The 54,181-nt window shown below is 71.0% G+C and carries 54 protein-coding genes (2 of these 54 cut by a window edge); 27 read left to right on the forward strand and 27 right to left on the reverse strand.

Going from position 1 to position 54,181, the window contains the following annotated elements:
- The 4 genes from HNQ09_RS11810 to mqnB form a co-directional block, all read left to right on the forward strand.
- Positions 1-15: the end of an NfeD family protein gene (locus HNQ09_RS11810; RefSeq protein WP_184029483.1), read on the forward strand. The gene continues 495 nt to the left of window position 1, outside the view; 15 of the gene's 510 nt are visible here — the last part of the coding sequence; its start codon lies beyond the left edge, outside the window; it ends in the stop codon at positions 13-15.
- Positions 16-55: 40 nt separating this feature from the next.
- Positions 56-1,657, forward strand: coding sequence for an SPFH domain-containing protein (locus HNQ09_RS11815; RefSeq protein WP_184029486.1), 1,602 nt, complete (start codon positions 56-58; stop codon positions 1,655-1,657).
- Between the two features lie 149 nt (positions 1,658-1,806).
- Positions 1,807-2,226: an organic hydroperoxide resistance protein gene (locus HNQ09_RS11820; protein WP_184029489.1), complete on the forward strand. Its 420-nt coding sequence runs from the start codon at positions 1,807-1,809 to the stop codon at positions 2,224-2,226.
- A gap of 71 nt (positions 2,227-2,297) precedes the next feature.
- Positions 2,298-2,924 carry a futalosine hydrolase gene (gene mqnB / locus HNQ09_RS11825; protein ID WP_184029492.1) on the forward strand — a complete coding sequence of 209 codons (627 nt, stop codon included), beginning with the start codon at positions 2,298-2,300 and terminating at the stop codon, positions 2,922-2,924.
- A 126-nt stretch (positions 2,925-3,050) separates the two neighbouring features.
- On the opposite strand, the gene HNQ09_RS11830 is transcribed toward mqnB, so the two are convergent.
- Positions 3,051-3,479 (reverse strand): uracil-DNA glycosylase, encoded by a 429-nt coding sequence (locus HNQ09_RS11830; protein ID WP_184029495.1) that lies wholly within the window; start codon positions 3,477-3,479, stop codon positions 3,051-3,053.
- A gap of 49 nt (positions 3,480-3,528) precedes the next feature.
- Positions 3,529-3,672 (reverse strand): hypothetical protein, encoded by a 144-nt coding sequence (locus tag HNQ09_RS11835; protein WP_184029497.1) that lies wholly within the window; start codon positions 3,670-3,672, stop codon positions 3,529-3,531.
- Between the two features lie 221 nt (positions 3,673-3,893).
- On the opposite strand from HNQ09_RS11835, the gene tdh reads away from it, so the two are divergent.
- From tdh to HNQ09_RS11855, 4 genes are all read left to right on the forward strand, one after another.
- Complete coding sequence (gene tdh, locus HNQ09_RS11840) at positions 3,894-4,925, forward strand: L-threonine 3-dehydrogenase (RefSeq protein WP_184029642.1); 1,032 nt, start codon at positions 3,894-3,896, stop codon at positions 4,923-4,925.
- Between the two features lie 27 nt (positions 4,926-4,952).
- The gene (locus HNQ09_RS11845) at positions 4,953-5,228 is read left to right on the forward strand and encodes a hypothetical protein (RefSeq protein WP_184029499.1); all 276 of its coding nucleotides are present in this window, start codon (positions 4,953-4,955) and stop codon (positions 5,226-5,228) included.
- 95 nt (positions 5,229-5,323) lie between these two features.
- The gene (gene dnaJ, locus HNQ09_RS11850) at positions 5,324-6,451 is read left to right on the forward strand and encodes a molecular chaperone DnaJ (RefSeq protein WP_184029501.1); all 1,128 of its coding nucleotides are present in this window, start codon (positions 5,324-5,326) and stop codon (positions 6,449-6,451) included.
- Between the two features lie 216 nt (positions 6,452-6,667).
- Positions 6,668-7,666, forward strand: coding sequence for a ribose-phosphate diphosphokinase (locus tag HNQ09_RS11855; protein ID WP_184029503.1), 999 nt, complete (start codon positions 6,668-6,670; stop codon positions 7,664-7,666).
- Positions 7,667-7,741: 75 nt separating this feature from the next.
- Here HNQ09_RS11855 and HNQ09_RS11860 read toward each other — a convergent pair whose 3' ends face one another.
- The gene (locus HNQ09_RS11860) at positions 7,742-9,211 is read right to left on the reverse strand and encodes a hypothetical protein (protein ID WP_184029505.1); all 1,470 of its coding nucleotides are present in this window, start codon (positions 9,209-9,211) and stop codon (positions 7,742-7,744) included.
- 155 nt (positions 9,212-9,366) lie between these two features.
- Here HNQ09_RS11860 and HNQ09_RS11865 point away from each other — a divergent pair, with 155 nt between their 5' ends.
- Positions 9,367-9,693, forward strand: coding sequence for a non-heme iron oxygenase ferredoxin subunit (locus HNQ09_RS11865; RefSeq protein ID WP_184029508.1), 327 nt, complete (start codon positions 9,367-9,369; stop codon positions 9,691-9,693).
- On the forward strand, positions 9,690-10,544 hold the full coding sequence (locus HNQ09_RS11870; protein WP_184029510.1) for a hypothetical protein: 855 nt from the start codon (positions 9,690-9,692) through the stop codon (positions 10,542-10,544). Before HNQ09_RS11865 ends, HNQ09_RS11870 begins: the two co-directional genes overlap by 4 nt.
- Positions 10,545-10,593: 49 nt before the next feature.
- Here the strand turns inward: HNQ09_RS11870 and HNQ09_RS11875 are convergent, their stop codons facing one another.
- Positions 10,594-10,764, reverse strand: coding sequence for a hypothetical protein (locus HNQ09_RS11875; RefSeq protein ID WP_184029513.1), 171 nt, complete (start codon positions 10,762-10,764; stop codon positions 10,594-10,596).
- Positions 10,765-10,844: 80 nt separating this feature from the next.
- Positions 10,845-12,068: a S8 family serine peptidase gene (locus tag HNQ09_RS11880; protein ID WP_184029515.1), complete on the reverse strand. Its 1,224-nt coding sequence runs from the start codon at positions 12,066-12,068 to the stop codon at positions 10,845-10,847.
- Between the two features lie 82 nt (positions 12,069-12,150).
- On the opposite strand from HNQ09_RS11880, the gene HNQ09_RS11885 reads away from it, so the two are divergent.
- Positions 12,151-12,945 (forward strand): SDR family NAD(P)-dependent oxidoreductase, encoded by a 795-nt coding sequence (locus HNQ09_RS11885; RefSeq protein ID WP_184029517.1) that lies wholly within the window; start codon positions 12,151-12,153, stop codon positions 12,943-12,945.
- A gap of 78 nt (positions 12,946-13,023) precedes the next feature.
- A complete protein-coding gene (locus tag HNQ09_RS11890) occupies positions 13,024-14,127 on the forward strand; it encodes an App1 family protein phosphatidate phosphatase (protein WP_184029519.1) in 1,104 nt (367 codons plus the stop codon).
- A gap of 72 nt (positions 14,128-14,199) precedes the next feature.
- Here HNQ09_RS11890 and rnr read toward each other — a convergent pair whose 3' ends face one another.
- Together rnr and HNQ09_RS11900 are read right to left on the reverse strand one after the other, a co-directional pair.
- The gene (gene rnr, locus HNQ09_RS11895) at positions 14,200-18,174 is read right to left on the reverse strand and encodes a ribonuclease R (RefSeq protein WP_246363318.1); all 3,975 of its coding nucleotides are present in this window, start codon (positions 18,172-18,174) and stop codon (positions 14,200-14,202) included.
- A 237-nt stretch (positions 18,175-18,411) separates the two neighbouring features.
- A complete protein-coding gene (locus HNQ09_RS11900) occupies positions 18,412-19,242 on the reverse strand; it encodes an exodeoxyribonuclease III (RefSeq protein WP_184029521.1) in 831 nt (276 codons plus the stop codon).
- A gap of 103 nt (positions 19,243-19,345) precedes the next feature.
- Here HNQ09_RS11900 and HNQ09_RS11905 point away from each other — a divergent pair, with 103 nt between their 5' ends.
- Positions 19,346-19,654, forward strand: a complete 309-nt coding sequence (locus HNQ09_RS11905; RefSeq protein ID WP_184029523.1) for a hypothetical protein — start codon at positions 19,346-19,348, stop codon at positions 19,652-19,654.
- Here HNQ09_RS11905 and HNQ09_RS11910 read toward each other — a convergent pair.
- The gene (locus HNQ09_RS11910; protein WP_184029526.1) at positions 19,597-20,256 is read right to left on the reverse strand and encodes a methyltransferase domain-containing protein; all 660 of its coding nucleotides are present in this window, start codon (positions 20,254-20,256) and stop codon (positions 19,597-19,599) included. The two genes, HNQ09_RS11905 and HNQ09_RS11910, sit on opposite strands and share 58 nt — an antisense overlap.
- Before the next feature lie 170 nt (positions 20,257-20,426).
- On the opposite strand from HNQ09_RS11910, the gene HNQ09_RS11915 reads away from it, so the two are divergent.
- Entirely contained in the window at positions 20,427-20,651 is a 225-nt protein-coding gene (locus HNQ09_RS11915; RefSeq protein ID WP_184029527.1) for a hypothetical protein, read from the forward strand.
- Between the two features lie 85 nt (positions 20,652-20,736).
- On the opposite strand, the gene accC is transcribed toward HNQ09_RS11915, so the two are convergent.
- The 3 genes from accC to efp form a co-directional block, all read right to left on the reverse strand.
- Complete coding sequence (accC, locus tag HNQ09_RS11920) at positions 20,737-22,074, reverse strand: acetyl-CoA carboxylase biotin carboxylase subunit (protein ID WP_184029529.1); 1,338 nt, start codon at positions 22,072-22,074, stop codon at positions 20,737-20,739.
- Between the two features lie 78 nt (positions 22,075-22,152).
- Complete coding sequence (gene accB / locus HNQ09_RS11925; protein ID WP_184029531.1) at positions 22,153-22,695, reverse strand: acetyl-CoA carboxylase biotin carboxyl carrier protein; 543 nt, start codon at positions 22,693-22,695, stop codon at positions 22,153-22,155.
- Positions 22,696-22,881: 186 nt separating this feature from the next.
- Entirely contained in the window at positions 22,882-23,439 is a 558-nt protein-coding gene (efp, locus tag HNQ09_RS11930) for an elongation factor P (RefSeq protein ID WP_184029533.1), read from the reverse strand.
- A 258-nt stretch (positions 23,440-23,697) separates the two neighbouring features.
- Here efp and HNQ09_RS11935 point away from each other — a divergent pair, with 258 nt between their 5' ends.
- Positions 23,698-24,420 (forward strand): 50S ribosomal protein L25/general stress protein Ctc, encoded by a 723-nt coding sequence (locus HNQ09_RS11935; protein WP_184029535.1) that lies wholly within the window; start codon positions 23,698-23,700, stop codon positions 24,418-24,420.
- Positions 24,421-24,469: 49 nt separating this feature from the next.
- On the opposite strand, the gene HNQ09_RS11940 is transcribed toward HNQ09_RS11935, so the two are convergent.
- Positions 24,470-25,516: an aminopeptidase gene (locus tag HNQ09_RS11940; RefSeq protein ID WP_184029537.1), complete on the reverse strand. Its 1,047-nt coding sequence runs from the start codon at positions 25,514-25,516 to the stop codon at positions 24,470-24,472.
- A 235-nt stretch (positions 25,517-25,751) separates the two neighbouring features.
- Between HNQ09_RS11940 and HNQ09_RS11945 the strand changes: the two genes are divergently transcribed.
- The gene (locus HNQ09_RS11945) at positions 25,752-26,168 is read left to right on the forward strand and encodes a pyridoxamine 5'-phosphate oxidase family protein (protein WP_184029539.1); all 417 of its coding nucleotides are present in this window, start codon (positions 25,752-25,754) and stop codon (positions 26,166-26,168) included.
- 70 nt (positions 26,169-26,238) lie between these two features.
- Here HNQ09_RS11945 and sufD read toward each other — a convergent pair whose 3' ends face one another.
- The 3 genes from sufD to sufC are packed head-to-tail and all read right to left on the reverse strand — an operon-like array spanning position 26,239 to position 29,864.
- Entirely contained in the window at positions 26,239-27,597 is a 1,359-nt protein-coding gene (gene sufD / locus HNQ09_RS11950; protein ID WP_184029541.1) for a Fe-S cluster assembly protein SufD, read from the reverse strand.
- Positions 27,598-27,655: 58 nt separating this feature from the next.
- Positions 27,656-29,062, reverse strand: a complete 1,407-nt coding sequence (gene sufB, locus HNQ09_RS11955) for a Fe-S cluster assembly protein SufB (protein ID WP_184029543.1) — start codon at positions 29,060-29,062, stop codon at positions 27,656-27,658.
- 31 nt (positions 29,063-29,093) lie between these two features.
- The gene (sufC, locus tag HNQ09_RS11960) at positions 29,094-29,864 is read right to left on the reverse strand and encodes a Fe-S cluster assembly ATPase SufC (protein WP_184029544.1); all 771 of its coding nucleotides are present in this window, start codon (positions 29,862-29,864) and stop codon (positions 29,094-29,096) included.
- Between the two features lie 291 nt (positions 29,865-30,155).
- Here sufC and HNQ09_RS11965 point away from each other — a divergent pair, with 291 nt between their 5' ends.
- From HNQ09_RS11965 to HNQ09_RS11980, 4 genes are read left to right on the forward strand one after another with little or no spacing between them, the layout of a single operon-like run.
- Positions 30,156-30,860 carry a MotA/TolQ/ExbB proton channel family protein gene (locus HNQ09_RS11965; protein WP_184029546.1) on the forward strand — a complete coding sequence of 235 codons (705 nt, stop codon included), beginning with the start codon at positions 30,156-30,158 and terminating at the stop codon, positions 30,858-30,860.
- Positions 30,857-31,273 carry a biopolymer transporter ExbD gene (locus tag HNQ09_RS11970; RefSeq protein ID WP_184029548.1) on the forward strand — a complete coding sequence of 139 codons (417 nt, stop codon included), beginning with the start codon at positions 30,857-30,859 and terminating at the stop codon, positions 31,271-31,273. The genes HNQ09_RS11965 and HNQ09_RS11970 overlap by 4 nt, the downstream gene beginning before the upstream one ends.
- A gap of 7 nt (positions 31,274-31,280) precedes the next feature.
- A complete protein-coding gene (locus tag HNQ09_RS11975) occupies positions 31,281-33,380 on the forward strand; it encodes a hypothetical protein (protein ID WP_184029550.1) in 2,100 nt (699 codons plus the stop codon).
- Between the two features lie 53 nt (positions 33,381-33,433).
- Positions 33,434-34,204, forward strand: coding sequence for a hypothetical protein (locus tag HNQ09_RS11980; RefSeq protein ID WP_184029552.1), 771 nt, complete (start codon positions 33,434-33,436; stop codon positions 34,202-34,204).
- 83 nt (positions 34,205-34,287) lie between these two features.
- Here the strand turns inward: HNQ09_RS11980 and HNQ09_RS11985 are convergent, their stop codons facing one another.
- The 6 genes from HNQ09_RS11985 to HNQ09_RS12010 all read right to left on the reverse strand — a co-directional run bounded on the left by HNQ09_RS11985 (position 34,288) and on the right by HNQ09_RS12010 (position 41,017).
- Positions 34,288-34,986 (reverse strand): Nif3-like dinuclear metal center hexameric protein, encoded by a 699-nt coding sequence (locus tag HNQ09_RS11985; protein ID WP_184029555.1) that lies wholly within the window; start codon positions 34,984-34,986, stop codon positions 34,288-34,290.
- Positions 34,949-35,461: a P-loop nucleotide/nucleoside kinase family protein gene (locus tag HNQ09_RS11990; protein WP_184029558.1), complete on the reverse strand. Its 513-nt coding sequence runs from the start codon at positions 35,459-35,461 to the stop codon at positions 34,949-34,951. Before HNQ09_RS11990 ends, HNQ09_RS11985 begins: the two co-directional genes overlap by 38 nt.
- A 69-nt stretch (positions 35,462-35,530) precedes the next feature.
- The gene (locus tag HNQ09_RS11995; RefSeq protein ID WP_184029561.1) at positions 35,531-38,293 is read right to left on the reverse strand and encodes a valine--tRNA ligase; all 2,763 of its coding nucleotides are present in this window, start codon (positions 38,291-38,293) and stop codon (positions 35,531-35,533) included.
- Positions 38,290-38,808, reverse strand: coding sequence for an NUDIX hydrolase (locus HNQ09_RS12000; protein WP_184029564.1), 519 nt, complete (start codon positions 38,806-38,808; stop codon positions 38,290-38,292). The genes HNQ09_RS11995 and HNQ09_RS12000 overlap by 4 nt, the downstream gene beginning before the upstream one ends.
- A 358-nt stretch (positions 38,809-39,166) precedes the next feature.
- Complete coding sequence (locus HNQ09_RS12005) at positions 39,167-39,688, reverse strand: DUF4388 domain-containing protein (RefSeq protein ID WP_184029567.1); 522 nt, start codon at positions 39,686-39,688, stop codon at positions 39,167-39,169.
- A 189-nt stretch (positions 39,689-39,877) separates the two neighbouring features.
- Positions 39,878-41,017 (reverse strand): NAD(P)/FAD-dependent oxidoreductase, encoded by a 1,140-nt coding sequence (locus tag HNQ09_RS12010; protein ID WP_184029570.1) that lies wholly within the window; start codon positions 41,015-41,017, stop codon positions 39,878-39,880.
- A gap of 330 nt (positions 41,018-41,347) precedes the next feature.
- On the opposite strand from HNQ09_RS12010, the gene HNQ09_RS12015 reads away from it, so the two are divergent.
- The 3 genes from HNQ09_RS12015 to HNQ09_RS12025 all read left to right on the forward strand — a co-directional run bounded on the left by HNQ09_RS12015 (position 41,348) and on the right by HNQ09_RS12025 (position 45,164).
- A complete protein-coding gene (locus tag HNQ09_RS12015; protein WP_184029574.1) occupies positions 41,348-41,839 on the forward strand; it encodes a (2Fe-2S)-binding protein in 492 nt (163 codons plus the stop codon).
- A 73-nt stretch (positions 41,840-41,912) separates the two neighbouring features.
- Positions 41,913-44,306, forward strand: a complete 2,394-nt coding sequence (locus tag HNQ09_RS12020) for a xanthine dehydrogenase family protein molybdopterin-binding subunit (protein ID WP_184029576.1) — start codon at positions 41,913-41,915, stop codon at positions 44,304-44,306.
- Between the two features lie 66 nt (positions 44,307-44,372).
- Positions 44,373-45,164 carry an FAD binding domain-containing protein gene (locus HNQ09_RS12025; RefSeq protein ID WP_184029580.1) on the forward strand — a complete coding sequence of 264 codons (792 nt, stop codon included), beginning with the start codon at positions 44,373-44,375 and terminating at the stop codon, positions 45,162-45,164.
- A 66-nt stretch (positions 45,165-45,230) separates the two neighbouring features.
- On the opposite strand, the gene HNQ09_RS12030 is transcribed toward HNQ09_RS12025, so the two are convergent.
- Positions 45,231-45,710 carry an FKBP-type peptidyl-prolyl cis-trans isomerase gene (locus HNQ09_RS12030; RefSeq protein ID WP_184029583.1) on the reverse strand — a complete coding sequence of 160 codons (480 nt, stop codon included), beginning with the start codon at positions 45,708-45,710 and terminating at the stop codon, positions 45,231-45,233.
- Positions 45,711-45,829: 119 nt separating this feature from the next.
- Here HNQ09_RS12030 and HNQ09_RS12035 point away from each other — a divergent pair, with 119 nt between their 5' ends.
- Entirely contained in the window at positions 45,830-47,026 is a 1,197-nt protein-coding gene (locus HNQ09_RS12035; protein ID WP_184029585.1) for a molybdopterin molybdotransferase MoeA, read from the forward strand.
- A gap of 124 nt (positions 47,027-47,150) precedes the next feature.
- On the opposite strand, the gene HNQ09_RS12040 is transcribed toward HNQ09_RS12035, so the two are convergent.
- From HNQ09_RS12040 to HNQ09_RS12050, 3 genes are all read right to left on the reverse strand, one after another.
- On the reverse strand, positions 47,151-47,579 hold the full coding sequence (locus tag HNQ09_RS12040) for a CoA-binding protein (protein WP_184029588.1): 429 nt from the start codon (positions 47,577-47,579) through the stop codon (positions 47,151-47,153).
- Entirely contained in the window at positions 47,576-48,925 is a 1,350-nt protein-coding gene (gene hemL, locus HNQ09_RS12045) for a glutamate-1-semialdehyde 2,1-aminomutase (protein WP_184029590.1), read from the reverse strand. The genes HNQ09_RS12040 and hemL overlap by 4 nt, the downstream gene beginning before the upstream one ends.
- Positions 48,926-49,092: 167 nt before the next feature.
- The gene (locus tag HNQ09_RS12050) at positions 49,093-49,794 is read right to left on the reverse strand and encodes a hypothetical protein (protein WP_184029592.1); all 702 of its coding nucleotides are present in this window, start codon (positions 49,792-49,794) and stop codon (positions 49,093-49,095) included.
- 240 nt (positions 49,795-50,034) lie between these two features.
- Here HNQ09_RS12050 and HNQ09_RS12055 point away from each other — a divergent pair, with 240 nt between their 5' ends.
- From HNQ09_RS12055 to HNQ09_RS12065, 3 genes are all read left to right on the forward strand, one after another.
- Positions 50,035-51,462: an alpha/beta hydrolase family protein gene (locus HNQ09_RS12055; protein WP_184029594.1), complete on the forward strand. Its 1,428-nt coding sequence runs from the start codon at positions 50,035-50,037 to the stop codon at positions 51,460-51,462.
- A gap of 114 nt (positions 51,463-51,576) precedes the next feature.
- Entirely contained in the window at positions 51,577-52,347 is a 771-nt protein-coding gene (locus HNQ09_RS12060; protein ID WP_184029596.1) for a transporter substrate-binding domain-containing protein, read from the forward strand.
- Between the two features lie 94 nt (positions 52,348-52,441).
- A complete protein-coding gene (locus HNQ09_RS12065; RefSeq protein WP_184029598.1) occupies positions 52,442-53,122 on the forward strand; it encodes an amino acid ABC transporter permease in 681 nt (226 codons plus the stop codon).
- 79 nt (positions 53,123-53,201) lie between these two features.
- On the opposite strand, the gene HNQ09_RS12070 is transcribed toward HNQ09_RS12065, so the two are convergent.
- Complete coding sequence (locus tag HNQ09_RS12070; RefSeq protein ID WP_184029600.1) at positions 53,202-53,831, reverse strand: thiamine diphosphokinase; 630 nt, start codon at positions 53,829-53,831, stop codon at positions 53,202-53,204.
- Positions 53,828-54,181, reverse strand: the 3' end of a protein-coding gene (locus HNQ09_RS12075) for an ABC transporter ATP-binding protein (RefSeq protein ID WP_184029602.1). 621 nt of this gene lie beyond the right edge of the window; 354 of the gene's 975 nt are visible here — the last part of the coding sequence; its start codon lies off the right edge, out of view — the gene reads right to left on this strand; the stop codon is at positions 53,828-53,830. Before HNQ09_RS12075 ends, HNQ09_RS12070 begins: the two co-directional genes overlap by 4 nt.

Raw genomic sequence — 54,181 nt, forward strand, 5'->3', positions numbered from 1 at the left:
GGGCGCGAGGCGTGATTCCCCTTTCCTGCCCTACCCCTTCAAGGAGGAACGCAACGTGGTGCTGACCGGAACCCTGATTACCGCTGGCCTGATCCTGCTGGGCATTCTGCTCGTGTTCGTGCTGATCCAGAACTTTTTGATCGTGGTGCCGCCCAACCGGGTGCTGGTGATCTCGGGTCGCAGCCGCCAGACCAGCGAGGGCGACACCATCGGCTACCGGGTGATCCGGGGCGGGCGGGCCTTTCGCATCCCGGTGCTGGAAAAGGTGTCGTGGATGGACCTCACGACCATTCCGCTCGACCTCAGCATCGAGAACGCCTACTCCAAGGGCGGCATTCCGCTCAAGATCCACGCGGTCGCCAACGTGAAGATCAACGCGCAGGAGCCGCAGCTCTCCAACGCCATCGAGAGATTTCTGGACGTGCCGCGCGAGAACCTCACCACCATCGTGCGCGACACGCTGGAGGGCAACCTGCGCGGGGTGGTGGCGACCCTGACGCCCGAGGAGATCAACGAGGACCGCCTGCGCTTTGCCGAGGCCCTGATCGAGGAGGCCGAGCACGACACCAACAACCTCGGGATCAAGCTCGACACGCTCAAGATTCAGAACGTGACCGACGTGGGCGGGTACCTCGATTCCATCGGGCGCCGCAAGACCGCCGAGGTCTTGAAGGAAGCCCGCATCGCGGAGGCCGAGCGCAACGCGGAGGCCACCCAGGCGGAAGCCCAGGCGGTGCAGCGCAGCCAGGTCGCCCAGGCGATCAGCCAGCAGGCGATCATCGAGGAGCAGAACAAGCTCGAAGTCCGGCGCACCGAACTCGGCGCGATCCAGCTCTCGCGCCAGAACGAGGCCGCCGTGCAGTCCGAGCTGGCGAAGGTCCGCGCGACCCAGAACTTCGAGCAGGAGCAGGCCGCGCTGGAAGCCGCCCTGCGCCAGCGCCGCGCCGAGGCCCAGCGGCAGGCGAGAATCATCGAGGCGCAGCAGAACGCCGAGGCCGCTGAGGTCGAGGCCCAGGCCAAGCAGCGCGCGACCATCGCCCAGACGACCGCCCAGCAGGCCATCTTGGAGCGCGAGAACGAGCTGAGAATCCGCAAGGCCGAGCTGGAGGCGATCTCGGCCGCCCGCGAGAACGAGGCCAAGGTCACCGCCGAGCAGGCCCGCGTGGTGGCCGAGCAGCAGCTCGAGCAGGAGCGCGTCCTCCTCAACCAGAAGCGCCTGGAAGCCGACGTGGTCGCCCCCGCCCGCGCGAAGAGGGAAGCCGAGCTGCTCGCCGCCCAGGCCGCCGCCGCCCCCATCGTGGAGGAGGGCCGCGCCCAGGCCCAGGCCGTCTCTCTGATGGTGGAAGCCTTCCGCAACGCCGGCCCGGAAGGCGAACGCGCCTACGTGCTGAACATGCTGCCCGGCATCGTCGAGCAGTTCGCGGCCAGCGTGCAGGGGATGCAGATCGACAAGCTCACCGTGATCGACTCCGGCAACGGGCAGGCCACCAGGAGCGCCATGCAGACCCTGCCCGCCAACATCATCGGCATGATCGAGCAGGTCGAGACCGCGACCGGCGTGAACCTGCTGAGCCTGCTGCAACAGCGCGTGCCGGGCGGCAACGGAGCCAGCGCCGTGCAGCCGCTGCCGACCAAGCCCACCAAGACCGACGCCTGAGTGCGGGAGACCAGCGGACGCCCCGGCTGCGGCGTCCGCTGGCCGTTTCCAGAGAAAGGGTCAGGTCGGCGAGAGGGATTGTGTACGATTCACCCGGCAGCGACCGGGTTTCGCTGACTTTGCCCCACCTTGTTTCCCTGGAGGACCCCATGAGCAACCTTTACACCGCCGAAGCGATCGCCACCGGAGGCCGCGCCGGAATCACCAAAAGCAGCGACGGCCGCCTCGACCTCGACCTCAGCGTGCCGCAGGAGATCGGCGGCGACGGCGGCCCCGGCACCAACCCCGAGCAGCTGTTCGCGGCCGGCTACGCCGCCTGCTTTCAGGGTGCCCTGGGCGTGGTCGCGCGGCGCCAGAAGATCGAGCTGAGTGACGAGAGCACCATCACCGCTCGCGTCGGCCTGCAAAAGAGCGGGCTGGCCTTCGCCCTCGACGTGGAGCTGGAAGGCCGCTTCCCCGGCCTCTCCCGCGAGCAGGGGGAAGCGCTGATGCACGCCGCGCACGAGGTCTGCCCCTACAGCGTCGCCACGCGCGGCAATGTGGACGTGCGCCTGAGCGTCGCGGAATAAGGCCCCCCTACCTCCCGGCGCGCCCTGGCCGAGGCTGGGGCGCGCTACTTTGACCGGGTGAGGTCGCTGCCGTGCGGGTCCTGATCGTCGTCGCCACTGCCGGGGAGGCCGCCCGGCTCACGGACCTGCCCGCCCGGGTGGTCGTCAGCGGGGTCGGCCCGGTCGCGGCCGCCCTCGCCACGGCCCGCGCCCTGGCCTCGGAACGCTTTGATCTCGCCGTCAGCGCGGGCATCGGCGGGGCGTATCCCGGCAGCGGGCTGCGTCCCGGCGACCTCGCCGTGTCGGGACGGATCGTGCAGGCGGACCTGGGTGCGCAGGACGGCGAGGGGTTTCTGGGGCTGGAGGCGCTGGGCCTGTCCATCCTGCCGGACGCTCCGCACGCCGGGGACTTCGGGGTCTGGTCGGACGCCGCCGCCCTCGCCGCGCGGGTGGGCGCCCGGTGCGGGCCGCTGCTCACGCTGAGCACCGTGACGGGCACCTCGGCGCAGGCGCAGGCCCTCGCTGCCCGTTTTCCCGGCGCGCTGACCGAGGGCATGGAGGGGGCGGGCGTCGCCCACGCGGCCCTGCTGGCGGGCGTCCCGGCGCTGGAGCTGCGCGGCGTGAGCAACCCGGTCGGCCCCCGCGACCGCGCAGGCTGGCGTATTCCTGAGGCCCTGGCGGCGACCCGGCGCGGGCTAGAGGGCCTGCTTGAGCTTTAGCGCAATGGACCCCTCACCCCACCCTCTCCCCCTGGAGAGGGCTTTTCCGACCCCTCTCCCTTGGGGAGACTCGCAGAGCTGCTTGCAGAGGGGCGCTGCCAAGCAGCGGGGTAAGGGGTCAGCGCTTCAGTTCTCCCGCAGCAGCCCCTGCACGGGCGAGGGCGGCGCCGGGAAGCTCACGCGGACGTTGGCAACCGTGCCGGGCGGCGTTCCCGGCTGCACGTTGATCCAGTGGCTCGCCAGCACGGGCGGATTGGGCTGCGGGTCGATGGCGCGCACCAGCACCCGCCCCTGCGCGGGCACGAAGAGGCACCAGCCCTGCGGCGCGGCCCCGAAGGCGCGCACCGGCAGGATGCTTTGCAGGGTCAGTTCGCCCTCGCTGGCCCAGTAGTCCACCAGCAAGGAGGCGTGCTCGCGCGTCAGGTCGTCCGGGTTCAGGTCAAGCTGCACCTCGACCGCGTCAGGCTGGCCGGGCACCAGGTTCAGCCAGCCGGGGACGACCTGGCGGCCACTCTGGGCGCTGCGAAACTGCTGGGGTTCGGGGGGAGTGGTCATGGGTGACAGGGTAGCCCGGCGCAGGCCCCGGCCTGTTCAGTCGGCCTGCTCAATCGGCAGAGCCGTGCAGCGTGCCCAGCAGCGCCCGCACCGCCACGAAGCCCACCAGGAAAAACAGCAGCGGCGTGAGGTTCACCTCGATCTCGGCGTCCTTTTCGGGGGTCAGGGCATTTTGCCTGCGGTACTTGATCATGCCTTCAGCGTACCTGCCCCGCCTGGGCACGGACCTTGCGGCTTGCTTGGGCCTTGCTGGTGGCCGATGGCGACGCCCGTCCCGCTGCGGCCCCAGGCGGCGCGTTATGTTGAGCTGACATTTCCAGGCTGAGCCTTCCCTCCTTCTCACGCCCGTTCCAGAGGACCCCTGCCATGACTGCTCCCGCGCCCGCCGCTCCCCCCGCCACCCTGCCCACCACCATGAAGGCCCTCAGCAAACTCGAAGCCCGCGAGGGCCTGTGGATGGTGGAGGCCCCCGTGCCCACCCCCGGCCCCAACGACCTGCTGATCCGGGTCAAGCACAGCAGCATCTGCGGCACCGACGTGCACATCTACAACTGGGACAGCTGGGCGCAAAAGACCATTCCGGTGCCGATGGTCGTCGGGCACGAGTACGTCGGCGTGGTCGCGGCGGTCGGCGCCGAGGTGCGCGGTTTCGCGGTCGGGGACCGGGTCAGCGGCGAGGGCCACGTGACCTGCGGGCACTGCCGCAACTGCCGCGCGGGCCGCCGCCACCTCTGCCGCAACACGCTGGGGGTCGGCGTCAACCGTCCCGGCTCCTTTGCCGAGTACCTCGTGCTGCCCGCCTTCAACGCCTTCAAGCTGCCCGACGACATCCCCGACGAGATCGCGGCGATCTTCGACCCCTTCGGCAACGCGGTGCACACGGCCCTGAGTTTCGACCTCGTGGGGGAGGACGTGCTGATTACCGGGGCGGGGCCTATCGGCGTGATGGCCGCCGCCGTCGCCCGGCACGTGGGCGCCCGCAACGTGGTCGTGACCGATGTGAACGACTACCGCCTGGGCCTCGCCCGGCAGATGGGGGCCACCCGCGCCGTCAACGTGGCGCGGGAAGACCTCTGGGCGGTCGCGCAATCGGAACTGGGCATGACCGAGGGCTTCGATGTCGGGATGGAGATGAGCGGCTCGGGCGCGGCCTTCGCGCAGATGGTGAGCGTGATGAATCACGGCGGCAAGGTCGCCATCCTGGGCATTCCCTCGGGCCGGGTGGACATCGATTGGAACGCCGTGATCTTCAAGATGCTGACCCTCAAGGGCATTTACGGCCGCGAGATGTTCGAGACCTGGTACAAGATGACGGCCCTGATCCAGTCGGGTCTTGACCTCACGCCGGTCCTGACCCACCGCTTTGCCATCGACGACTTCCAGCAGGGCTTTGGCGTGATGCTGAGCGGGCAGAGCGGCAAAGTGATTTTGGACTGGGAGAGTTGAGGGGCGGCTACGGCTTAGGCTTCGTCCATGCAACAGCAGAGGGTCACGGCCAGAATCCGCATCCTGACCGCGTTTCGTGATTTGGAGAAGGGTCTCGGGCGGCAGGCCTTCAGCTTGGCCGAGATCGCGGGCCGCGTCCCCGAAAATGCGCGTGGAACGGTCGGTAATCACCTCGCCTCCTTCATGGCGGACGGCAAAAGCCATGGCAAAGGGTATGGAGAGGTCGAGCGCGTCGGGCGAAGCCTCTACCAGCTCACCGCCAGAGGGCGCGGCGTCCAGCGCGACCTCGGTCTGCTGCTCTAAACCGGCGCCACCTGTCCAACCGCGCCCACGTTTCCTGAGTGTGGTCATGTTAACCTGGACGGTGGAGGTCGGGCCGCGCCCGGCAAAAACAAACCATGGATTATTACGAACTGCTGAGCGTCTCGCGCACCGCGAGCGCCGACGAGATCAAGAGTTCCTACCGCAAGCTGGCCCTCAAGTTCCACCCCGACCGCAACAAGGAAGCGGGCGCCGCCGAACAGTTCGCCAAGATCAACGAGGCGTATGCGGTGCTTTCCGACCCCGAGAAGCGCGCGCACTACGACCGCTTCGGCAGCGCGCCGGGGGCCGGGATGCCCGGCGGCGATCCCTTCGGCGGGATGGGCGGGGCGGGGTTCGACCCGATGGACATCTTCGAGCAGCTGTTCGGCGGGGCCGTGGGAGGCCGGGGCGGGCGGCGCGGTCCGGCACGCGGCGACGACCTGGAAACGGAAGCGCGCGTCACGCTGCTTCAGGCCCGCGCGGGCGAGGAGATCGAGGTCGAGGTGGACCGCCTGACGAGTTGCGAGCACTGCCACGGCAGCCGCACCGAACCCGGCGGCAAACCCCCCAAGACCTGCGCGACCTGCGGCGGCGCGGGCGCGGTGCGCGCTCAGGCCCGCACCATCTTCGGCGTGGTCGAGACGCAGCAGCCCTGCCCGACCTGCCGGGGCGAGGGCCAGACCATTCAGGACCCCTGCACCGTCTGCAAGGGCCGGGGCCGTACCCTCAAGGCCGAGACCGTGAAGGTCAAGCTCCCGCGCGGCATCGACGAGGGCTACCGCATCCGGGTGGCGGGCATGGGCCACGAGGGACCCGGCGGCCCCGGCGACCTGTACGTCCATATCGAGATGGAGCCGCACCCCGAGCTGCGGCGCGAGCAGGAGCACCTGATCCACACCGCCCAGATCGGGTTCGCCCAGGCGGTGCTGGGCAGCCAGATCACGGTGCCGACCCTCGACGGCCCGCAGGTGGTGGAGGTCAAGGCGGGGACCCAGCACGGCGACCTGCACCGCCTGCGCGGCCAGGGCCTGCCCCGCCTTCAGGGGTCGGGTATGGGCGACCTGATCGTGGAATACGAGATCGTGGTGCCCAAGCCTGCCCAGCTCAGCCCCGAGGCCCGCGAGGCCCTGCACGCCTACGCCCGCGCGGTGGGCGACGAGGTCAACGAGCACCGCGAGGGCCTGCTGGGCAAGGTCGGCAAGCTCTTCGGACGGGGCGACTGAGCGCGGCCCCCAGACCACGGGGGTACAGCGAGGCGGGAGAGGCGCGCGGCTTCTCCCGCCTCGCCGCCATCTGGGTTGTCTCCGGCACAGGAACGTGGACCTGTGTGTCCCATGACACTTGTGCGCGGGGGCGGGTATGCTGCTGTGCGCCTGCACCGCCGCGCCTGTGCGGTGCCCCGTTCCTGACCGCCCCGCTCCTCCCGGAGGTTTTCCACCGTGACCGTGTCCTCTTCCTCTTCTCTTGAGCGCCTGTCGCAAAGCCGCCGCCAGCCGCTGCTGGTGTTCTCGGGCCAGAGCAACCGTCCCCTCGCGCAGGCGATCTGCGACAACCTCGGGGTGCCGCTGGGGCACAGCAAGACCGAGAAGTTCACCAACGACAACCTGATCGTGCATTACGAGCAGTCGCTGCGTGAGGGCGACGTGTTTATCGTGCAGTCGTTTTCCACGCCGGTCAGCGACGCGATCATGGAACTGATGCTGATGATCGACGCGGCCAAAAGCGCCTCGGCGGGCCGGGTCACGGCCGTCATTCCGTACTACTCGTACTCGCGCAGCGACAAGAAAGACAGCCCGCGCATCTCCATCGCCGGGCGGCTGGTGGCCGATCTGCTGGAGGCGGCGGGCGCCGACCGCATCCTGACCATGACCCTGCACGCGCCGCAGGTCCACGGCTTTTTCAAGGTGCCGGTGGACCACCTCTCGGCCGATCTGGTGCTCAGCGAGCACTTCCGGGGTTGCGTGCCCAACGCGCACGAGGGCGTGGTCCTCGCGCCCGACGCGGGCAGCATCAAGCGGGCTTCCCAGATTGCCCGCCGCCTGGATTCGGGTCTCGCCATGATCGACAAAGAGAGGCTCTCGGACACCGAGGTCCGGCCCCGCGCCCTGATCGGGGACGTGGAGGGCAAGACGGTCTTTATCGTGGACGACGAGATCAGCACCGCCGGAAGCCTGGTCGAGACGGTGAACCTGGCCCGGGGCCTGGGGGCGCGCGACGTGTACGTGGCGGTCACCCACGGCGTCTACACCGGCCCCGCCATCGAGCGCATCGCCGCGCTGGACGTGACCCAGGTCGCCAGCACGAACACCGTGCTCGTCTCCGAGGAGAAGGTCAGGGCCTCCAACGGCAAGCTCGCCGTGCTGGACGTGTCGCCGCTCTTTGCCAATGCGATTGCCAATATCCATACCGGCGAGAGCGTGAGCACACTCTTTACCTGAGCGCGGGGGAGAAAGGCGGCGGGGGAGGCGAAGAGGCTTCCCCCGCCGCCCGTGTTGGGGAGCGCTAGGCGGGGACTAGACCGCCCGTGCCCGCCCCGCCCGCAGCAGCGCGAGCAGCGTGGCCGCCGCGAGCAGCGTCAGCAGCAGCCCCGCGTGGGGGGCAGCCAGAAAGGCGAGCGGAACCAGGGCTGCCACCACCAGCGGGGGCAGGAAGGCGCGGCCCAGCGCCAGGGCGCCGAAGCCCACGCCCACCAGCGATCCCAGCGGCAGCGCGGCCACGGGGGGCAGGTAGGCGGTCAGCACCCCCCCCAGCACGAAGCCCAGGGCCAGCCCCAGCAGCGCCCCTGCCAGCCGGGGCGGGGGCAGCGGCAGGCGCCGCCGCAGCGCCCAGCCCAGGGCCAGCAGGGCCGCCAGCACCAGCGCGGGCGGCTGCATCAGCCCGGCCTTGGCGAGCAGCTCGCGCACGCTGCTCTGGGCGAACACGACCGCCACGTTCTGCGCGGTGATCACGTCCTGCAACTGCCAGCGCAGCGTCTGCGGGCCGCCGAACACGGCGCGGGTCAGGCGGGTGGGGTAGAGGCTGTAGCGCTCGAAACGGGCGGGGCGGTCGGCGGTGACGGTGAGGTCGAGGCTGCGCAGCGGCTCGCGGCGGTCGGACAGGCGGTAGCTCCAGCCGCGCGATCCCTGGTGCGTGTAGGTGACGCTCACGCGCACGGTCTGCCCGGCGCCCACCCGGCCCTCCCAGAGGCTGCCCTGGGACAGGTCGCTGGCGCGGTAGGCCCGGCCGTTCACGGTCAGCCGGAAGCCGCTGAGCGTGCCGCTTCCCTGCGGCAGCGGAAACAGGAAACGCGCGGTGGCCGCCTCGCGGCGCGGATTGGTGAAGGTGTAGTCGGCGCGGAAGGTCGCCCGGTAGGTGTTGCCCGCCTGCGAGGCCGCCCCGCCCGCCGCCCCCACGAAGCGCAGGTCGGCGCGGGCGCGGGTGGTGTCCAGCCCCAGCGGTTCCTCGGTCTGGAGGGTCACGTCGCGGGTATAGAGCAGGGTCTCGCCCCGGCGGGTAAAGCCCTCGCGCAGGTCCTGCACGGTGAGGCTGGGCGGGTTGCCGAAGTAGGGCAGCAGCGCCTCCCAGCCGCCGCCCAGGTTCAGCCGGGTATACACGTCGGCGGGCAGCGCCACGCTGCGCGAGTAGGTCCGCGACGACAGCAGGCTCACGCGCGGCGCCGACTGCACCGTCTGCCCGCCTGCCGGGTCCGCCGCGTTGGCGTAGCGGGCGCTCAGTTGCGCGCCCAGCCGCAGGTCCACCGCCCGGCGCGTGACCTCCACCGCCAGCGCCCCGGCTCCCAGCGCCAGCGCGACCAGCGCCCAGCGGCCCACCTGTGGTCCCCGCGCGGCTGCCCAGCCTATCCCCGCCCGGAAGCGGTCGCGGTCGAGCAGCCCGACCAGCAGCAGCGCGAGCAGCCCGGCCCCGAGCAGCCCCAGCAGCGGCACCGCCAGGCCCGCCAGCCACCCGAGGGCACCCGCCAGCATGTCCAGAGCGGTCTGAACCATAGGAAACCTCCAGAAGTGTGATGAGGGGGAGACTCCCGTCAGTATGTACCTCAACAGGAGGCTCTGCCTCATCCATCTTTGGGAGGAGGGGGGAAGTCGGGGCGCCGTCGCCGTGGGCGGACTTCTCCCCCTCGGCGGCCCGCTAGACTCGCCCCATGAGCGAGCAGGTGCAGGGCGGGCAGGTGCGCGTGGGTGCAGAGGCCGAGTTGCCGGAGGGCAGCCAGACCGAGGTGACGGTGGACGGGGTGGGCGTGGTCGTCGTGCGGTATGAGGGGCAGTTCTACGCGCTGCGGAACAACTGCACCCACAAGGACTATCCGCTGCTGGGCGGCGAGGTCAGCCTGGGCCGCATCACCTGCGCCAAGCACGGGGCCAAGTTCGAGCTGGCGACCGGCAAGGCCAAGACCCTGCCTGCGGTCAAGCCGGTGCGCGTCTACCGCACGCAGGTCGAAGGCGGTCAGGTGTACGTGTTGCCCCTGTGAGGGTCCTGAATATTCCCGTTGCGCCGCACCTCCTGACCGCGTGGGCGGGTTGGCTGGCCCCGGAGCGCCAGCCCTTTTTCCTGACCGGGGAGGAAGCGCGGCGGCTGGGGCTGGACACGGTGCCCCGGGCAGCAGCGACGTTCACCCCGGAAGAACGCGACACTCTGGCTCTCTGGAACGTCTCTGGCGAGGCCGACCGCATTGCCTGGCTGCGTGAGGAACAGTGGAACGCCCTGCCGCTCGCCACTCGCCGGGCGCTCTTGCAGGCGCAGGTGCGGCACGGGCGGGGAGCGGTGCCGCGCGTGCGCGACTTTGCCGACCGGCTGCCGGGGCTGGAGGGAAGCCGCTTCGTGTGGTGGCCGTCTCTTCTCTCACCCGCCGTGCTGGCCCGCGTGGTGGCGCGGGAGGGCCTGGACTGTCAGCGGGCGGCCGTCCCGGAGGCGGTCTGGGAGGCGGCGCACCCTCGTCTCCCCGGCGCGCGCGACCTGGCGGGGACCTTTCCCCACGCCAGCGGCCCCAACTGCTTCGGCACCGTGATGGGCGCGGCGGGCGTGGACGGCGCCGCGCGGGAATGGATGCAGCGCAGCCCATTCGAGGCGTTTCTCGCCTCGCGCACCCGCCCCGGCGGGCGGGACGACGCGCCCGGAACGCTGCTGGTCTGGCGGGACGCGGCGGGCGCGGCCCAGCACGCGGGGGTGACGCTGGGCGGCGGCTGGGCGCTGCACAAGCCCTCGCAAACGTGGCTGACGCCGTGTGTGGTGTTGCCAGTCGAGCAGCTCAAGCGCTTTTCGCGCACGCGCGGCTGGCGGCTGCACCGCTTCCGGCTCCAGCCCTTCCCGCTGGACGGCTGAAGGCTCCGGCGCGGGGGGTCCCGGGGCCTGCGGGGAAAAGGGGTGGGGGCTACTTTCCGTGTTTCGTCAGCCGCCACAGCGTCACGGCGTTGGTGATCAGCAGCAGGGCAGACAGGATGGCGAGGGGAATACTCCCGGTCTGCACGAAACGGATGGTCAGGATGCCCCAGCCGCAGACCAGCGCTGCCACCAGCCAGATGCGCCACGCGGGGGCGTTCACGGGGTCCTCCGGGTCTTCATGGGTTCAGCGTAGCCCAGGCGGGGGGGCGGGGCGTCCCTTCCATCCATCCCTGGCCCGGCTCAGCGGGGGGCGAGGACCGCCCGCACCGCCGCTTCCGCGTCCAGCAGGCCCCGGCCGCAGCTCTTGCGGGGGTCGGGGTCGCAGCGTCCCCCGGCGAAGGGCGTTGCGGTGCGCGTGAGCAGGTCGCGCACTCCGGCGGGGGTCAAGCTGGGTTTCACGCCCAGCAGCAGGCTGGCGACGCCCGCCGCGTGCGGAGCGGCGAAGCTGGTCCCGTCGGGGCTGCGCTCGCCGCTCGGGCCGCTCACGCTGCTCGCCAGGATGCCGCGCGTGCGCTCGCCGCCGGGTGCGGCCAGGGCCACGCTGGCGCCCCAGTTGGCGTAGCCGGGCCGCTGGCCGCCCTCGGTCACGCTGGTCACGGTCAGCACATTGCGGCACCCGGCGGGCGAGTAGCCCCGCGCGTCGGCGCCGTCGTTGGCGGCCCCCGCCACGACCAGCGCCCCGCGCGCCGTCACCGCGTCCACCGCCGCCTGCACCCGGGCGTCGCAGCCGGTCAGCGGCACGAAATCGGCATACAGGCTGAGGTTCAGCACCCGCGCGGGGTTGAGGTTGGCGGGCACGCCCGGCACCGGCACCCCCGCCGCCCAGCGCAGCCCGTCCGCGAGGTCCTGCGGGGCGACCAGCCCGTCTACGCCCGCCACCCGCACCTGCACCACCCGCGCCTGCGGGTTGATTCCGGCCATGCCGCGCCCGTCGTGCGCCGCGCCGATCAGGTTGCCGATCACCTCGGCGTGGTAGGCGTACTGGCCCACGCCACCCGCGTCGGCGTCGCGTCCGTCGCCGTCCCCGGCCCGCGCCGGGTCGGAGACAAAGTCGTAGCCGCTGACCACCCGCCCGGCCAGCTCCGGGGTGTTCACGAAGCCGGTGTCCAGCACCGCCACGGTGACCCGCGCGCCCCGTCCCGTTCCGGCCAGCTGCGCCCAGGCCCCCGGCGCCCGGATCGCCTGGAGGTTCCATTGCCGCGCGAAGAGGGGGTCGGCAGGCCGGTAGAGGGAGGGCGCGGGCACCGCCGCCGGAAGGCCCGGCGAACCCGGCGAGAGCGGCAGCAGCGGCGGCGTGACCTGTGGCCGGGGCGGCTCGGGTTGCAGCTCGGGCAGAGGCGTGCCGGAAGGCGGGACTGGGGCGGCGACGGGCGGCAGCGGCCCGATCGGGGTCACCCTGGGCGCGGCGAGGGCGGCGGCCCCGGCCAGGGCAGCGGTGAGCAGCAGGGGCAGGGCGGGCTTCATGGGGCCAGTCTGGCGTCCCCGGCTGACGGGCGGCTGAGGAAAAGCCAGGGAAAACCAGGCGTGGAGGGGTAGCATGGCCCGCATGACTTCAGGGGCAAGCAGCGCAGCGGCAGCGGCTCAGCGGGGAGGGCGCGTGGTGGTCCTGACCGGCGCATCGAGCGGTATCGGGCGGGCGACCGCGCAGGAACTCGCCGCGCGGGGAGAGCGGCTGGTGCTCGCGGCCCGCCGCGCGGAGGACCTCGCCGCACTGGCCCGCACCCTCGACCCTTCCGGCTCGCGGGTGATCGCCGTGCCCACCGACGTGACGCGGGACGCCGACCGCCGGGCGCTGATCGCCGCCGCCGAGGCCCACTTCGGGCAGGTGGACGTGCTCGTCAACAACGCGGGCGTGACGGTCGAGCGCGGCTGGTGGTGGGACGACCCCGATCCGCTGCGGGTGCTGCGCGTGAACCTCGAAGCCCCCGTGGAACTCACCCGGTTGGTGTTGCCCCAGATGCGGACGCGCCGCAGCGGGCACATCGTCAATATCGGCTCGGTGGCGGGGCGGGCAGCCACCAACGGCATGTACTCCGCGAGCAAGTTCGGCCTGCGCGGCTTCTCGCTGGGGCTGCGGCGCGAACTGCGGGGCACGGGCGTGCAGGTCAGCCTGGTCTCGCCCGGCTTTGTCAAAAGCGAGATGACCGCCTCGGCCCGGCTGCCCATGCCGGGGCCGGAAGTCGTGGCCCGCGCCGTGGCGGGCGTGCTGGACCGGCCCCGCCGCGAGGTCATCGTGCCGCGCGTGTACGCCCTGCTGGCCGCGCTCGACCACTTCCTGCCGGGGATAGGCGACCGGGTGGCGGCGCAGTTGATCCGGCGGCGCTACGACCACCGGGGTTAGCCCGGCAGCATCTCTCAGCGTTCCCTTCAGGCTCGCAGGCTGCGCCCTCTGCCCCCGACTTCGTAGACTGGCCCCCAGATGAACGCCGCCAAGACTGCCTTCAAGGCGCTTCAACCTGCCCTGGAACGGGGCCTGCTGGCCCTCGACCACGCCGTCAGCGGTTACGTGCAGCCCCGCCGGGCGCGCGGCAAGCTGATCCTCCAGCCCTACGTGGGCTGGGGCACCCCGGACAGCGTGGAGCTGACCGGGCGGGTGCTGTTGCCCCGCACCCTCGCCCCGGCCAGAAAGGGTGATGCGCGCTGGCGCAACTTCCGCAGCGTCCTGCGCCGGTTGCTCTCGCGGGAGGTGGGAGGCGTGCGGGTGACCGGCACGCTGGGCGGGGTCAGCGCCAGCGATGTCAGCAACAGCGACGGCTACTTCACGCTGGTGTTCGCGCCTGCGCCGGGGGGGCAGCCCTTCGCGGACGGCTGGCACGAGGCGCAGCTGGGGATCGAGGGCCGCGAAGGCAGCACCCGCGCCCGCGCGCAGGTCGTCTCGCAGGCCCGCTTCGGCATCATCAGCGACCTCGACGACACCGTGATCCAGTCGGACGTGACCAGCCTGCCGCGCATGCTCGCCACCAGCCTGACCGGCAACGCGCGCACCCGCCTGCCCTTTCCCGGCGTGGGCGCGCTTTACCGGGCGCTGACCCGCGAGGGCGAGGCCCGCAACCCGATTTTCTACGTGTCCAGCAGTCCGTGGAACTTCTTCGACCTGCTGTGGCAGTTTCTGGACTACCGCCGCATTCCGCTGGGGCCGATGTTCCTGCGCAACTGGGGTTTTGATCTGCTGGGCGGCCACGGCGGGTACAAGCACGGCGTGATCGAGCGCCTGTTTCAGCGCTACCCCAACCTGAGCTTTGTCCTGATCGGGGACAGCGGAGAAAAGGACCCCGAGATCTACGCCGAGGTCGTGCGCCGCTATCCGGGCCGGGTGCTGGGCGTGTACATCCGCGACGTGACCGAAGCCAGCCGCGACGAGGGCGTCCTGAAGCTGCGCGAGGAGGTTCGCCGGGCGGGCGTGGACCTCGTGCTCGCCGCCGACAGCCTCAACGCCGCCAGCCACGCGATGAGCATGGGCCTGATCACGCCGGGCGAGTTCCGCAGCGTCCTGACGAGCGTGGCGCGCACCTACGAAACCTGAGCCTGGCGGGGGGCAGCCCAAAAGGGGCGGACCGGGAATGGATCTCCCGGTCCGCCCTACTGTCGGGGGGGTTTAGCCTTGCGGCCCGTTGCTGCCCCGGCGGCCCCGGCGGCGGCGGCGGCGCTTGGCGTCGGCATCGCCCGTGTCGGCGGGCGCGGCCTGCGGCTGGGGTGCGGCGGTCTGGGCGCGGGGCGGACGGCTGCCGCCCTGGCCCCCCGGGCGCCCGTTCAGGTCACGGACGGCCCCCCGGTCGCTGGCCCCGCGCGAGTAGCCGGGCGCCCGGTTGCCCCGGTCACTGGCCCCGCGCTCGGGGCGGTCGAAGCGGCGGCTTCCCCCACGCCCACCCCCCTCTCCCTGGCCGTCGTCGGGCGGCAGGTTCTCGACCGTCCAGTCCCCGAAGTACATCCGCTGCACGGTGATGTTCACCGGGCGCAGGTGCTCGTTGCGCGGGCGCTCCAGCGTGATCACGCGCCGCGCCCGGCCCCCGCTCTGGCCGCCCTGGCGCGGCGCGCCGCGCTCGCGCAGTCCGCCGCCCTCGCGGCCCCCCTCTCGGGAAGCGCCGTCACGGGGCAGGCCCTCGCGGCCTCCGGGTCGGCGCCCGGCCTGGGCGGCGCGGGCCGGGGCGGCGGGCACGGCGGCCTGGGGGTCGTCCAGCGTGAAGCGGCGCGGGGCGCTGGGCGTCACGGTCTGGAGCTTCTCGCGTTTCTCTGCTTCGCGGTCCTCGCGCCGCCGGGCGCGGGGCCGGGTGGTGTTGCCGTCCATATCGGTCTCCTGGGTGAAATCGATTTGCCGCGCCAGGGGATTGACCTGGCTGATGGTCACGGTCACGGCGTCCCCGAGGCGGAAGGTGCGCCCGCCGGATCGCCCCCGCAGCATCTGCGCGTCCTCGATATAGACGTAGTAGTCGTCGTCGAGGTTGGAGATGTGCAGCTTGCCCTCCACGCCGTTGTCGAGGGCGATGAAAAGCCCGCTGGACACCACGCCCGACACGTTGCCGGGGAAGGTGCCGCCCAGGTTCTCCTGCGCCCACTTGGCCTGGTAGTACTTGGTGAGGTCGCGCTCGGCCTCGGCGGCCTTGCGTTCGCGCTCGGAGGTGTGGTCGCCCATCGCCGGGAGCTTCGCCCGCAGGTCGTTCACCGCCCGGCTGCTCGCCCGCAGCTCGCCCGAGAGCATCCCCTTGAGGACCCGGTGGACCAGCAGGTCCGGGTAGCGGCGGATCGGCGAGGTGAAGTGCAGGTACTCGCCGAACGCCAGCCCGAAGTGCCCCAGGTTCTCGCCCGCGTACTTCGCCTGCTGCATCGAGCGCAGCAGCAGCGTGTTCACGACGCTCTCGCGCGGGGTGCCGCGCACCTGTTTGAGCACCGCCTGGTACGCCTGCGGGGTCGGCTCGCCGCCCGGGAAGGAAAAGCCCAGCCGCGCGATGGCCGCCGTCACCTCCTGAAAGCGCTGGAGGGTGGGTTCCTCGTGGATGCGGAACAGCGCCGGGATCTCGCGCTCGATCAGCTCGTGCGCGACGACCTTGTTGGCGAGCAGCATCAGGTCCTCGATCATGCCGCGCGCCGTCTCCTCGCGAATCGGGATCAGTTCCATGCGCCCGTCCGGCCCCACGTCCACCTTGACCTCACGCATCTTGAAGTCCAGGGACCCCTCGCGCAGCCGCTTCTGGCGCAGCTTGGAGGTGATCTTGAGCAGCAGGTGCAGGTCGCCTTCGAGGTGCCGGGCATGCTCGGGCAGCGTCGAGGTCGCCTCCGAGTAGGCCTGCACCTCGTCGTAGGTCAGCCGCGCCTTGGAGTTGATCACCGAGGGCGCGAGCTGCACCTTGAGGATGTCACCCTCGGCCGACAGCTCGACCAGCGCGGTCAGCGTCAGGCGGTCCTGGTACGGCACCAGGCTGCACACGCCGTTGCTGAGGTGCTCGGGGAGCATCGGCAGCACCCGGCCCGGCAGGTACACGCTGGTGGCGCGGGCGTAGGCCTCCTGATCCAGCGGCGTGCCCTCCTGCACGTAGTGGCTCACGTCCGCGATATGCACGCCCACCACGAAGGTCCCCTCCGGCGTGGGCTGGATGTGAATCGCGTCGTCGAAGTCCTTGGCGTCGCGGCCGTCCACCGTGAAGATGTTGAACCCGCGCAGGTCGAGGCGGCCCACCAGCGCTTCTTCGGGAATCTCGGTGGGGATCGCCTGGGCCTGCGCCAGCACCTCGGGCGGGAAGTCGCCGCGCAGGCCGTACTTCACGATCACGGCTTCCGTCTCGGTCTCGGGATCGTCCTCGGCGCCCAGCACGCGGGTGACCTGCCCGAAGACCTCGTCCTCGCCGGTGTGCTCGGGCCAGAACAGCGCCGAGACGACCCTCGCCCCGCTGTGCAGTTCCTCGATCCCGTCGGGCAGCAGCAGGATGCGGTGGCGGGCGCGGTGGTCGTCGGGCTTGAGGATCGGGTGGCCCTTGCTGAACTCCAGCGTGCCGACGAGCTGTTTGTAGGCCCGCTGCACGATCCGGGCGACCGAGGCGCGCGGGCTGCCGTCGCCGCGCTGGCCCCGGCGGGGACCCCCCCCGCGCCCGTTGTCGCCGCGCCCTTCCATGCGTACCAGCACGATGTCGCCGTTCCAGGCTTCCATGGTGTGCTCGGCGGCCACGTAATAGTCCTCGCCGCCACTGTCCGGCACCACGAAGCCGAAGCCCGCCGCCGACGCCTGAAAGCGCCCGCGCACCAGGTTCATCGCCTCGGGCAGCCCGTAGGTGCGCTTGCGGGTGCGGATCACCTCGCCCGTCTGGGTCAGGTCGTCGAGCAGCGCTTCGAGGTCGCGCCAGTCGCCCAGGCGGTCGAGCATCTGGCGGGTGAAGGTGCGTTCCAGGTCGCGCACGTGAATGGGGCGCCCCAGCTTGCGCAGCTGCGCGACCACCATCTCGCGGGCGGGGTCCCCGGCCTCCCCGCTTTCCCCGGCGGAGTCCCCGCCAGGCGCAGGCGCCTCGGGGGCAGGCGTGGCTGTGCTGGTCGCGGCTGGGGTGGCAGTCTCCCGCCCGGCCGAGCGGCCCCGGCGGACAGGAACAGTCGGCTGGTCCTCGTCTTCCGTCTCGTGGGGCAGATCGACCACGGGTTCAGGCGTGTCGGCCTGGCCGTCGCCCGTCACGGCCAGGGCCGGGGCCGCCTCGGGAGCCGGAGCCTCCTCGACCGCCACGGCCTCGACGCCGCCCAGCACCTCGTCGAGCGCGGGGTCGGCCTCAGGCTGAGGCGCGGGCGCCGCCGCCTTGGGCTTGCGGCTGCGCCGGGGCTTGGGCACCTCCAGCAGCACCGGGTCGGTCGGCTCGGCCACCGCCGGAAGCACCTCGGGACTCGCCTCTGCCTTGGGCTGACGCCCACGCTTGCGGCGGCTGGGAGCGGGGGCTTCCAGCGGGGCGGCGTCCGCCGTGGGGACCTCTGCGCCGGGCTGGGGCGCCGTCTGCGCCGCTGTCACCTCGACCGCGGCCGCCTCGTCGCCCTGCGGCGCGCCTGGTGCCGGGGCGGCTTCCGTTGCGTGCGGCGCGGCCACCGGGTCCAGCGCTGCCCCGGCTGTCACGCTCGCCTTGCGGCCCCGGCGGGGCGCGCGGGTGGGGGCGGATGCCGGGAGGGTGGGCGCGTCAGCCTCGGGCACGGGCACCTCCACGGCGGGTTCGGCGGTCACGGGGTCGGGCGTGCTTGTCGGCTCCGCGGCGTCCGCCTTGGCGGCGCGGGGCGGACGGCCCCGGCGCGGTCGGGCCAGGGTCTCGGCGACCACGGGGGACAGCGCCGCGTCTGCCGGAGCGTTCCCGGTCTCCGGGGAAATCTCTGTGGACGTCGGCTGAGGCTCCGCCGGGGCCGCCGTCTTGCGGCCGCGCCGGGCGGGTGCGGCCGCAGTGGCCTCAGGCGTGGGGAAATCGGGGGTCGTCTCGGGTGCGGCGGCCTGGGGGATCGCGGCGGCGCTGCGCCGCCCACGTCCGGCGCGGCTCCCGGTCTGGCTGTTCTGTTCTTCGGAGGCGGCGCGCACCGTCTGCTCGTCTTGCGCCGCACGCTCCTTTTTCGCTCTGGGCATTCCTCACCTGTTGTGACGCCCGCGGGGTGCTATTCGTGAAGGCCCCGGCGAACCTGCGCCTGCCTCTGGAGGCGGGCAGGGCGGTGGCCCCCGACGTTCATCTCACCCACGGGGTAGAGGGGTCGCTTGTCTCGGGCCGCGCCCCTGGCCCGCGCCTGCTTCGGCGTGCGGTGCGGGGGCGCTTGGTCGTGCCTGAATCGGACTTGCCCGGCAGCGAGCGCAGTCTACCACGCGGCCTCATGAACCGCGCTGCATCCCCCCCACCGCCTGCGGAGCCGCGGCGGGAAGCAGCACCAGCCCGGTCAGCGGCGCGTGGTCGCTGAGCCGCGCGGCGCGGTCCACCCCCACCTGCGTGACCTCGGCGCCCGCCGCGAGCAGGTAGTCGATGCGCCAGCCGACATCGTTGGCGTAGGCCTGGCCGCGGTTGCTCCACCAGGTGTACTCGGCCCGCTCGCCCAGGTGCTGTCGGTGGGTGTCGGTCAGGCCCGAGGCCAGGTGCCCGGACAGCCACGCCCGCTCGTGGGGCAGAAAGCCGCTGTTGGCGCGGTTGCCCCGCCAGTTTTTCAGGTCGATCTCGTGGTGGGCCACGTTGTAATCTCCCCCGACGACGAGGGGCAGGCCCTCCGCGAGGGTGGCGAGCGTCCAGGCGTGGTAGTCGGCCAGCACCCGGTCCTTGAAGGCCTGCCGGGCCTCGCCGCTGCTGCCGCTGGGCAGGTACACGCTGGCAAAGCGCACGCCGCGCACCACCGCGCTGAGAAGGCGGCCTTCGTGGTCCATCTCGGGGTGGGCCATGCCGGGCCGCACGTCGGTCAGCGGGTGCAGGCTCAGCACCGCCACGCCGCTGTAACCGGGCTTCTGGGCCGGAAACCACGCGCCCGCGTAGCCCAGGTCGGCCAGCGCTTCCGGCATGGGGTCAGCCCGCACCTCCTGAAGCAGCAGCACGTCGGGCCGCTCGCGCGCCACCCACCCGGCCAGGCCCTTGCGCAGGGCGCTGCGCAGCCCGTTCACGTTGAGGGTCGTGACCTTCAGGCGGGCGCTGGGGGGAGGGGCGTCGGGCAAGCCGGACATCGGTGCGAGGATAGCGCCCAGGTGGCCGGGGCGGGCGCCGCTCAAGGAATCTTGAGCCGGACAGCGCGTGCCCAGGGCGGCGGTCGGGTACGCTGGACCCACCATGGCCGAGATCAAGTTCCGCAACGAAAAGGACGGCAGCGAGTTCGAGATCACGCACGCCCGGGCCGCGCGGGTCCTGGCCGACGTGCGCCGCTGGGCGGAACAGAACGGCTTCGCCCGCGTCACCTTCTGGCGCGACCCCGCCGACGAACACCGGTTCTGGGTGCAGCTTGGAGAAGACCGCCTGAACTACTGGATTCACGCCAGCACCTTCACCGAGGGCAAGCACGAGACCATCGAGATGCAGCTCGACTACGCCCGGGGCGCCCAGCGCCGCAGCGCCGCCGGATACGAGCGCTTCGACAAGTAGCCTGGCCGCAAGTTTCGGCAGAGTATCTCCACGCGCAGGTGCAGCCAGTCGCGCAGCGGGAAGGCGGCGCCCAGGTCCCGCGCCTTGACCTCCAGCCCATAACTGGCGGCGATGGCCTGCGCGTCCTCCGGGCCGACCGTGACCGCAAGGAGGAGGTCTTCCCAGCCGGGCCGCGCCAGCCCGGCGACGGCCGTCCCCTGCCCCAGCGCCGCCCACATCCGCGCGAGATGCGCTTCCCCGTGTTGCGCCGCATACACCCGGCCCCCTGGCCGGAGCACCCGCCGCGCCTCGGCCAGCGCGCGCTCCGGGCCAGGCAGGTGCGCCAGCACCCGCACCAGCAGCACCACGTCGAAGCTGGCGGGAGCGAAGGGCAACGTCTCGGCCTCTCCGGGCAGGACACCGGGGCCGGGAGAGGGGTCCAGCCCCACCCGGCGGCCCCGGTGTCCCCGTTCCCGCAGCGCCGCCAGCAGCCGGCCGTCGCCCGCCCCCACGTCGAGCACGTCGGCGGTAGGGGAGAGGGCCAGTCGGTCCAGCAGGGGCGCTTCCGGCCAGGCTACGCCCGCCCGCCGGGAGAGCAGGAGATCGCGCTCAGGCAGGCGCACCGCTGCCCGCCAGGGCGGCCCTTACGCGCCGCTTGTGAAGTTTCCACGCAACCTTCATAACGGAATCAGGCTCACGTTTCGGCCCCGGGGGGCGGGCGAGAGTGACCCTTGTCCGGGGAGGAAGACGGCATTGTCCTTCCCCACCATTTCCACGAAAGGCAGGTATCCGCATGAAACTCTCCAACATCATGTACATCCTCGGCTTCGCTTCCATCCTCGCCTCGGCGGCCAGCTTCACCTCCGGCAAGGCCGACGGCGGCCCCGGCAACAAGGAAGGCGAGGAAAAGCAGCGCAGCGGCCTGTTCGTGGGCTTCTGGCCCCCCACGTTCTTCATCCTCGGCAAGATCATCGAGGACCGCGAGAACGCCAACCGCAACATCCTGACCGGCGAGTAAACGCGAAGAAAAAAGCCAGCAGCGCGAGAAGGGGACGTGGTGTCACGGCCGCGTCCCCTTCCTCTGCTTTCTCCCGGCGGCCGCCTTACATCTCCAGGCGGGTCTTGAGGAAGTTGGTCATCACGGCGCCCCGCTTGTAAAAGGGGTTGTCCATGATTTTGACGTACAGCGGGACGGTGGTTTTCGGGCCGTGCACGATCGTTTCCTCCAGCGCGCGTTTCATGCGGGCGATGGCCTGCTCGCGGCTGTCGTGGTGCACGATCAATTTGCCGATCAGCGAGTCGTAGTGCGGCGGGATCACGTAGCCGCTGTAGACGTGGCTGTCCACCCGCACGCCGGGGCCGCCCGCGAAATGCACGTCGTCCACCCGGCCCGCCGCCGGACGGAAGTCCTTGTCGGGGTCCTCGGCGTTGATGCGGCACTCGATGGCGTGGCCGTGGAGCTTCACGTCCTGCTGCTGAAGATGCAGCCCCTCGCCCGCCGCCACCTGAAGCTGCATCCGCACGAAGTCCAGGCCCGAGATCATCTCGGAGACGCAGTGCTCGACCTGAATGCGGGTGTTCATCTCCATGAAGTAGTAGTTGCCGTCCCGGTCCACGATGAATTCCAACGTGCCCGCACCCGCGTAGTTCACGTGCTTGGCAAGGCGCACGCCCGCGTCCAGAATTTCCTGCCGCAGCGATTCGGGCAGGGTCGAGGGCGCCTCCTCAATCAGCTTCTGGTTGCGGCGCTGGATCGAGCAGTCGCGCTCGCCGATGTGGATCACGTGGCCCTGCCCGTCGCCCATGACCTGCACCTCGACGTGCCGGAACTCCTCCAGGAACTTCTCCATGATGATCGCAGGGTCCCCGAAGTACAGCCGGGCTTCCTCCTGCGCCTGCGCGAAGCCCTTGGCAAGTTCGTCCTGGGTGCGGATCACCTTCTGCCCGCGCCCGCCGCCCCCCGCCGAGGCCTTGAGCAGCACCGGGTAACCGATCTGCTTGGCGGCCAGGAGCGCGGCGTCCACGCCTTCGAGCACCCCCGTACCCGGCACGACCGGCACCTTGCTCTGCGCGGCGATGTCGCGCCCGCCCGCCTTGCTGCCCAGCGCCCGCATGGACTCCGGCGTCGGCCCGATAAAGACGATGCCGTGCTCGCGGCACATCTCGGCAAAGTCCGGGTTCTCGGCCATAAAGCCGTAGCCGGGGTGAATCGCCTCGGCGCCGGTCATCAGGGCCGCCGAGAGGATGTTGGGAATGTTGAGGTAGCTGGCGTTCGAGGCGGGCGGCCCCACACACACCGACTCGTCGGCCAGCAGCACCGGCAGGCTCTTCTCGTCGGCGGTGGAGTACACCACGACCGTCTTGACGCCCATCTCGCGCGCGGTGCGAATCACGCGCAGGGCGATCTCGCCGCGGTTGGCAATCAGGATCTTTTTAAACATGTGCCCCTCCGGGAGAGCCACCAGTCACCAGCGGCCAGCTTCCAGCCTCTTTGGCGGGCGGGGCTGGCCGCTGGGAGCCTATTCGATGATGAACAGCGTCTGTCCGTACTCGACCGGTTCGGCGTTCTTCACCAGAATCTCGCGCACCGTGCCGCTCGTCTCGGCCTCAATCTCGTTCATCAGCTTCATCGCCTCGATGATGCACAGAATCTGCCCGGCGCTCACCGTGTCGCCCACCTTGACGTAGGCGGGGGCGTCGGGGCTGCTCGCCGCGTAGAAGGTGCCCACGATGGGCGCCTTGACCGGGGTTCCGGCGCTGGCGGCCTTGGCCGGAGCGGCGGCGGCAGGCATGGCCTCGGCCACCGACGTGCTGAGGCTCTCGGCAGTGACGGGCGCCGGGGCGCTGCCCGCTTCCGGGAGGGGCGCAGGCGGCGAGAAAGTGGCCGCCGGGCCAGCGGGCGGCGCAGCGGGAGCCGGGGCACTGGGCGCGAAGGCCGGACCGCCTGTCGCCTGCGGCCCGCGCTTGAGGTCGAGCGCGAAGCTGCCGGTCTTGAGGCTGAACTCGCGCACGTCGGCAAGGCTCAGGGCGTCGAGGATTTTCTTGAGGTCGTCTGGATTCATGGCCCCTCCTGGGTGAAGTGCTGGGGTGTGCTGGCGCCCTTGCAAAAGTGCAGCGTCCCCCATCATGCGGGGAAAACGGTCTCGTCCCTCTCTGCGGAGCGGACCGGGGGTGCTGGCTGAACTGAGTCTAACGGCAAAGGTGAACGCCGTCCCCATCTTTGCGGGAACGGCGTTCGGCAGGCACGGTCAGGCGCGGCTGAGGTACTGCCCGGTGCGGGTGTCCACCTTGACGTTGGTGTCCTGCTCGACAAAGAGCGGCACCTGCACGACCGCGCCCGTCTCCAGGGTGGCGGGCTTGGTGCCGCCCGAGACGGTGTCGCCGCGCACGCCGGGGTCCGTCTGGGTGATTTTCAAGATCACCTGGTTGGGCAGGGTGATGCTCAGGGCCTTGTCGCCGTACATCGCGACCTCGACCTCGGTGTTCTCTTTCATGAACTTGGCGGCGTCACCGACGAGGTTGGGGGGCAGATGCACCTGGTCGTAGGTTTCCAGGTCCATGAACACGTAGTCGTTGCCGTCCTTGTAGAGGTACTGCATCGTCTTGCCTTCCACGTAGATGTCCTGAAGCTTTTCGCCGCTGTTGAAGGTGCGGTCCACGATGCTGCCGCTTTCCATGTTGCGGAACTTGGTCACGACCTTGGCGCCGCCACGGCCCATCTTGAGGTGCGAGTACTCCAGGCACTCCCACAGGCCGCCGTCCATCTCCACCTTCGTGCCATTCCGCAGTTCAGTCACGCTGATCATGTGTTCTCCTTGTTCGGCCGGGGGCGCACTTTTCCTGCGGCCCGGTTTCCTGCGGCCCGGAGGCTGCGTCCGGGCGCCGCGCGGCAACAGGCACGATTCTAGCAGAGGTCCCCGCCCCGCCGGAACCCACACGTGGCGCCAGGTTTGCTACACTGCCAGGGTTGCTTGGCCCCCGCCCCTGCCCCCGCGCGCCTGAGGTGCGCCCGGTTGCGGCGCGGACGAGGCGGCCAAAGTGCCCCCCCCGGAGGAAACACGCACATGGAACTGAAGGCCACCCCCCGCAAGAGCCAGGAAAAGCTGGCAGAAGGCATGATCCCCGCCGTCGCCTACAACAAGGAGAAGAACGTCTCCTTTGCCATCTCCCGCAAGGTCTTTGACCGGGCCTTTCGCCAGCAGGGCACGACGGGCCTGTTCGACATCGTCCTGGAGGGCGGCGAGACCTTCCCGGCGCTCGTCAAGGCCGTGCAGATGGACAAGCGCCGCCGCGAGGCGATCCACGCCGACTTCTACATGGTGACCTACGGCGAACCCATCGAGGTCAGCGTGCCGGTCCACACCAGCGGCAAGAGCCAGGGTGAAGTCATGGGCGGCCTTGTGGACGTGGTCGTGCACAACCTCGCCGTGATCGCGCCCGGCCCGCGCCGCATTCCGCAGGAGATCGCCGTGGACGTGACCCGCCTGAACATCGGTGACCACGTGACCGCCGGTCAGATCAAGCTCCCCGAGGGTGTGAAGCTCGCCGCCGACGAAGATCTCGTCGTTATCAGCGTGCTGCCGCCCCGCCTCACCGCCGAGGAGGCCGAGGCCGAGGCCCAGGCCGCGCAGGTGGCCGGTCTGGTCGCTGCCGGGACCCTCTCCGAGGAGGCCGCCGCCGCCGTGCTGGAGGGCGACGCCAGCCTGGACGAGGTCAAGGCCGACGCGGTCGAGGCCCAGAACCAGGAGAGCACCGACGCGGCAGAGGCCGGGAACGAGCAGCAGTAAGCCCCTGCCGACGGGCCGGGATTCCCTCGGGGAGTCCCGGCCCTCGCCTTTACGGCGTCTCCTCCCGCAGGCAGCTGGCCCGTTCCCCGGGAGGCCGTTCGCCACACGCCCGCGCCAGCGCCAGAAAAGCGGGAACGTCCGCCCCCACCCGTCCCAGCGCCGCCGTGAAGTCGGGCACCAGCGCCGCGTAGGCCGCCGCCGAGGCCAGGGCCGCGTTGTTCACCCCGGCGGCGAACCAGGCGTCGTAGCCCCCGTAGCCCCCCCAGCTCGCCTTGAGCGCCGCGTAACGGTCCTGCAAACCCGCCAGGGCCGCCGCCTTGCGCGTCCGCCGCTCCTGCGGGGCAAGGGGCTGCGCGTAGAGGGCCTGCAGCTCGGCCCGCGCCGCCAACAGCAGGGCCTCGAACGCCCGCGCCCGCGCCCGGATGGTCCGGTCGGCTGCCTCCAGCTCCGGGGTGCCGTGGGCCGACATCCAGCGCCGCCAGCCCTCCTCCTCGACGGCGGTGGCAAAGGACTCGTTGTAGACGGTATCGCCGGGCACGTAGACGGCGGGGTGGGCCAACTCGTGAATCACGGTGCGGATCAGGGTGGGGTCCGGGGAGGCCAGCATGGTGGAGAGCACCGGATCGCGCAGATACCCCAGCGTGCTGTAGGCCGTCACGCCGCCCACCCGCACGTCCTCGCCCGCCGCCCGGCGCGTCTGGGCGTAGGCCCGCGCGTCCGCCTCCCGGAAATACCCCCGGTACCCCACGCACCCGGCCACCGGGAAGCAGGAGGTGAGCAGGTCCAGCCCAAATTCGGGCGCCCGGAACACGTTCCAGACGACGGAGGGCCGGCCCACGTCCACATACGTGCGGTAGGCCCCCCGGTCGGGCAGGCCCAGCTCGCCCACCGCAAAAGCCCGGACCTGCTGCACCAGCGCCAGCTGTCGCCGCGTTTCCGGCGGGGTCGCGGGGTCGGCCAGCACCTCGGCCACCGGCCGCGCCCGCACCAGCAGGTCAAGTTGCCCGGCGGCCGCCTGGGTGAGATACCCGACCTCGCCGCAACCGACCAGGGCCAGGGCCAGCAGCCCGCCCGCGCCCAGCACCCAGGCTTTCATGGGGACAGCATAGCGGTGGGCACGGAGGCTCAAAGCGTGGCCCCACCCCCTGTTCTTCGCCCCGGGTGGCGACCGGCCGGACTCCCCCTCAGAGACCGACCCTGGACGAGGGGCGGGAGCGGGGGGCAACCCACCGACCGGGGCAGCTCAGCCTTAAGGCCGGCGTCAGGAGGCCGCAACCCCCCTTGCGGGCGGGCGACCCTGCCCGCCGCCTGCGCCCCTCTACCCTGAAGCCATGAACACCAGAGCCATGGGGACCCTCGCGCAGAAGCTGCGTGGGCTGGACTACTGCCTGCTGACCACCGTGAGCAGCCACGGCCGCCTCGCTTCCCGGCCCATGAGCAACAACGGCGAGGTCGAGTATGACGGGACCTCGTACTTCTTCACCTGGGCCGACTCCCGCATGGCAAAGGACATCGCCGCAAACCATCATGTGCAACTGAACTTCAGGGCCGACGAGGGGTTCCTGTTCGTGGCGGTGCAGGGCGAGGCGCGGGTGCTGACCGACCGGCGCGTGATGAAAGACCACTGGCACGAGGAACTGCGCCGCTGGTTCGGGGATGGCCTGGACACCGAGGGCCTGGTGATGCTGCGGGTGGACGCCAAGCGCATCCAGTGGTGGGGCAAGGAAGACGGGCAGCTTGAGTTGTGAGGCTCCGGGCCGCCCTGCAAAGAGAGGCGGCCAGCCCGCAAGCTGACCGCCCGGGGCTGCTGCCCTCTCCTTACGCCGCCCCGACCTTCTGGGCGATGATGCCCTCGATGTAGTCCACCACGCTCCCCAGCGGCACGCGCGTCAGCACGTCTTCCAGAAAGGCGGTGACGAGCATCTTCTCCGCGAGTTCCTGGCGGATGCCGCGCGAGCGCAGGAAAAAGAGCTGCTCCTGATCGACCGGGCCGGTCGTCGAGCCGTGCGAGCAGCGCACGTCGTTGGCGTTGATCTCCAGCTGCGGCACCGAGTAGTTGCGCGCGTCACTGGACAGCATCAGCGTGCGGTGCTTCTGGTAGGCGTCCGTCTTCTGGGCGCCGAGGTCCACCTTGATCATGCCGCTGAACACGCCCACGCTGCGGTCGTCGCCCACGCCCTTGTACAGCAGGTCCGAGTGCGCGTGCGCGGCGGCGTGGTGCTGGAGCGTGTAGTGGTCGAAGTGCTGGTCCTCGTTGGCGAAGTACAGCGCCAGCATCTCGGAATCGCTGCCCTGCCCGCGCAGGTACGACTGCATCTCGGTGCGGCTGAGGGTGCCGCCCATCGTCACGACCAGGCTGTTCAGGGTCGCGTCCCGGTGAACGTCGCCGCGCTGGCGCTGGATGTGCGTGACTCCCTTGCCCCAGTTCTGAATAGAGACGTAGCGCACGCGGGCGCCGTCCTTCACGACCAGCTCGACCGCGCCGATGGCGTAGGTGCCGGGCAGTTCCTCGCTGTCCTGCTCGTCGATGAAGGTGACCTGCGCGTTTTCCTCAGCCACGACCAGGGTGCGGGTCGCCGTGTAGGTGCCCGCCTCGCTCATCACGCGGAAGGACCCCAGCGGCAGCTCGACTTCCACCCCGCGCGGCACGTACACGAAGGCGCCGTTGGTCCAGAGGGCTGCCGCGAGCGCGCTGAACTTGCCCTCGGAGGGGTCGGGGGACTTGCTGGGCGTGGTGCCGGGCGCGGCGATGGTGGTGTCGTCGGGGACCTCCGCCGGAACCACCGAGTAGAGGTACTGCTGCACCTTGTCGGCGTGCTGCTCGACCGCCGTCCGCAGGTCGGTGAAGATCACGCCCTTGTCGCGCAGGTCACTGGGCAGGTGCGTCTGGTACACCACGTCCGGACCGTCGAGCACCAGGAAGGCGCCCACGTCGGTGCCCTCAAGGCGCTTTTGCACGCTGGCCGGCAGCTGCGAGACGTCGCCCACGCGGCTGCGCTTGGCGTGGGGCCGCAGCTGGCCGAAGTCCACCTCGACGCGGGTGTATTTCCAGGCTTCCACGGCCTCGGAGGGCACTTCGAGCGTGTTGAAGAGGTCGAGCGATTCGCGGCGTTTGGCGGTCAGCCACGCGGGGCCGCCCACCTGATCGAGCAATTCTTCGGTAAAGGGTTGGGTCATGGTACCTCCAGAGGGGCGCGGACGCCTCGAAGCCGGGCGCCCGCGCCACACGTAGCGTTCAGCCGACGCTGCCTTCCATCTCCAGCTCGATCAGCCTGTTCAGTTCCACCGCGTATTCCAGCGGCAGCTCCTTGGCAATCGGCTCGATAAAGCCGCGCACGATCAAGCCCGCCGCCTGGTCTTCCGAGAGGCCGCGCGACTGGAGGTACAGGATCTGCTCGTCGTTGATCTTGGAAACGGTCGCCTCGTGGCCCACGCGCGCCGTCTTCTCCTCGATCTCGATGTAGGGATAGGTGTCGGTGCGGGCTTCCTCGTCGAGCAGCAGGGCGTCGCACTCGACGTTGGTCTTGGCGCCGCGCGCCCCCTCGTAGATCTTCACCAGGCCCCGGTAGGAGGAGCGGCCCGAATCCTTGGAGATCGACTTGGAGACGATCGAACCGCTGGTGTACGGCGCGAAGTGGACGATCTTGGCCCCGGCGTCCTGGTGCTGGCCGCGTCCGGCCATCGCGATGCTCAGCACCTCGCCGCGCGCGCCCTCCTCGAGCAGGTAGCAGGCGGGGTACTTCATGGTGACCTTGCTGCCCAGGTTACCGTCCACCCACTCCATCACGCCGCCCTGGTATACGGCGGCCCGCTGGGTCACCAGGTTGTAGACGTTGTGGCTCCAGTTCTGGATGGTGGAGTAGCGGAAGCGCGCGCCTTCTTTCACCACGATCTCGATCACGCCGGAGTGGAAGGAGTCGGAGTTGTACGCCGGAGCCGTGCAGCCCTCGATGTAGTGGGCCTGCGCGCCCTCGTCGATGATGATCAGGGTGCGCTCGAACTGCCCGCTGCTCTCCGCGTTGATGCGGAAGTACGTCTGGAGGGGGATGTCCACCTTGACGCCCTTGGGCACGTACACGAAGGAGCCGCCCGACCACACGGCGCTGTTGATCGCCGCGAACTTGTTGTCCTCGGGGGGCACGATGGTGGCGAAGTGCTCGCGGAAGAGGTCGGGGTACTGCTTGAGGCCGTCCTCGATGCTCAGGAACACCACGCCGAGCTTCTCCCACTCCTCCTTGAGGTTGTGGTAGACCATCTCGGACTCGTACTGGGCGCCGACGCCCGCGAGCGCGGCCCGCTCAGCCTCCGGAATGCCCAGGCGCTCGAAGGTCTTCTTCACGTCGTCGGGCACGTCGTCCCACGAGCGGGCGTTGAAGCCTTCGGGCTTGATGTAGTAGTAGATCTCGTCGAGGTCGAGGCCCGAGAGGTCCGCGCCCCAGGTGGGCATGGGCTTGGCGAGGAAGATGTCGAGCGCCTTGAGACGGAAGTCGAGCATCCACTGCGGCTCGTCCTTGGCCTTGGAAATCATCTCGACGACCTCGCGCGAGAGGCCCTTGGGCGCCTTGATCGCGTAGCGCTCGGGGTTGCTCCAGCCGTACTCGTAGGAGGAGTTGATGTCGCCAACTTCGGGGTTGATGGTCATGGGGTGGCTCCTTGAGACAGGGGAGAAAGACTCAGGCGCCCGCGACGGCGAGCTGCTTGACCCAGTCGTAGCCTTCGGTGTCGAGCTTCTTGGCAAGTTCGGGGCCGCCGGTCTGCACCACGCGCCCGTCCACGATGATGTGGACCTTGTCGGGCACGATGTAGTCCAGCAGGCGCTGGTAGTGGGTGATGATCAATCCGCCCAAGGAGGGGCCGCGCAGTGAGTTCACCCCGCGCGCCACGATCCTCAGGGCGTCCACGTCGAGGCCGGAGTCGGTCTCGTCCATGATGATGTAGCGGGGGTCCAGCATCAGCATCTGGAGAATCTCGTTGCGCTTCTTCTCGCCGCCCGAAAAACCCTCGTTGAGGTAACGCTCGACGATGCTCTCGTCCCACTCCAGCACCTTCAGGGCGCTTTGCAGCTTGCCGTAGAACTCGGTAAAGCTCACCTCCTCGCCTTCGGGCTTGCGGGCCTGCATGGCGAGGCGCAGGAAGTTGGCGATGGTCACGCCGGGAATCTCGACCGGGTACTGGAAGGCCAGAAACACGCCCAGGCGGGCGCGCTCGTCGGGTTCCATCTCCAGGATGTCCACGCCGTCCACGAGAACCTCGCCCTGGGTCACGGTGTACTCGGGGTCGCCCACGATCACCTTGGCGAGCGTGCTCTTGCCGTTGCCGTTCGGCCCCATCACGGCGTGCAGCTCGCCGCGCGGCACGGTCAGGTTGACGCCCTTGAGGATGGGCATGTCGCCCACGGAAACGTGCAGGTTGCGAATCTCGATTTGGTGGGGCTGGTCGGTCATGGAGGCTCCTTGTGGGGGGGCTGAGAGGGGAATCCTTCTTGAGAATGATTCCTACTTACCCGGCCATTCTACCCGGTGAGGCGGGCCAAAGTCGAGTGGTTTACTGTGGATTCAGCGGGTTGCCGGAGCCGTTGCCAGAGCGGTTCTGGAGGGTGGCGGGAACCCAGGAATCAGGGGATGTGGAGGGTGGCGACGGGAAAAGGCGGGATCGCCCCTGCGGCGGCCCCCGCATGAGTGCCCGGCGCACGTTTTTCACGCTTGCCACCCGCCTGCGTGCTACCCGTGAAAGCCATGAATCTCGTCGAGCTGCTCCGGAACGCCGGACCCCTGCTGTGGGTGCTGCTGGCCCTGTCCGTGTACGTCGTCTACACCGCCGCCGTGCGCGCGCAGGTGCTGGGCCGCCTGGGCCGTGACCCGGCGGCCCTGATCGAACGGACGCGGGCGGTGACGGCCGAGAGTGGCCCGGCCGCCGCGCTGACCGAGCTGGACCGCGCCGCCGACCCCACGCCCGCCGCCACCGTGCTGCGCGCGGGCCTGGGCCGCGCCGACCGGGGCAGCGAGGCCGCGCAGGCCGCGATGAACGCCGCCGTCCTGGCCGAGGACGCCCGGCTGTACGCGGGCCTCTCGGCGCTGGGCACGGCCGCGCAGGTCGCGCCGCTGCTGGGGCTGCTGGGCACGGTCATCGGCATGGTGCGCTCGTTCATCGTGTTCAGCAACACCGCCAACCCCACGCCCGATCAACTCGCGCTGGGCATCAGCGAGGCGCTGATCAACACGGCGGCCGGGCTGATCGTGGCGATCATCGCCTACGTGGCCCGCAACGCGCTGAGGGCGAAGGCCGACCGCATCGCGACCCAGGCCGAGCGGGTGCGCGAGGAGTTGCCCGCCTGGCTCAGCCCGCGCGGCCTGGGCGGACTGCCGGGGGCCCGGCCGGTGCCCGAGGTGGCGATGCACTTCGAGGGCAGCGGCGTGCCGGTGGGCGGAGCCGCGCGGTGAGGCGGCGCTTTCGGGAGGGCGGCGACGCGGTCACCTTCGATTTCGCGCCGATGGTGGACATCGTGCTGCTGCTGCTGATTTTCTTTTTCCTGACGAGCAGCCTGGGGGCGCGGCAAAACGCCCTGCCGCTCGACCTGCCGCGCGCCAGCACGACCGTGCAGGAGACGCCTGCTCTGCCGGTCGTGAGCGTGGACCGGGGCGGCAAGGTGTACCTGAACGGCCAGGAAACGACCCTGACCCGGCTGGGCGGGCGCCTGAAGCCCCTGCTCCCGGCCTCGGGCGGCGTGGTGGGGTTGCGCGCCGACGAGCGCGGCAACTACGGCACGGTGGTCCGGGTGATGGACGAGATCAAGAAGGCGGGCGGCGAGCGCCTCGCCCTGGGCACCCGCACGGCCCAGGGCGGCGGGCAGTGAGGCGGGCATGACCATCCTGCCCCGGCCTCCCGTCCCCTCGCCCGAGCGCCAGGACCGTCTGCGGGCGGTGGGGGTCACGGCGCTGGTCCACGCGGCGCTGCTGCTGGGGCTGCTCGCCACCCGGCCCGACCTGCGCGCCCCCGCCCTGACGGCCCCCCCGGACCTCAACCGCGCGCCGCTGGAAGTGGTCACGCTGGCCCCGCCGCCGACGGAGACGCCAACCCCTCCGCTGACGCCCCCGCCACGTGAGCGGGCGATCCCAGCGGCCCGGCCTGCGGCGCCGCCCCCGGCCCCCCAGCCTGCGCCGGAGCGCGCCCAGCCTTCGCGCCCACCCGCGCCGCCTCCCGCGCCTGCTCCGGTGGCCCGTCCCCCCACACCGCCCCCTGCCTCGCGGGCCGCGCCTCCGCAGGTGTCCCCACAGCCCACTCCCGCCGCTCCGGTCACCCCACCTGCCCCCGCTGCCCCGGCTCCGGCGAGCGCGCCAGCCCCCGTCCGGTCCCCGAGTGCCGCGCCCCCATCCGCTGCCGTGGCGGCCCCCGCGACGGCGACTCCGGCGCCCACTCCTCCAGCGCCCCGCACCTCGGCAGACAGCCCCCCGGCGCCAGCGGCGCCTGCCGCCACTGCGCCCACCCCTGCGGCCGACACGCCTGCCTCCGACCCGCTGGCCTCCGCGCCGACTTCCCGGGCCGAGCCGCAGGAACTCGCCCCCGAGCCGAGTGCTCCGGCGGCTCAGGGCCGCCTGGACCCCGAACCCCAGGCCCAGGCCGACGACACGCCCGCTGTTCCGGTGGCGACGGCCCCCGCTGCGCCCGCGCCTGACCCCGAGCCGGTCACGGCCTTGCCCCGCCGGGAGGACGCCGCCCCGGCCAGCGCGCAGGAAACAGCCACTCCGGCGCGGGGCGCGGCCACGGCGACCGAGGAACCTGCCCCGGCGCGGGGAGCGGCTCCAGCCACGGCGGCCGGGACGGCGGTGGGCGAGACGGCGCTGGCCCGCGTTCCGGCCCGTCCGCAGGCGGCTCCGCAGGGCAGCGCTCCCGAGGCGCCACTCTCGCCGCGCGGCACCCTCGCGCCAGGTAGTCCCCAGGCCACCGCCGGGCGCGAGGGAAAGGCCGCGCGCACGCCCCAGGCCACGGCGCCCGACGCCCCCACGACCCCGCGCAGTCCGGTCACCGTCCCGGCGGCCCCGCCAGCGAGCACGGCCGCACGGACCCCGGTCCCCGCCGCCCCAGCGGCGCCCACGCCTTCCACCGCCCCCACACGCGGCGCGGCGGGAACAGGAACCTCTGCCGCGCCGGTGGCCGAGGCGGCCCGCGCGGCGCCCACACCCGGCACGCCGGCCGCAAGCGGGCCAGGCACGGCCAGCCCGGTCGCCCGCTCCGGCCCCACGCCCGGCGACGCCAGCCCTGGGCCGCAGACCACCGCGCCCGCTGCCGGAACGCCGGGCAGCGCGGGCGCGACGCCAGCGGCGCCCACCGCCCCTCGCGAGTCCTCGGGCGGAAGCGCGAGCGGGGCAGGCACCACGCCCGACCCCGGCCCCGCCGCTGGAAACCGGGGAGGCGGGGCGGGCGACGGCGCCCGGGGTGGGGGGCCAAGTGGGGACGGCGCGGGCAGCGGCGGTCCCTCCGGCACAGGTACGGCTCCTGGACGGGGAGGCGGCGTTCCGGCTGGCAACGGCAACGGGGGCGGCGGCAGCGGTGGGGGAGAGATGGCCCGGGCCGGGGGAGGCGCAGGAAGCGGCGCCGGAACCGAGTCGCGCCCGCTGAACTGCACGGTCGTGATCGACGTGCGCGGACTGGGGCGCTTCGACCGGGATGCGACCAGCTTCGTGTACGACGAGGGCGGTACCCAGCTGTGGCCCGACGCCGCGCTGATCAAGGGCGTCAGCTCCCAGCTGGTGAACGAGGGCAACCTCCAGAGCTACGCCACCTCGGAAGCGCAACTCGCCCCCTTCCAAAATGTGACCCGTGTCAAGGCGGCGCGTGTCCAGGCGCCCCGAATCGCGCCGAACGCTCCCATCCGCACCGACGCCGTTCTCGGCGCCGCCGCCGCCGCGCAGTTCCGCTCGGCGGGCGCGGCCTGCCGGGTCGTCTATCTCAAGGACGCCTGATCCCCCGGGCCGCCGTCAGCCTGCCGTCACTCCCTTCTGCTATGAGGTGCCCCATGCGTAAACCTGTGTTGCTCGCCCTGACCCTGCTGCTGTCGGCCCCGGCCCTGGCCTGGGTACCCAAGCTGGAGGAGACGACTGCCAAAAACGTCATCGACGGCGCGTATGGCCGCCGCGAGCCGGTGCCCACCTACCTGACCCTTGACCTGAACGTCAAAGACGGCCAGTTCGCCTCGGGTCCGGGGGCCGTGAAGGTCTTCGACGGCGGCGAGAAGTGCCTGGCCGACTGGCTGGCCGCGCCGGGCGACTTCGCGGCAGGCAGCCGCCCGGCCGCCGTCACGGTGAGCGGTCAGGCCGACCAGCTTTACTTCCAGGCGGTGGACGCCCGCGACAACTTCCAGGTGCTGAGCGCCGAGGGTGCCCTGGGCGCCGACCTGACCGCCAAGCGCATGGCCGAGGGCCTGCTGCGCGTGGACGTGAACGTGCGCGGCCTGCCCAGCGAAAAGGCGCGCGACGCCTACCTCCTGCGCCTCCGGGCACCGGACGGCAAGCTCGTCGCGCCCGTTCGCAAGAGCTTCGTGAACGACTGGAAGCCCATGGTGGGTGCGGGGAGCACCACGGCTGTGACGCCTCCCGCGACGAGCACCACTCCGGCCACGACGGTGAACACCGCCGTGAAAGGGCCTCTGGAAGGCACCCTCGTCTACTATTTCGAGCCGCTCAAGGCGGGCATCGGCGCCAGCGACAAGGTGGAGCTGCTGATCCGCACCGAGGCCGACACCAGCTGCGCCTACAGCGTGACGCTGGACCTGGGCAGTTTCCAGTAAGCGCCGGGAGCGGGACCGGCGGGGCGAGGGACCTTACGGGGTCGCTCGCCCCGCCCCGCTTTTGCCCTGCTCCCCGTCCTGCCTCAGCGCGGCTCAGCGAGCGGATACACCTCCGTCTCCAGCTCCGGAAAAGCCGCGCGCAGTTCGCGGGCAAGCTGGTGCAGCCCCCACAGCTCGCTGCGGCGGTGGCCCAGCGCGATCACGCCCAGGCCCAGGCCCCGCGCCGCCCCCGCCGCCGAGGGCCGCAGTTGCCCGGTCAGGTAGACCCGCACCCCGAGGGCCGCGACGTGTCCGATCAGCGCCGGATTCATCGCGTTCATCAGCGCCAGCCGCAGCGGAGCCGAAGCGGGTTCCGGCGGCCAGGAGGTGTCCTCGCCGCCCAGTTCGGCGTGCAGGGCGGCGCGCAAGTCAATCCAGCGCGGCTGCGGCGGTGTGGCGCTCAGGCCCACGGTCCGGCCCTCCCAGACCACCTCGCGCACCTCCCGCCAGCCCAGCTTGACCGCCAGCCGCCGGTTCGGCCCGGTCGTGAGCTGCTGGTCGAAGCCGTCGTGGACGCTCAATACGCCCAGGCCCGGCCAGCCGTCCCCGATGCGGCGTGAGCGGTGCAAAAAGAGGGCGTCGGCCTCCAGCGTGGGGGGCAGGTCGGCGGGTTCCAGCGCGAGGGCCAGCCGCCGCACCTCGGCGGGGCCGTCCCGGCGCAGCGGCGCGGGGTCATCCAGCGCGGCGCTCAGCCAGTGGGCCAGATCAGTCAGGGTGGGCGCGTTCGGAGGAGGCGGGGTCATGCCCCAGGATGCGCCATCCACCCTGGCCCAGCTCGTCTGCCCCGGGGCGTTGAAACAGGTCCCACCACCCGTCCAGCTCCGCCCGGGTGATGGCAAACGTGCCTGGAGGGCGGGTGCCGTTGCGGGCCTCCAGCCGCCGCCACAGGTCCTCGCGCGGCAGGTCCAGCCAGACCAGTTCCACCCGCGCTCCCAGCGCCTCGCCCCGCGCCCGGAAATCGTCGCGTTCCTCCCGTGCCCACAGGCCGAAGTCGAGCACCACGCCCACCCCCAGGCCCAGCACCCGCGCCGCCACGCCCCACAGCAACTCGCTTTCCAGCACCCAGCGCTTGCCCCCGGCCTCGCCCTCACCGAACAGGGGCTGCATCCACTCGTCGGGCGTCAGCCGCAAGGCCCGGTGTTCGGCCTCCAGCCGCCGCGCCAGCGTGGTCTTGCCGGAACCGGGGAGGCCCACGAGGAGGTGGAGGGTGGGACGCATCCTTCCAGGGTAAAGGAGACGCCCCGCACTCGGCCGAGCTGCGGGGCGGGAGCCTGTGGTGCCGGTGGCTTACGCGAACTGCGCCAGCACCTGCTCCAGCCGCTCCTTCTGCGCCCCGAAGTCCGCCACCCGGCGCCGCTCCTCCTCGATCACCTCGGCCGGAGCGCGGGCCACGAAGCCCGCGTTGCCCAGCTTGCCCTGCGCCTGCTTGATCTGCTTGTCGAACTCGGCCAGGCGCTTCTTCTGCTTGCCCAGCCAGTCGGCCACGTTCACCGTACCCTCCAGCGGGGCGCGGACGGTCACGCCCGCCTCGACGGCGCTCAGGGTCCGGCCCGGCAGCTCCGGCACCAGCGACACCCGGGCGATGCCCTCGACCACCCGGGCATTCTGCGCCACAGTCGGGGCCAGGTCGCCCTCCACGGCCACCTCCAGGCGGTCTTGCGGCGAGAGGCCCAGCTCGTTCTTGAGGCTGCGGGCGGCGCTCACGGCGGCGCGCAGGGCGCCGAAGACGCGGGTGGCCTCCGCGTCGTGCAGGTCGGGGTCGGGTTGCGGCCAGGCGTGCAGCGCGAGCTGGCGGCGGTGGCCGAGATGCGCGTACAGCTCGGAGGTGATAAAGGGCATGAAGGGGTGCAGCAGCTTCAGGATATGCTCCAGCACGGCCTTGAGGGTCCCCAGGGTGCCCAGTTGCCCGGCGGCGAGCGCGGGCTTGGCCGCCTCGATGTACCAGTCGCAGAACTCGTCCCAGGTAAAGGCGTAGAGGGTGCGGATCGCCGCGCCGATGTCGAAGGCGTCCAGTTGCGCGCTGGCCTCGGCGGTCACCGTGTTCAGGCGACTGATGATCCAGCGGTCGGCGGGGGTCAGGTCCTCGCGGGTCCGCAGGGCCGCCAGGGCGTCGCGGCTGCGCAGCGGCTCGCCTTCTGCCGCACTCACGGCGCCTCGCACATAGCGGGTCAGCGCGTCGTCACCCGTCAGGCCCGGCGCCCCCTCCGCGAGCCGCAGCCGGGCGAAGCGGGCCGCGTTCCACAGCTTGTTGGCAAAGTTGCGTCCCTGCTCGAATCTCCGGGGGTCGTGCCGGATGTCCTGCCCGCCCGTGCTGAGGCTGGTGAAGGCGAAACGGCAGGCGTCCACCCCGTACTCGCCGAACAGCTCCAGCGGGTCGATGCCGTTGCCCTTGCTCTTGGACATCTTCTGGCCCTTGGCGTCGAGGTAGAGGCCGTGCAGCATCACCGTCTCAAAGGGCGCCTGCCCGGTCATCGCGTACCCGGCCATCTGCATCCGCGCCACCCAGAAGAAGAGGATGTCGTAGCCGGTCACGAGCACCTGCGTCGGGTAGAACTTGCGGTAGTCCTCGCAGTCGGTGTCGGGCCAGCCCATCGTGGAGAAGGGCCAGAGGTTGGAGGAAAACCACGTGTCGAACACGTCAGGGTCACGGCGCAGATTCAGATGTGCGTAGCGCGGGTCTTGGTCGCAGTCCAGCTCGGGATTTTCCGGGTCGGGCACGTAGACATTGCCGTCCTCGTCGTACCACGCGGGAATCTGGTGGCCCCACCACAGCTGGCGCGAGATGTTCCAGTCGCGGATGTTCTCCAGCCAGTCGCGGTTGACTTTGGTATAGCGCTCGGGCGTGAGCCGGATCTCGCCCGCGTCCAGCCCCTCCAGCACCCGCGCCGCCATCGGCTTCATGTTCACGAACCACTGGGTGCTGACGATGGGTTCGACGGCCACCTTCGTCCGCTCGCTGAGGCCGATGGCGGTGTCGTGGTCCTTTTCCTCGATCAGGTCGCCGGACTCGGTCAGCGCGGCCACGACCGCCTTGCGGGCGGCGAAGCGTTCCATTCCCCGGAACGCCTCCGGCACGAGGTCGGAAGTCAGGTGGCCGTGCAGGTCGATCACGCTGGGGCGCGCCAGGCCATGCCGCTCCCCGATCTCGAAGTCGGTGGGGTCGTGCGCGGGCGTGATCTTCAGCGCCCCGACGCCGAACTCGCGCTCCACCGCCTCGTCCGCGATGACCGGGATAAAGCGGTCGGTCAGGGGAATCCGCGCCCGCTGGCCGATCAGGTGGCCGAATCGTTCGTCTTCGGGATGCACCGCGATGGCCTGGTCCGCGAAGATCGTCTCCGGGCGCACGGTGGCGATGCGGATCTCGCCGGGGTCGCCGTTGCTGGCCGGAACGCTGGGGTCCTCGAGCTTGTAGGAGAGGGTGGACATCTTGCCCTTGCGGACCTCGCGGTCGATTTCCAGCTCCGAGAGGGTGGTCTGGCTGGCCGGGTCCCAGTTCACGATGCGCTCGCCCCGGTAGGCGAGGCCCTGGTGGTAGAGCCGCACGAACTGGGCGCGCACCGCCTTGCTCAGTCCCTCGTCCATCGTGAAACGCTCGCGGGTCCAGTCCGCCGAGACGCCCAGGCGGGTGAGCTGCTCCAGAATGATGCCGCCCGACTGCGCCTTCCAGCCCCAGACCCGCTCCAGAAAGGCCTCGCGGCCCAGGTCGAAGCGGGTCAGCCCCTCGTTTTTCAGCTGCCGCTCCACCACCACCTGCGTGGAGATGCCCGCGTGGTCCGTGCCGGGCAGGTACATCGCCTCGAAGCCTGCCATGCGCTTGTAGCGGATCAGGGTGTCGATCAGGGTGTTGTCCAGCGCGTGGCCCAGGTGCAGGTTGCCGGTCACGTTGGGCGGCGGAATCACGATGGTAAAGGGCGGCTTGCCGCTCGTCGCGTCGGCGCGGAACGGCTCGCCCCGCCAGCGCGCGGCCCAGGCCGGTTCGATGGCGGCCGGGTCAAAGGCCTTGCCGAGGGCGGTGTCGTTCGTGTCGGGGAGGGTAGGGAGATCGGTCATGCGGGGACTCCTTGGAGGGCGGCGAGGTGCCGGGTCAGGTGGGGGAGGGCGGCGTCGTAGCCGTAGCCCTGGATGAGTTCCGGGCGGCTGAGCGGGGCAAAGCGCAGGTGAAATAGCAGGGCCTTGTCGCGTTCGCCGTCGGTGACCCGGTGCGTCCAGGCATCCGGTGTTCCGGGCGGGGCGGTCAGCCAGTAATAGTGCCAGACCTGGGACCGCTCGCCGCGCCGCCAGTGGCAGGAGGCGAGATGGACGGGGCCACTCAGGCTGAGGCCGCTTTCCTCCAGCGTCTCGCGCCGGGCTGCCGCTTCCGGCGTCTCGCCGGGTTCCACTCCTCCGGCGGGGACCTGAACGCCCGCGTCCACGAACTTGGACTCATGCTCGAAGACGAGAAGTTCATCCGGGCGGCGGGTGACATACGCCAGGACTTTTTCCCGGCACCTCAGGCGGGCGGCCAGGGTCCGCGCCTCGGTCAGGGGCAATGCATATCCGGTCTGCTGAATCCGCGCTGGTTCCATATCCCACGGCCTCCCATCCACAACACAAAACGCCCCGTCCGACCAGCTTTCGCCGGATGCGGACGAGACGTGCTGCAAAAGTCCCGTGGTACCACCGCGTTTCCCCACAGGTGTGGGGCACTCGTGCGCGCTGTGTCGGGCGCATCCCGGACGGCTCTACTCGGCCCCAGTGCGTATGGCTCTCGGCCTTTCTTCCGCCGCGCTCGCGGGCGACTTTCCCCGGCTGCGTTCCCGGCCTCCCTCTCAGTCTCGGGGCGGGCCTTCCTGTGGGCGCAACTTTCCGGGTACTCCTCCCGGTCCTCGCCCGATCAGTATAGGGGCCTGCGAGGTGGGAAGCGCCGCAACCGGAGGGTCAGGGTCAGGCCACTTCAATCAGACCCGCCGCCAGAAAAGCGTGCAGCGTCGTCAGGGTCGTCCGGGGAGGCTGGCCGCTGCGCTCCAGCACGGTTCGCAGCGGCAGGGCCTCGGGCACCAGGCTCAGGGCCAGGTACTGCGCGCGGGTCACCGGCTGGGCGTCGGTCCACCGCGCGGTGAAGCGCAGCGGGCGGCTCCAGTCGGGAAAGGCGCGCAGCAGCTCGCCCCAGGCGTCCGATTCCTCGATCAAGCGGCGCAGGGCCGCGTCACGGCGCAGGCTGAGGCTGCGCTCGCTGGCGGCCACGTCGGGCGCGAAGGTAAATTGCCCGCCGTCCAGGCTGCTCAGCACCTGCAAGGCGCCGTCGCCGGTCAGCCCGCCCGCCCGCGCGTGCACGAGTTCGCCCGGTTCCAGCCACAGCTCGCCGCCCCGCGCGTGCGACACGCTCAGGCGCCCGGCCCGGCCACTCGACAGCAGCATCTGCATGACAGGCATGAAGGGGAAGACCGCCAGATCACCGCGCAGCATAGCGACCAGTTTAAGCCTCTCTTCATGCAGCACTCTGACAAAGGTGGAGCCGCACGCCGGAGGCCGCGCCGGGAGTGCGGCGAAAGGAGGGCAGGGCCTGGCGAGCGCCCGGAACCCACCCAACCACAAGCGGAAGGCCAGAGCGCTGACTTGCTCTGGCCTCCTTCCGCGCTCCAGCGGCCCGGCCGCTCAGTCGATGCTGGCCCGCCAGCGCCACTCGCTGGCCTTTTTCATCACGTGGGCGAGGCCCCCGGTGATGGCGAGCTTCTGGTTCCAGGGCAGCTTCATCCAGCCGACCGCCATCAGGCCGCCCAGCGAGACGAATTCGCCCAGCGTGGTCGGCTCGTAGGGTTCCAGCTCCTGACCGCGCGCGAGGTGCATCAGGTTCTTGCCCGTCAGGCGGCCCTGCTGCCCGGCGTGCTGGGCGGTGGTGGGGACCGGCTTGCCGTCCTGGTTGAGCGCCAGACCCATGTCCCCGATCACGAACACGTCGGGGTAGCCCTTGGCGCGCAGGAACTCGTCCACGGCGATGCGCCCGCCCGGTCCCTTTTCCAGCCGCTCGCCCTTGACGATGTCGCGCGCCTGAATGCCGCCCGTCCAGATGATCTTGCCTGCCCCGATGACCTTTTGCTCACCGTCGGCGGTCTGCACGGTCACGCTGCCTTCGGTCGCGCCCATCAGGCGGTGGCCCACCAGGATGTGGATGCCGTAGTCGCGCAGGGTCTTTTCGGCCTTCTGGCGCAGCGCCTCGTCCAGAATGGGCAGGATCTTGGGTCCGGCCTCCACCAGGTAGATCTGGAAGGGAGGCAGGCCACGCTCCTTGCTCAGCACCTCGGCGCGCTGGGCGAGTTCGGTGACGAGTTCCACGCCGGTCAGGCCCGCGCCGCCCACCACGATGTCGCGGTTGCCCTGGTATTCGCCGCTGTAGACCCGGTTGACAAAATTGAAAATCTCGTCGGCGTCGCTGAGCTGCTTGAGTTCGGCGGCGTGCTCGGCCAGACCCGGGATGCGGTAGAAGTTCGTCACCGAACCCAGCCCGACGACCAGTTTGTCGTAGGTCAGGACCCGGCCGTCTTTGAGGGTGACCTCGCGGGCGTCGATGTCCACGCCCTCGACCGAGGCCTGCTCGAATTCCACACCCGTCCCGCGCAGCAGGGGCTGAATGGGGAGGGTCACGCGGGTGTTGTGCGCGGCGGCCTCGTGCAGCCGGGTCTCGAAGGTATGAAAGGCATTTTGCTCGATCAGCAGGGCTTCGAGTTCGGGCAGGGGTTTCATCTTGGTGGCCACCGCGAGGCCCGCGTAGCCAGCACCGAGGATCAGGGTCTTCATGCAAATTCTCCTGTGAACGAATTCACGAGTAGGCTCAGCGGCAGAGGGCACCATAAAGAGCCGCCGGAGATCTCCCCCGGTCGTGACAACAGCGTACACCTTACACCAACGCCGTCTGTCACCGTCCACACTTCGGGGCGGAGGCCTGGCCTGCCCGGCTACAGGTTCGGGGGCCGGGTTCATGGTTGAATAAGGCGTACACACAATCCGGCGGTCTCTGACCCCCCCCTCATCCGCACGCCCCGGCGCACGCTCCCCCCTTTTTTGGAGGTTGGTCATGCAGGAGTGCTTCTGTAGCCCCCCCCTTTCCGCGACTTCCGGCGGCCAGCCATGAACGTCACCCTGACGGTCAACGGCAAGCCCTACACCCGCGACGTGGAACCCCGCACCCTGCTGGTGCATTTCCTGCGTGAGGACCTGGGCCTGACCGGCACGCACGTCGGCTGCGACACCAGCCAGTGCGGGGCCTGCACGGTCCACCTGAACGGCGACGCGGTCAAAAGCTGCACGGTGCTCGCGGTGCAGGCGGGCGGCCTGGAGGTCACCACCATCGAGGGGCTGGGAACCGTGGCCGACCTCCACCCCCTCCAGGCGGGCTTCTGGGAGAAACACGGCCTCCAGTGCGGCTTTTGCACCCCCGGCATGATCATGAGCGCCGCCGAACTCCTGCGCCACGACCCCGACCCCAGCGAGGCCACCATCCGCCACCATCTCGAGGGCAACTACTGCCGCTGCACCGGCTACCACAACATCGTCCTCGCCGTGCAGCACGCGGCGGCGGCGATGCGGGAGCGGGAGTCAGGGCAGGCGGCGGACGACTGAAGCGGGTGCAAGGGTCAAAGGGGCGAGGTTCCAGCTTGTCTTAGACCCTTGACGCCGACCCCAGGGAGGCACAATGACCGACCGAACCGACAAGTACATGGGCCAGGCCCTCAAGCGCAAGGAAGACCCGCGCTTTATCACCGGGGCGGGGCAGTACACCGACGACTTCGTGCTGCCGGGGATGCTGCACGCGGCGATGGTCCGCAGCCCCTACGCGCACGCCCGGATCACCGGCATCGACAAGAGCAGTGTGGAGGACATGCCCGGCGTGGTCGCCGTCCTGACCGGCGAGGACGTGGCGGCGGCGGGCGCGGGACCTATCCCGGTGGGCTGGCTGCTCCCCGACCTCAAGGTGCCCCCGCACCACGCGGTCGCGCAGGGCGAGGTCAACCATGTGGGCGACATCGTGGCCGTCGTGGTGGCCGAGACGCGGGCGCAGGCCGAGGACGCGGCGGGCCTGCTCGCGGTGGACTACGAGGCCCTGCCCTCGGTGGCGCTGGGGAGCGCGGCGCTGGAGGAGGGAAGCCCGCAGGTCCATGACGACGTGCCCGGCAACGTGGCCTTCCGCTGGGAGATCGGGGACGAGGCGGCGTTGAACGAGGCCTTCAACCGGGCGCACAAGACGGTGAAGGTGAGGCTGCGCAATCACCGCCTCGTGCCCAACGCGATTGAGCCGCGTGCATCCCTGGCGCAGTTCTCGCCTGCCAGCGGCGAATACCTGCTCTACACCACCTCGCAGAATCCGCACATCCACCGCCTGATCCTGGCCGCCTTCGTGCTGAACATCCCCGAGCACAAGCTGCGGGTCATCAGCCCGGATGTGGGCGGGGGTTTTGGCTCCAAGATCTTCCAGTATCAGGAGGAAGTGATCGTGCTGCTCGCCTCCCGGTTGCTGGGCAAGCCGGTGAAATGGGCGGCCCGCCGCTCCGAGAGCTTTGTCTCCGACATGCAGGGCCGCGACCATGAGTCGGAAGCCGAACTCGCGGTGGACGCCGAGGGCCGGATGCTGGGGCTGCGGGTGAACACGGTCGCCAACCTCGGCGCGTACCTCACCCTCTTCGCGCCCGCCGTGCCGACCTACCTGTACGGCACGCTGCTCAACGGTGTGTACAAGTTTCTCGCCGTCCACGCGAAGGTCACGGGTGTGGTCACCAACACCGTCCCCGTGGACGCCTACCGGGGCGCGGGCCGCCCGGAGGCCACCTACCTCATCGAGCGCACGGTGGACGTGATGGCGCACGAGCTGGGGATGGACCCCGCCGAGTTCCGCCGGATGAACTTCATCCAGCCCGACGAGTTCCCATACCAGACGCCTGTCGCGCTCGTCTATGACTCCGGCAACTACGAACCCGCGCTCAATATGGCGCTGGACATGATGAAGTACCAGGACCTCCGCGCCGAGCAGGAGCGGATGAAGGGCAACAACAAAATCCTGGGCGTCGGCGTGATCTCGTACCTCGAAGCGTGCGGGCTGGCGCCGTCCGCCCTGGTGGGCCAACTGGGAGCGCAGGCGGGGCAGTGGGAAAGCTCGCTGGTGCGCGTGCACCCGACGGGCAAGGTGGAGCTGTACACCGGCTCGCACAGCCACGGCCAGGGCCACGAGACGGCCTTTCCCCAGATCGCCGCCGACGAACTTCAGATCCCCATCGAGGACATCGACCTGATTCACGGCGACACGGGCCGGATGCCCTACGGCTGGGGCACCTACGGCTCGCGCAGCGCGGCGGTGGGCGGCAGCGCCCTCAAGATGGCCCTCCAGAAGATCACCGCCAAGGCGAGGAAGATCGCCGCGCATCTCCTCGAAGCCTCGGAGGAGGACATCGAGCACGCAGACGGCGTGTTCCGCGTGAAGGGCGCTCCGGGGCAGCAGAAGACCTTCTCCGACGTGGCGCTGATGGCCCACCTCGCCCACAGCCTGCCCGACGGCATGGAGCCGGGGCTGGAGGCGACCGCCTTCTACGACCCCAAGAACTTCGTGTACCCCTTCGGCACGCACGTGGCGGTCGTGGAGATCGACACGGATACGGGCGTGGTCAAGCTGCGCGACTACGGCTGCGTGGACGATTGCGGCCCCCTGATCAACCCGCTGATCGCGGAAGGGCAGGTCCACGGCGGCATCGCGCAGGGGGCGGGGCAGGCGCTGTGGGAGGACGCCGCCTATGACGACGAGGGCAATTTCCTGGCCGGAACCTTCATGGAATACGCCGTGCCCCGCGCCGACGACCTGCCGAACTTCCAGACCGACCATACCGTCACCCCCAGCCCGCACAACCCCCTGGGGGTCAAGGGCATCGGGGAGGCGGGCACCATCGCCAGCACCGCCGCCGTCGCCAACGCCGTGATGGATGCCCTGTGGCACGAGTGCCGCATCGCGCACCTCGATATGCCCTACACCTCCGAGAAGGTCTGGCGGGCGATCCGCGAGGCCCGGCAGGGAGCGGGAATGGGGCAGGCGGCGGACGACTGAGATGAGTCGAGGGGTTGAGGACGGCTCATTTCCTCGACCCCTTGACTCTGACCCAAGGGAGGCCCAATGTACCCAGTCAACTTCGACTACCACCGCGCCAGCAGCGTGCAGGAAGCCCTGACGATGATGGCCGAGAATCCCGACCTCAAGGTGATCGCGGGCGGGCACTCGCTGCTGCCCGCCATGCGGCTGCGGCTGGCCCAACCGCCCGCCCTGCTCGACGTGTTCGGGCTGGAGGAACTGCGGGGCATCCGGCGCGAGGGCGACGTGTTCGTGGTAGGCGCGATGACCACCCACGCTCAGGTGCTGCGCTCGGAGCTGCCTCTCTTTCCCGAGGTCGCCCACGAGGTCGGGGACCCGATGGTCCGCAACCGGGGCACCATCGGCGGTTCTCTGGCCCACGCCGACCCCAGCGCGGACTACCCGGCGGCGGCCCTGGCCCTGGGCGTAGAGTTCGTGATCCGGGGGCTGGGGGGCGAGCGCGTGGTCCCCGCCGACGAGATGTTCGTGGGCATGTTCGAGAGCGCGGTGCAGCCCGGCGAACTGCTCACTCACATCCGTATCCCCGCGACCGTGCAGGGGTGTGCCTACGAGAAGTTCAAGCACCCGGCCAGCCACTACGCGATCGCGGGCGTGGCCGTGGTGCGCCACGCGGACGGGCAGATTCGTGCAGCCTACACCGGGGCGGGGGAGAAGGCCGAGCGCCTGACCCTCCTCGAGGAGCGCCTGAACGCGGGCCAGCCTGCCGGGGAAGGCTTGGTGGACGCCGGAGGGCTGCTGGGCGACCGCTTCGCCAGTCCCGAGTACCGGGCGCATTTGGTGGACGTGCTGGCGGGGCGGGCGGCGGCCAGAGTCTAGGCCGCCGCCTGCTCCGAAACGAGAAAGCCCCAGCGTCGGGCCGGGGCGTTCTCGTCTGCGGGCGATTTACTCGCCGTCGTGCATGCCCGGCGTGTGGGCGTGGCCGTGCTCCAGCTCCTCGGCGGTGGCGTCGCGGACGGCCTTGACGGTCACGTCGAAGTTCAGGACCATTCCGGCCAGCGGGGGGTTGAAATCCACCCGCACGGTGTCGCCCTCGACAGCCAGGACCGTGAAGGGCAGGACGCTGCCGTCTTCGGCCTGGGCATAGTAGGTGGCGCCCACTTCGATCTCGTCGTCGAAGTCCGAGCGGTCGAGGTCTTCGACGTTGTCCTCGTCGCGCTCGCCGTAGCCGTCCTCCGGCTGAACGGTCACGTGCAGGCTGTCTCCGGCCTTTTTGCCTTCCAGCGCTTTTTCCAGCCCCGGAATGATGTTGCTGTGGCCGTGCAGGTAGGTCAGGGCGTCGTCCGGCTCGCTGCGGTCCACGACCTCGCCTTCCACCTTGAGCACGTAATCGAGTTCGACAACCTTGTTCTGGGTGATGTTCATGGGCGTCTCCATTCGGTGAGGGCTGAGAAAAAAGCTCACCGCGCTTCCGAAGTGTACCCTCTGGCCGCAGAGTGCCCCCCCAGAGGGGCGGTGCGCAGCCGCCCGCTATGCTGCGCGGCATGAGCGCCTCCCGCCCCGCCTTTCCCATGCATGTCAGCGTCGAGGAGGCGCGGGCGATGCTCGCCGCGTTGCTCCCTGGCCCCGGCGTGGAGGCCGTGCCGCTCGCCCGGGCCAGGGGCCGCACCCTCGCCGCCGACCTCGCCGCGCGGGTCAGCCACCCCAGCGCCACCGAGAGCGCGCTGGACGGCGTGGCCGCGCGGGAGGCCGACACCCTGGGGGCCAGTCGGGACGCGCCCGTGCGCCTGCGGGTGGTCGGGGAGAGCCGCGCCGGGGTACCGTTCGCGGGCACGGTGGGGCCGGGCGAGTGCGCCCGCATCTACACCGGAGCGCCGCTGCCGCCGGGCGCCGACGCGATCTGCCCGGTGGAGAAACTCAACGACGACGGCCCCGAGCACGTCCTCCTGCGCCGCCCGGCCAGCCCCGCCGACGTGCGGCCGGAGGGGGGCGACTTCCGGGCCGGGGACGTGGTGCTGCGCGCCGGGCTGCCGCTCACGCCGCCCCGGGTGGCGCTGGCCGCCGCGCTGGGGCACCCGGAAGTGCCCGTGCGCCGCCGCCTGCGTGTGGCGCTGCTCTCGACCGGCGACGAGGTGCGCGAGCCGGGCGAGGCCCTGTTGCCGGGGCAGGTCTACGACAGCAACCGCCACGGCCTCACGGCGATGCTGGAGGACTGTGGGTGCGAGGTGCTGCCCCTCGGCCACGCTCCCGACAGCCCGGCGGCGCTGGAAACCATCATCAGCGGGGCGGGCGGCGCCGACCTGCTGCTCACCAGCGGCGGCGTCAGCATGGGCCGGTACGACTTCCTGCGCGACCTCTTGATGGAGCGCGGCGAGGTCGCTTTCTGGAAGGTGCGGATGCGCCCCGGCGGCCCGGCGCTGCTGGGAAGGTGGCAGGGCCTGCCGGTGTTCGGCCTGCCGGGCAATCCGGTGAGCAGCCTGGTCGTCTTCCACGTCGTTGTCCGCCCAGCCCTCAGCGGTCAGCCGGTGCAGACGCTGCGGCTGCCGGCGGCCACCCCGTTTCGCGGGTTGCCCGACAAGACGGCCTTCTGGCGGGGCGTCATCCGGGACGGGAGGGTCGAGGACTACGGCCCGCAGGGCAGCGGCCTGCTGCGGTCGCTCAGCGAGGCGAACGCGTTGGTGGTCGTGCCGGAGGGGCCAGGGGTGGAAGCCGGGGAGACGGTGGACGTGGTGCTGCTGTAAGGGCCGGGCCTCCCGGGTGGCCGTGCCCCCGCCTCACTCCCATGCAAGCGGCGCGGACAGGGGACAGGCCAGAAGGGGGGGAGCGAGCGTGCTCCCACCCCCCGGGCTGACGGCTGACCGCCTCCTACAGCAGCGCCCGGTGGTCGGCCAACATGCAGCGGTCCTGCACCACGTCGATGCCGCGTTCGGTCAGCGCGCGGGCGGTCGCTTCGTCGCGGATGCCCTGCTGCATCCACACCACGCGCGGGAGGGGCTGCATGCTCAGGATGTCGGCCAGGTGCAGCCCGACCTTGTCGCTGCGGCGGAAGATCTCGACCACGTCCACCGGCGTGCCGATCTCGGCCAGGGTGGACACGGCCCGCTGCCCGAAAAAGCTCTCGCCGCGCGCCGCGAGCGCCGGATTCACGGGGATGATGCTGTAGCCCTGGCGGTAGAGGTACTCGGGCACGTAGTGGGCGGGTTTCATCGGGTCGTGGTGAAAGCCGATCACGGCGACGACCCGGTTGTCGGTCAGGACCCGCATCACGTCGGCGGTCCGCTGAAGCTGCGTCATGCCTGGCCTCCCAGCCCGGCGTAGGCGGCGCGGGCCGCCGCGAGGGTCTGCTCGAGTTCGGCGTCCCCGTGCGCGGCCCCCACGAAGATGCTCTCGAACTGGCTGGGCGCCCAGTAGATGCCGCGCGCCAGCATCTGCTGAAACCAGGCGGCAAAAGCGGCGGTGTCGCTGCGCGCCGCGTCCGCGTAGCTGCGGATGGCGCCGTCGGGGGCCTCCTGATGAAAGGCCGTGAGCATCGAGCCGATCCGGTTGACGCTCAGGGGCACGCCCGCCTCGCGCGCTGCCGCCCGCAAGCCGTCCGCGAGCTGCGCCGTGTAGGTGTCGAGCCGCCCGTAGAGGCCGGGGTCGCCCTCCAGCACCTCCAGGGTGGCGAGGCCCGCCGCCATCGCCAGCGGGTTGCCGCTCAACGTTCCGGCCTGGTAGACCGGTCCCTGCGGGGAGACGTGGTCCATCACGTCCGCGCGCCCGCCGTAGGCCCCCACCGGCAGACCGCCGCCGATGATCTTGCCCCAGCAGATCAGGTCGGGCCTGAGGCCCAGCAGGCCGGTCGCGCCGCGCAGCGAGAGCCGGAAGCCGGTCATCACCTCGTCCGCGATCAAGAGCGCCCCGTGCTCACGCACCCGGTGCAGGGCCGCCAGGAACTCGGGGGTCGGGATCAGCACGCCCGCGTTACCGACCACCGGCTCGAAGATCACGGCGGCGATGTCGACCCCGCGCTCCTGCATCAGCGCGTCCAGGGCCGCCGGGTCGTTGTACTCGCTCACCAGGGTCAGCCGGGCGTACTCCTCGGGTACGCCCGCGCTGCTGGGCGCGGCCTGGCCCAGCGCGCCCCCCGCGTTCGTCATCAGGCCGCTGCCCGCCTCGACCAGCAGGCCGTCGGCGTGGCCGTGGTAGTTGCCCCGGAACTTCAGGATGTACTTGCGTCCGGTCGCGCCCCGCGCCAGCCGCAGCGCGCTCATGGTCGCCTCGGTGCCGCTGTTCACGAAGCGCACCCGGTCCACGCCCGTGATCCGGGTGACCGCCTCGGCCAGCCGCACCTCGCGCTCGCCGGGCGCGCCGAAAGACGTGCCCCCCGCCAGCGCCGACGTGACCGCCTCGCGCACCGCCGGGTGGTCGTGGCCCAGGATCATCGGCCCCCAGGAACCGATGTAGTCCAGCAGCCGGGTGCCGTCGGCGTCGGTCAGGTACGCCCCGTGCGCTTCCCGGATAAAGCGCGGCGAGCCGCCCACGCTCCGGAAGGCGCGCACCGGGCTGTTCACGCCGCCGGGCGTCACGGCGCGGGCGCGGGCGAACAGCGCCTCCGACTGCGCGGTGGTCGGCGCCGGGGAGAGGGTGTCTGTCGTCATGCCCGTCACCTTACGGCAAGCTCACCGGGGTGGGGGAGAGGGAGGCGACAGTTCGGGGGGAAGGCGGCCGTCCGGTGACCAAAGGGCAGGGAGGCCGGAGCGCCCGCGCCTCCTCCTCCCTGTGCGTTGCATCGGCCCAACAAGGCCACTGGGGCCTACGGCCTGCGCTACAAGCCCAGCAGCCCGATGGCCGCCGTCTGGGTCAGCTCGGCACGGTAGGGCGCGATCAGGGCGCGTTCCTCGGGGGTGGCGGCCTGAACGGTGGTGTTCAGGTCGGGAAGGCGGCCCTGGCCGAGGGCCTCGGCGGCGCGCGAGAAGTCGATGTTGGGCACGCCCAGCGCGCGGTTGACGGCGCTGCGAACCTGGGCGTAGCGCTCGGGACTCAGGCCCTCCTCAGCCAGGGCCGCCGCCTGCGCCTCGCGCGCCCGGCCGATGCTGCTGCCCGCGTTGCGAATCACGTTGAAGACCGTGATCACATTGGGCGTCTGCCCCTGCTGAATCTCGGTCCAGATATTCTGAAGGCCCGTGAAGCTCTCGCCCAGGGCGCCTTGCACGTCGCGGCGCACCCGCACGAAGCGCTCCACGTCGGCGCGGGTCAGGGGCGCCGCTGCGTCGCCGCCCTGGGCGGGCGTGTCGCCGGGCGGCGGCGTCGCGGTCCCGCCGCCGGGCAGCTGGGGAACCACGACGCCACTGTCGGCGCCCCCCGGCTGCGTCTGGCTCTGGGTCTGCCCCGGGCCGCGCACCGACTCCAGAAAATTGCGGGCCGGCTGGATCACCACAAACCACGCCAGCGCGCCCAGCAGCGCCAGCACCAGAAGGCCGCCGCCTCCACACCCCAGACAGCCACAACCGGGACCACTTCGTCTCATGTCCTCAGAGTACGGGGAGAGGTGAAGCGGGGTTCCCGGCCTCCCGGCCCGCCCCCCCCTCCGCGCCCCGGCCCTCCCGGTTGACAGGCGGTGAGCGCCGGGCCTTAAATACAGACGTTTCCCGCTTGTACAAGCTGCACCTCGACCCAGCGACCGTGTCCCGACGGCGCGCGCTTCCGGCGGTGGTTTTCTGGCTGCCGCCGCCCCGCGCGCGCGCGTCCCACTCCCCCCGGAGGCCCTATGACTGCCGCAGCGACTCCTTTTCGTGCCCGTCTCCGTGCCCGTCCCGCCCGCGCCCTGGGCCTGATCGCCTGCGCGCTGGCCCTCGCCAGTTGCGGCCGGGGCGCCCCACCCGCCGCCGAGACGCGGCCTCAGGACGCGCGCGCCTTCAAGGCGGTCACGCCCACGCTGGCTCCCGTCCCCGGCGCCGCGCTGTACCAGGGGGTCTACGCCGGGCTACAGGGCGAGGCGGCCTACCAGATCGAGGTGCCGGACAACTGGAACGGCACGCTGGTGATGTACGCCCACGGGTACGCGGGCACCGGGGAGAACCTGACGGTGGCGCCGCCGCCCATCCGCGCCGCGCTGCTCGCGCAGGGGTACGCCTGGGGGGCCAGCAGCTACTCGGCCAACTACTACGACGTGCAGGCCGGGGTGGAAGACACCAACGCGCTGGCCCTGGCCTTCGAGCGGTTGACCGCGAATAAGCATGCCAAACCGACCAAGTACCTGATCATGGGCGTCTCGATGGGTGGGCACATCGCCGGGGCCGCCGTGGAAAAGGAGACGCAGGCGAACGCGCGCAGCAAGGTCACCTACGCCGCCGCCCTGCCGCTGTGCGGGGTGATGGACGAGGAATACGAGTTCCAGTGGCTGGGCGACTACACCACCGTCGCCGCGCAGCTGGCCGGGCTGGGTGCGCGAAGCTACCCGCAGGCCGACTACCAGGAGCTGCTGCCCGCCATCAAGGCGGCGCTGTTCACCGACACCACGACCAGCCAGACCGATCCCCTGTGGCAGGAGAACAGCGGCAACGGGGCCGTCCTGCGCGAGATCGCCCGCCAGCTGACCGGCGGCGACCGACCCGTCTTCGAGCTGGGCTTCCGCGTCGGCGGACTGCAAAGCGCCGTGTTCAGCACCGGCGGCTCCGACGGCACGGTCAACGGCATCCTGACGAAGAACTTCTACGGCAACGTGGGCCGGACCTACCGCTGGACGGCTGGGGCCACACCCACCGCTGCCGAGGTCGCCTTCAACGCCGCGATCCTGCGCGTGGCGGCCGATCCGCAGGCCAACCGTGCCCGCGCGGGCGGCCTGCGCTGGATTCCGCGCGTGAACGGCGAATTCAGCGTCCCGGTGCTGACCCTGCACACCCTGGGCGACTTCTATGTGCCGTTCAGGCACCAGCAGCTCTACCGCCAGGCCGCCCAGGCCAACGGCAACGACGCGCGGCTGGTGCAGCGGGCGATCCGCGCCCCCGGGCACTGCGATTTCACGCCTGCGGAGATCGTCGAGGGCTTCAACGACCTCGTCGCCTGGGAAAAGACCGGCGTCAAGCCTGCCGGGGACGACGTGCTGACGCCAGGCGCGGTGGCCGACCCCGCCTACGGCTGCCGCTTCACGCGCGGGGTGCGCCCCGGCGTGGCCGCCTGCCCGCCCGCGTCCTGAGGCTGGGAGGCCTTGTATCGGTGGCTACCAACTAAAGGAAATCTTCTCGGCATCCGGGGGCGAAACAGGCTAGCGTTGGGCCTGTTTGCCCCCTTTCACTTTCAGGAGACCCCCATGTTGAAATCCCGTTTGCTGCTGCTGTCCACCCTCGCCCTGACCGCCGGTTCGGTCGCGCACGCCGACCTTGCCGACGTTCGCAAGCGCGGCGAACTGCGCGTCGTGATGAGCGGCGAGTACCCGCCCTTCTCGCAGCCTGCCCCCGACGGCTCGCTGACCGGCTTCGACGCCGACGTGGCGCGCGAGATCGCCAAGCGTCTGGGCGTCCGGGCGCGGCTGATCAAGGCCGAGTTCCCCTCCATCATCGCCGGGCTTCAGGCCGGGCAGTTCGACCTCGCCGTCGCCTCGCAGAGCAAGACCCCCGAGCGCGAGCGCGCGGTGGACTTCCTGAGCCGCCCTTACTACTACGACGGCTTCCAGCTGTTCGTGCCCTCGAACTCGTCGGCGCGCAGCCTCGCCGGGCTGGGCGGCAAGCCGGTCGCGGTCGCGCAGGGCACCGTCTTCGAGAAGTTCCTGCGTGACGCCAAGTATCCCAACGTCGCCACCTACAGCGGCGAGCAGGAGATCTTTCTCGCCCTGGGCGCGGGCCGCGCCGCCGGGATGATCACCACCCGCACGGTGGGCAGCGTCGCCGCCAAGAACGGGCAGAAGCTCAAGGCCGCCGGCCCGGTGTTGCAGCAGGACAATCCCTACATCACGCTGGGCAAGAACCAGCCGCAGCTCAAGTCGGCGGTGGAAAAGGCGCTGGCCTCCATGCGCGCCGACGGTACCCTCAAGCGCCTGAGCGTCAAGTACCTCGGCGCCGACGTGACGGTGCCCACCAAGTAACCAGACTGAGCCGGGGAGGCCGGGCCGTGCGGACAAGCCGTGCGGCCCCTTCTGCTGGCCAGACCGCTGCTGCGGCCAGATAAGGAGGCCCCTCATGTTCTCGACGCTGTCCACCGTCTTTACTCCCGACGCCCTCGCGGCGCTGTGGCGCGGCGCGCAGCTCACCCTGTCGCTGACGGTCCTGGCCAGCGTGTTCGGGCTGGTGCTGGGCCTGATCGCCGGGCTAGGGCGGATGTCGCGGCTGGCGCCCGTGCGGTTGCTGGCAGGCGCCTACATCGAGACGTTCCGGGGAACGCCGCTGCTGGTGCAGCTGTTTTTCCTGTTTTTCGCGCTGCCGCAGATCACGGGGGTGTCGCTGCCCGCCTTCAATACGGCGGTGCTGGGCCTGAGCCTCTTTGCCGGGGCCTACGCCGCCGAGATCATCCGGGGCAGCCTGAACGCCGTGGACCGGGGCCAGAGCGAGGCCGCGCGGGCACTGGGATTGAAGCCCGCGCAGGTGCTGCGGCTGGTCCTGATTCCGCAGGCGGCCCGCACCGCCGTGCCCGCGCTGGGCAACCAGTTCATCGGGCTGCTGAAGGATTCCAGCCTCGCCAGCGTGATCACCGTGTCCGAGCTGCTGCTCACCACGCGCGGCCTGGTCTCGATCACCTACCAGCCGGTGCCGCTGTATCTGGCGGTCGCGCTGATCTATTTCCTGCTGTCGAACGTGGCCGCGCGGCTCTTCGCGCTGCTGGAGCGCCGCCTGAACCGGCCTTACCGGGCCAGCGCGGTCTGATCCCCGGCAGGCGGGGGTGGGGTGAGAAGGCCCGGCGACGCGGCTGGGCCTTTCTGCTGTGCGGTCCGCCAGCTCCGCGTCAACCCGAGGTGAACGGGTGCAGCACCGTCAGCAGCGCGGCGCCGCCTTCCAGCCTCGCCCGCACTGCGCCGCCCCGTGCCTCGTTGCTGACGGTCCAGCCGCTGCCCTGCGGCACGTCGGCCTGCTGAAGCGGCCAGCGGACCCCCGTGAGGCTCAGGCCGCGCAGGTCGCTGACCGCGAGCACGCTGAGGGTGGTGCCAGGCGGCAGGTCGAGCCGCACGGGCACTCCAGGGAGCAACGGGTGCCCGCTCTCGTCACCGCTGTGCAGGGTGACGCCCAGGCCCCCGCGCGCCAGCCGCAGCCCGCCCAGCGCCAGCGCCGCCGCGTGGTCGAAGCGGCCTCCGAAAGCGCCCAGGAAGACCAGCCGGGTCGCGCCCCGTTCGCGCGCCAGCCGCACGGCGAGTTCGGCGTCCGTCTCGTCCTTGGCGGCGGGGTGGACCTCGCGCGGGGCCTCCAGACTCAGCCCGTCCGAGGAATCGAAGTCGCCCACCCAGGCGTCTACGCGCACCCCCAGCGCCGCCGCGTGCCGGGCGCCGCCGTCGGCCGCCACCACGAGGTCGGGGCGGGGCAGGGCCGCGAGCGCGGGCGTGGGCACCAGCCGCCCGCCGACCAGAATCCAGGCGATCACGTCCCCACCCGGTCGTCGGGCAGGGTCAGGACCCGCGCCGGATCCAGCGTCAGCCGCAGCGTGCCCCCCTGAAGCTGCCCCGTTTCCCGCGCGCTGAGGTGCAGCGTCAGCGGCCCGAGGGGATGGGCGACCGCGACCTCCGTCCCGGTGTCGGTCGTCTGGCGGGCGGTGACGGGATGGGGGTCGCCCTCGCCCAGCCGCACGGCGTCCTCGGGAATCAGGTGGGCGGTGCCGCCGGGGCCGGGGAGCACATTGGCGTGACCCAGAAAGGCCGCCACCCACGCCGTCGCGGGCCGCGCGAAGACTTCTGCCGCCGCCCCCACCTGCACCAGCCGCCCCGCCCGCATCAC

Origin of the sequence: Deinococcus budaensis (assembly GCF_014201885.1) — a bacterium.
In the GTDB taxonomy this organism is placed as follows: domain Bacteria; phylum Deinococcota; class Deinococci; order Deinococcales; family Deinococcaceae; genus Deinococcus; species Deinococcus budaensis.

Excerpts from the sequence above, each read along its gene's own strand:
- HNQ09_RS11865 (WP_184029508.1), top strand. The coding sequence starts at position 9,367 with ATGAGCGAGCAGGTGCAGGGCGGGCAGGTGCGCGTGGGTGCAGAGGCC.
- HNQ09_RS11880 (WP_184029515.1), bottom strand. The coding sequence starts at position 12,068 with ATGAAGCCCGCCCTGCCCCTGCTGCTCACCGCTGCCCTGGCCGGGGCC.
- dnaJ (WP_184029501.1), top strand. The coding sequence starts at position 5,324 with ATGGATTATTACGAACTGCTGAGCGTCTCGCGCACCGCGAGCGCCGAC.
- HNQ09_RS11820 (WP_184029489.1), top strand. The coding sequence starts at position 1,807 with ATGAGCAACCTTTACACCGCCGAAGCGATCGCCACCGGAGGCCGCGCC.
- HNQ09_RS12015 (WP_184029574.1), top strand. The coding sequence starts at position 41,348 with ATGAACGTCACCCTGACGGTCAACGGCAAGCCCTACACCCGCGACGTG.
- accB (WP_184029531.1), bottom strand. The coding sequence starts at position 22,695 with ATGAATCCAGACGACCTCAAGAAAATCCTCGACGCCCTGAGCCTTGCC.
- HNQ09_RS12055 (WP_184029594.1), top strand. The coding sequence starts at position 50,035 with ATGACTGCCGCAGCGACTCCTTTTCGTGCCCGTCTCCGTGCCCGTCCC.
- HNQ09_RS12050 (WP_184029592.1), bottom strand. The coding sequence starts at position 49,794 with ATGAGACGAAGTGGTCCCGGTTGTGGCTGTCTGGGGTGTGGAGGCGGC.
- HNQ09_RS11985 (WP_184029555.1), bottom strand. The coding sequence starts at position 34,986 with ATGACCCCGCCTCCTCCGAACGCGCCCACCCTGACTGATCTGGCCCAC.
- HNQ09_RS11900 (WP_184029521.1), bottom strand. The coding sequence starts at position 19,242 with ATGTCCGGCTTGCCCGACGCCCCTCCCCCCAGCGCCCGCCTGAAGGTC.
- HNQ09_RS12005 (WP_184029567.1), bottom strand. The coding sequence starts at position 39,688 with ATGCTGCGCGGTGATCTGGCGGTCTTCCCCTTCATGCCTGTCATGCAG.
- HNQ09_RS12030 (WP_184029583.1), bottom strand. The coding sequence starts at position 45,710 with ATGAACATCACCCAGAACAAGGTTGTCGAACTCGATTACGTGCTCAAG.
- HNQ09_RS11965 (WP_184029546.1), top strand. The coding sequence starts at position 30,156 with ATGAATCTCGTCGAGCTGCTCCGGAACGCCGGACCCCTGCTGTGGGTG.
- HNQ09_RS11945 (WP_184029539.1), top strand. The coding sequence starts at position 25,752 with ATGAACACCAGAGCCATGGGGACCCTCGCGCAGAAGCTGCGTGGGCTG.
- HNQ09_RS11830 (WP_184029495.1), bottom strand. The coding sequence starts at position 3,479 with ATGACCACTCCCCCCGAACCCCAGCAGTTTCGCAGCGCCCAGAGTGGC.
- HNQ09_RS11915 (WP_184029527.1), top strand. The coding sequence starts at position 20,427 with ATGAAACTCTCCAACATCATGTACATCCTCGGCTTCGCTTCCATCCTC.
- HNQ09_RS11860 (WP_184029505.1), bottom strand. The coding sequence starts at position 9,211 with ATGGTTCAGACCGCTCTGGACATGCTGGCGGGTGCCCTCGGGTGGCTG.
- sufB (WP_184029543.1), bottom strand. The coding sequence starts at position 29,062 with ATGACCATCAACCCCGAAGTTGGCGACATCAACTCCTCCTACGAGTAC.
- HNQ09_RS12060 (WP_184029596.1), top strand. The coding sequence starts at position 51,577 with ATGTTGAAATCCCGTTTGCTGCTGCTGTCCACCCTCGCCCTGACCGCC.
- HNQ09_RS11995 (WP_184029561.1), bottom strand. The coding sequence starts at position 38,293 with ATGACCGATCTCCCTACCCTCCCCGACACGAACGACACCGCCCTCGGC.
- sufC (WP_184029544.1), bottom strand. The coding sequence starts at position 29,864 with ATGACCGACCAGCCCCACCAAATCGAGATTCGCAACCTGCACGTTTCC.
- rnr (WP_246363318.1), bottom strand. The coding sequence starts at position 18,174 with ATGCCCAGAGCGAAAAAGGAGCGTGCGGCGCAAGACGAGCAGACGGTG.
- HNQ09_RS11980 (WP_184029552.1), top strand. The coding sequence starts at position 33,434 with ATGCGTAAACCTGTGTTGCTCGCCCTGACCCTGCTGCTGTCGGCCCCG.
- HNQ09_RS11885 (WP_184029517.1), top strand. The coding sequence starts at position 12,151 with ATGACTTCAGGGGCAAGCAGCGCAGCGGCAGCGGCTCAGCGGGGAGGG.
- sufD (WP_184029541.1), bottom strand. The coding sequence starts at position 27,597 with ATGACCCAACCCTTTACCGAAGAATTGCTCGATCAGGTGGGCGGCCCC.
- tdh (WP_184029642.1), top strand. The coding sequence starts at position 3,894 with ATGAAGGCCCTCAGCAAACTCGAAGCCCGCGAGGGCCTGTGGATGGTG.
- HNQ09_RS12020 (WP_184029576.1), top strand. The coding sequence starts at position 41,913 with ATGACCGACCGAACCGACAAGTACATGGGCCAGGCCCTCAAGCGCAAG.
- HNQ09_RS11835 (WP_184029497.1), bottom strand. The coding sequence starts at position 3,672 with ATGATCAAGTACCGCAGGCAAAATGCCCTGACCCCCGAAAAGGACGCC.
- accC (WP_184029529.1), bottom strand. The coding sequence starts at position 22,074 with ATGTTTAAAAAGATCCTGATTGCCAACCGCGGCGAGATCGCCCTGCGC.
- HNQ09_RS11935 (WP_184029535.1), top strand. The coding sequence starts at position 23,698 with ATGGAACTGAAGGCCACCCCCCGCAAGAGCCAGGAAAAGCTGGCAGAA.
- efp (WP_184029533.1), bottom strand. The coding sequence starts at position 23,439 with ATGATCAGCGTGACTGAACTGCGGAATGGCACGAAGGTGGAGATGGAC.
- HNQ09_RS11940 (WP_184029537.1), bottom strand. The coding sequence starts at position 25,516 with ATGAAAGCCTGGGTGCTGGGCGCGGGCGGGCTGCTGGCCCTGGCCCTG.
- HNQ09_RS11845 (WP_184029499.1), top strand. The coding sequence starts at position 4,953 with ATGCAACAGCAGAGGGTCACGGCCAGAATCCGCATCCTGACCGCGTTT.
- HNQ09_RS11975 (WP_184029550.1), top strand. The coding sequence starts at position 31,281 with ATGACCATCCTGCCCCGGCCTCCCGTCCCCTCGCCCGAGCGCCAGGAC.
- HNQ09_RS12040 (WP_184029588.1), bottom strand. The coding sequence starts at position 47,579 with ATGACGCAGCTTCAGCGGACCGCCGACGTGATGCGGGTCCTGACCGAC.
- HNQ09_RS11905 (WP_184029523.1), top strand. The coding sequence starts at position 19,346 with ATGGCCGAGATCAAGTTCCGCAACGAAAAGGACGGCAGCGAGTTCGAG.
- HNQ09_RS11990 (WP_184029558.1), bottom strand. The coding sequence starts at position 35,461 with ATGCGTCCCACCCTCCACCTCCTCGTGGGCCTCCCCGGTTCCGGCAAG.
- HNQ09_RS12025 (WP_184029580.1), top strand. The coding sequence starts at position 44,373 with ATGTACCCAGTCAACTTCGACTACCACCGCGCCAGCAGCGTGCAGGAA.
- HNQ09_RS12065 (WP_184029598.1), top strand. The coding sequence starts at position 52,442 with ATGTTCTCGACGCTGTCCACCGTCTTTACTCCCGACGCCCTCGCGGCG.
- hemL (WP_184029590.1), bottom strand. The coding sequence starts at position 48,925 with ATGACGACAGACACCCTCTCCCCGGCGCCGACCACCGCGCAGTCGGAG.
- HNQ09_RS12000 (WP_184029564.1), bottom strand. The coding sequence starts at position 38,808 with ATGGAACCAGCGCGGATTCAGCAGACCGGATATGCATTGCCCCTGACC.
- HNQ09_RS12010 (WP_184029570.1), bottom strand. The coding sequence starts at position 41,017 with ATGAAGACCCTGATCCTCGGTGCTGGCTACGCGGGCCTCGCGGTGGCC.
- HNQ09_RS11890 (WP_184029519.1), top strand. The coding sequence starts at position 13,024 with ATGAACGCCGCCAAGACTGCCTTCAAGGCGCTTCAACCTGCCCTGGAA.
- HNQ09_RS12035 (WP_184029585.1), top strand. The coding sequence starts at position 45,830 with ATGAGCGCCTCCCGCCCCGCCTTTCCCATGCATGTCAGCGTCGAGGAG.